This is a genomic window from Methylocystis sp. (genome assembly GCF_051061285.1).
Taxonomy (GTDB): domain Bacteria; phylum Pseudomonadota; class Alphaproteobacteria; order Rhizobiales; family Beijerinckiaceae; genus Methylocystis.
In genome coordinates, this window is sequence record NZ_JBPFEA010000021.1 from 1 (window position 1) to 48,392 (window position 48,392).

The following is a 48,392-nucleotide window of genomic DNA, read 5'->3' on the forward strand; positions in this document are numbered from 1 at the left end:
TGCTGAAGACGCCAGCCGCATCCGCGTCAATCCAGGCGTCATGGCGCGCCTGCGTTCGCAAGCCCTCAACATCGCCAGGGCAAACGGCGTCGCCAACATCGCCCAAGCCCTTTGGAGCGGCGCACTCGATCCCGCCGTCACCCTCTCATACCGTGGCCTGTAAACAGCGTTGAACAGCCCTGGTGCCTATGGGAGACATGGTTTCGGAGGTGCTGACGCGTATTGGCAAAGAAATGTCGATTTCCAATGATAAGATTTTTGTTGGTATGCCCCATGCGAGCGGGGCTAATAACGGACCGATTTCCAAATTCCTCCGGGGCGCTGGGGAGGACGAGTGGAGCCGTCGTTTCATGAGTATTGCAGCCAAGGTCAGAAACCTCTCCGGTTAAGCTGGAGACGTTCGGTTCAGTTAGAGCGCTATGGCGTAGACGTAGTGCTCATCATCGTCCGGCGTGGCCCGCCATCAAAGTGTAGCGTAGCATAGCGTGCCGACGGTGGTCGAAGCGTAGAATCGGTATTCTCTATGCTACCTGCTGACCGGTCCCTCGGCAGCAATGCGCCCCCATCTCTGCCATTACACCGGCCTTGGCGCCCCCCTAAACCGGACGTTTTTGAGTCTCGGTGGCGCTCGCGGCTTCACGGCGGTAGCGGTAATCCAAGAGGCGAGCGGTAGGTTGCACGTTCACTCATTGCCCACTTCGGACTACCCTGCAACGATATGAGCGAGTCGAGTTGGAACTCCACCGAAGCGCTCGATCACTTCTATTCCGGGGCGCTATTTGACAAATTCCAGGAAAAAGCGGGCTACCTCGACCGAGCTAACTGGCGGGGCGGGATTCACCTACGAAGACACGGTCGTCGCCTATTACCTTGTCGCGCTACTTCGGGAAGAAAGCGCGGCACTGCAGAGTGGTGTCGTCCGTAGCGTGGCAGTTCAGCAGGCCGGCCACGGTTACCCGATGGACGATCTGATCGTCGAGACCGACGACTTGGGCGAGCGGGCCACGCTAGGACTACAGGTCAAAACCGGCTTTGCGATTAGTAGCGGCGATGCGCTCTTCAAAGACGTCATTGCCCGCGCGTTGGAGACGCGAGCCTCAGCGAACTTCCAGCCCGAACGAGACGCATACGGTTTCGCGGCCGAGCACCTTGCCGTGGATGGATTACGGACGCTGGAACGGCTGATCAACTGGGCGAAGTCTAGTCCCGATGCGAAGCACTTTGAAGAGCGCTTCGCTGAGGAGGCCTCGGCCGCGAATGCCGAGCGCGGGATGCGAGACGATCTTAAGACCATCATTAATCCGGCCAGCGCGGAAGACGAGTGGCAGTTCTATCGCCACTTCGTCGCAACACGTTTTGATGGGCTTAGCCCCAGTGGCGTCACCAGAACCGACCTAACTAATCGGCTGCAGGAACTGGTTGCCAGCAATGAAGATGGGCAAGGTACGCTGCTTTTTGACCAACTTTGCACGCTTGTCCGGCAGGGCGAAGGCAGCGCGCGGAAATGGACGCGGGAGTCGCTGCTGGCCCAGCTAGGCGGCGTTGCGCGCTTGAAGGTTGCGCCGAACTACGCCGACGACATCAAGCTCCTGCAGGATTTCTCGACATCCGGGCTTGCAGCAATTTCGGACGACATCGACGGCGTTCGCATCGAGCGGCCCGAAATAGAGCGGCTCATTCGTGAGCGCCTTGCAACGGCAAAGGTGCTGAACGTCAGCGGTCTGCCCGGCTGCGGCAAGTCGGCGATGTTGAAGCGTATCGCTGCTGCCGATACGGCAAAGGGGCCGATACTCTTCCTCAAATCGGATCTGCTTGAGGGAAAGACGTGGCTGACCTTTACCGGCACCTTGGGCTTGAAGCACCGGTCCGTCGCCAGCGTGCTCGCCGAAATCGGCGCAACAGGAACCCCGATCCTGTTCATCGATGGCATCGACCGGATACGGCCTGACCATCGCGGCATTGTCAGCGACATCGTGAAAGCGATCGAAGAGAACGAGGCGCTTTCGAATTGGAAGGTGCTGGCAACTTCACGCGACCAAGGGCTCGAGGCCTATCGCACGTGGTTCCCCGCCAGTTTCTACCGCGGGACGCAAATCAGCGACGTCCCGGTATCGGCTTTCACGGACGAGGAAGCGACGATCCTTGCCGAAAAGGTGCCCGCGTTGTCGCAGCTCCTGTTCGGCGCAGCGGCGGTGGTGGAGATTGCCCGGCGGCCTTTCTTCGCCTCCGTGCTGGCTGAGACGTTCGCCGATAACACTGTGACGCCCCAGACCGAGGTGGACCTTATCTCGGCGTGGTGGGCCCGCGCCGGGCACGACGCACTGGAGGAGACGGTGCCGCAACGCCAGCGCGCCCTAATTGATCTGGCCGAGATCGGCGTTGAGAACCTTGGAAAAGGTGTCCCGGCGCGCAAGCTAAAGGACGCCACGACCGCGCAAATCGCGGCCCTAAAAACCGACCGCATTGTTCGAACGGACGACGACGGCGCGTCATACTCATTCAGCCATGACATCTTCTTTGAATGGGTCTTCTTCCGCCTTCTGATCGAACTGGGTACCGATTGGCCCAACGGGCTTGGAGCCGCGGGCGAGCCACCGCTGCTAGGTCGGGTGGTTGGGTTGCTGGCCCAGAGCGCGCTCGGCACCAAAGGAAAATGGCTGGCGGGCTACCGCACGCTGGAAGCCGAGTCCCTTCGATCGCAGTGGCGGCGTGAATGGCTGACGGCCCCGCCATTCTCGACGGCCTTCGATGCGACCAGGGACGAGTTCGGTGAACTCGTTGCAGCTGACGACTACGCGCTCCTCGAAAAGCTGATCGTCTGGTTTCAAGCGGAGCACACAGTGCCAAACCAATTTGTGCTGCAGAACCCGGCCCTCGTCAACGGAAGCGACATGATCGGCATGGCCGAATATCTGAGCTGGCCTTCGGACTTTAGTGGCTGGCGACGGCTCCTAGGCTGGCTGTTGCCTCAAGCGCCGAACTTGCCGGCTCGGCTTTTGCCAAGCCTGCTGGAACTTTTCGGGGCCTGGCAAAATGCGCTTGCTGACCACCGGAACCCGATCTCCGAAGCCATCGTCACCACCTGTAGCGCATGGCTAGTCGAGCTTGAACGGGACCTTTACGCCGAGCGGTTTTCTTCCGAACACGGACGTTGGGGAGCGCTGGGAAGCGAAGCTCGGAAGAGCCTAGCGAGCGCTCTTCGAATGCTGATCATGCGGGCGGCACGCGCATATCCAGCGCCAGCGATCGCTCTGTTCCATCGGGCGGTTGCAAACGGCCGTATGAGGCGCGAAGCATACAGTGAGCTGATGGCCTTCTCGCCAACCATGGTGGACGTCTCGCCGGAATCCATGATGGCGGTCGCCAAGGCGCAAATCATGGAAGAGCTTCCCCAAGACCGCGCAGAACGCAAAAAACGTGAGCACGACGAATACTTCGAGCGGCTGCAGCGCGTCCGTGAAATTCCAGAAAAAGACCGCACCGAAGCGCAACGCAAGTTCCTAGAGAACACGCACTTCCATGCCATCGGCATGTATCGTTATGACCTCGATGACGTCGGGATCAGTCGCCATGACAACTACTACTTTCCGGGCTCGGCCTTGCACGAACCGTTCGTCACCCTGTTTGGAAAGCGCCCGGACATTGGCCGTGCGCTCGTCCGCGATCTGGCGAACCATGCCACCACGGGATGGCGGCAGATACACGCCATCAACGTGAATCAGATGGGCACACCGCTGCCGATTGAAGTCGACTTCCCTTGGGGCAAGCAAACCTTCTGGGGCGATTGGCACGTCTACAACTGGTTCATGGGCCAGCTCGCACCGCAGCCATTGGAATGTGCTTACCTCGCGTTGAGCTATTGGGCTTTCAAAGAGATTGAGGTTGGCCGGCCGACGTCTGATGTTATCCGTGAAGTTCTGGAGGGGCATGAGTGCCTGGCGACCCTCGGGCTCGCGCTGGTTGTTGCCCTCGAGACATTCGAAGTATCGGAAACCACGCTGCCGATCGCATCTTGCCAGCGCATGTGGGAATACGACATGGCCCGCGTCGTGCAGTTTCCCAACCGCGACCTCGACATCCTTGGGTTCGGGTTCATGAACCGGCTGACCGGTGCGAAGGCCGAAGCGAAGAAATTTCTCGACAGCCGTGTGAGCAACAAGCGCGAGGTGAAGGAGCTCGCCATGCGCTTCGCGGTCTCCAAGCCCAGAGAATTGCGAGAGCGGTTCCGCGAGGCGCTTGCCGCCTTCCCGAAGGACCTGCCGTATCAGCTCGCGGAGCATCGATCTGATGCGGCCGTTACAGCCAAGCTGAAGGAAGCCGCCCAGTGCTGGGCCCCGCTGGGTGACATCAAGAACTACCGAAAGTATGAGCAGGACGACGGTGCTGCGTTTGTCGGCTATGAACCGCCAAATCCGCTATCGCCTGACCAAGAAAAGCGGTCGGCTGAAACCACAACATTCCTGCAGGAGCACACGGTTATCGGGTGGGCAACGCAGTCGGTCGTGGCCAACGCTCTTCAGCCGCAGATCGACTTGGAAGTCGCCGTATCGTTCGCGAAGGAACGTGACGGGCGCGGCGTGTTGGCTCGCCGCCGGGACGCCGGGAATCATGGTTCACAGACGGTGCTTTCGGCGGTAGCGGTCGCCGTCATCCGCTTCGCTCCTCCTGAAAGCCTCCATCATACGTGGGCGTGGGATGTCATGAGCCGCGTCGCAAAGATGGCCGAGCCAGCCAATGTATTTGGCGGCGAACGCATCCCATGGCATCCGGCGAAGCATCTGGTCGTCGCGCTGTTCCACGACCGGAAATCGCAGACGCCACGCCCCAACGACGTGAAGCATCTGATTGCGATGGCCATGCACCCGAACGAAGAAGTATCAGAGCTTGCTTTCGATGCGCTGTTCATGGACTCCGATCGACACGTTCGTTGGGTGGCCGCCCAGATGGCCATGGACCTGTGCATCCACCACGCATTCGAGATGGGCGATAACGGTCGGCGCGATCACAGCGCCAACCAGAAGGCGCGGCGTGACAGCAAGGCTCGCGCGCTTCGCCGCCTCAACGCCAAGAAACCTGAACCGCTGACGACCATTCCCCCGGCGTGGGTTCGATCGCCCCGACGCCCACGGTTTGACCGCGACGGTGAGGCGCTTGAATGGGGCGATCCCAACCCCTCCTTCAACCCCCAGCTCGCCGCCAAACTGTTTGTGAAATTCCCGATCGAGAAATGGCTCGCGAGCACAACGTACAAGCTGCTTGTCGAGCAGTGGCTCGTCCAGCTCGTGAACTGGACGGTCGAGCGGATGATGCCTCCTTGGCAGGACCGGAAGGATCGTCGGTTCGATTCGTCCTCCGACGGGGCTCATCTAACGGAATGGAACAGTGCTCTTGGACAATTGATCGCGCGGGCCGCGCCGCTCGTAACGCTTGCCTTCGCAAGGGACCGCCTTCTCGCTCCATTCCTGACCGACGACGACCAAGGGCTATGGGTTCTTGCGCCCTTTGCGACGGAGGCTGTGATACGGCATGTGATCGATGCGCCAACGGTGCCGCCCAATACGTTCGAGCTGTTGGACGATTGCGCTGCTCGCGTGATCCAAGACCCCACCTTCCGACCTGGCAACTACAGAGCGGGCGAAGTCAGCGGTTGGGATATGCCAAAGCTCATAAGGGCGTTAATGTTTGTACCGTTAGACAAACCCGCCTCTGGTTCGGCGCGATTTGCGAACGGCGACTGGTCGCAGGTGGGCATAGTAATGCCGATCGTCACGAAGATGGTCGCAAGCGCGGGATGGTCGACATTTGTCGCACAGACCTTCATGACGCTTTGCGAGCGCGCGGATACGGCCTATCCGGTTCGCGACTTCGCAGCGCAGGCGAACACAATGCTGGATGCTCTGCCCAATGCGAAGGGAGCATGGTCGGGGACGACCCTACCGGCGAGGATCGCCGCTACGGTTCAACGGCTCGCCGATGGGAACTTTCCGTTGCGGCGCGATGATGCCCAAAGCCTCCTTCGAATCCTCGACGCGCTAATCGACCTCGGCGACCGACGCAGCGCCGCCCTTGAGCAGACTGGCGCTTTCAAGAACGTTCAGCGCCCTACTCCGGAACAGGGTGCAAGATGACCGATCTCTCACGGAGGAGGGCATGGGAGAGGCTTGGCGTTCCTTAGGTGGCTATGGCGTAGGAATAGTGCCCATCTTCATCGTTCCCGGCCCGCCAGTCCTATCGAGGGCAACTGTCTTCGTCGACTTTTGAGCGCGCATAGAAGCCCAATAACCACGCGCTTCGCACGAAAACCTCCGGACTGCGGTGCATCGGCTGAGACCCGAAATTGTCTCTCTCCGGCCGTTTGTCTCCAAACCTCCCGACTGCGCGGATTTAGTAAGGAACTCGTAAGCATCTCATTTTGAATCGCTTTTTGCGACGCCGACCTCCGCACTTTTCACAGATATCGCGGGGTAGCGGAAGCGACCGGGGACCAACATGGGCATTGATCGGGCGAAGGTTTTTCGAGTCGCTCGGTGCGGCCACCGCGCGAGACCACCTGCGGATCGCACGAGAAACGGTGGAAACGTACAACTAGGCTAGGGTGACTGGCTTTATCTCGGGCCAAGACACGGCCAGCTTTCACGACGGGTGATAGCCGCCTAAGTTCCACACGTCTTTATCTACCGTCATCATCAATTCGTTGAACGTCTCGGGCTCACCAGTTGCGCGCGCTGGCGCGCCAGAAGATCACGGGCGCGAAACGGCATCGTGCGCGCCTGCTGCGCAGCCCGACGGCCTAGGAGCCGTGATCCCCTTTCTCAAGGGCCGCCTGTGCGTCGAGCAGATGACGATGACGACGCAGGAAAGCGGCCCCAATTCGACCTGCAGAATGCCACGAATAATGCTCCGGGCGCATCAAGGCGCGAAACCGCGCCTGCAATTCGGCGTCGTCTGGATCTTCGACGAATTTTCCTTCGAGCCGATCCATCATTTCCACGCTAAGTTCGGCGATTTCCTGCGGCGTATTGTCAATATGCCGCAAGCCACGTTCGGCGAACTGCGTGGCAAGGTGGTATTCGGACGAGGCGTCCGCCAGCGCCTCGCCAAAAGACAAAGTGCGTCCGCTCGCGTCCTGAAGCAATTTGGGAATGGTTATATCGCCCGGGAAAAGTGGATAAGCCACGCCCATTGGCGCCATATTGGCGAGCACCGATCGCTTGCCGAATATTCCGGAGATTATGAAAACGCCGGACGTATTGCCGAGCACAAAGCGACACCGCGCGAGGAGAAAAATATCCATCCACGCGCTCTTCGCAGGAGAGCGCGCATAGTCCACCACCCCCGGCGCCGGCACCAGAGGCTCCATTGTCGCGTCGCCCACCCTTACGCACCAGCCGCCCCGGGCGACGATTTCCCGCATCGCCTCTTTGTAACTGTCGATCCGCGAGTTTCGAAAGCAATGCGCCCAGTCGTGGACGGGCTTGAAGCCGGCCTCACGCGAATGCACGCATACGAACCAGGCCCCTTCCGGCATCCCCCAGGCTCGCAACTGCTCCTCGCCTTTCGCGATTTCTGCATCGGAAAGCTGCAGAAGCGGCGGCCGATCCCCCCAGAGCCGCAGAATTTCCTGATTATGCGACGCGCCCCCCTGCGCAATGGAATAGGCCGGAATAACGTCGACGACCTCCGGAAACTGCAAGAATGGCCGCAGCAGGACATTCATCGCGCGTGAGCGCACGACATGAATATAGCGCGTCCAATGCGCCAAAAGCGCCTCATTGGCGGGCGTACGACCGTCAACCAGGAGGATTGGTTTGACCTTTCGTCCCGAGAGTATTTGCCGCTTCAGATAAACGTCTAGGTCCATCGCGAGCTGGCCGAAATCCTCGATCAGCCAGATATGCGTGTGCAGAAAGCGATACCCCAACCGACTGAGGATTCGCGCCAACGGGGCGTAAATTGGGTAAAAGAAAAGACCGTGCAGCCCCAACTTTTGTTCGGTGAGGCCTGTTCGATCGTCATTCATCCCAATTGATCCCTTCCTTTAGGTTTGCGAGCGAATAATAGCGCTCGCTGCAAATAATTTGGGAGACGCTGTCGCGCGAGCGTCGAGCCTGCAAAGCCGTTTCCGCCACTAACTGTGCGCGGCGATCGGCCCAGCGCAAAGCGCGATGTTGTAATGCGTCATTTTCGCGTAGCCCGTGTGAAGAACTTCGTCTTTCATGCCCCACATGAAGATGTCTTGCAAGTGGCGACGCAAAGTCACGAACATTGCTCGACGCCACTAAAACGTTAGAATTTGGCCAGTAGATGCGGTAGCGTGCCCCTTGCGACGGCAGGCGCAAATCTCATTCGAGCCCCTCGGCCAGGACTCCATGCTGAAAGTACCCTTTCTCGATCTTCGCGTCACCGACTCGGTGGAGCGAGGCGAAATTTTGACCGCCATCGAAACGGTTCTCGACCATGGGCGGATTCTCTTAGGGCCGGAGGTCGACGAGCTGGAGCGGCGAGTTGCGGCGCGGACTGGCCGCGAGTACGCGGTTGGTTGCAACTCCGGAACCGACGCGCTCATTATCGCTTTGCGCGCCTTGCGGATTGGGCCAGGAGACGAAGTCATTGTCCCGGCCCTCTCTTTCATTGCGACCGCCAATGCCGTATCATTGGTTGGCGCGACGCCGGTTTTCGGTGATCTCAACGACGATCTCAACATCTCGATCGAGTCGGTCGCGAGTCTCGTCACCCCCGCGACGAAAGCCGTGATCCCGGTCCATTGGGCGGGACGAATGTGCGACATGGGCGCGCTGAGCGATCTTGCCCGACATAAGGGACTGCATATCGTCGAAGACGCTTCGCAGGCGTTCGACGCGTCGATCGGGGACCGAAAGGCAGGCGATTACGGGATAATCAGCTGTTTCAGCATGAACTCGATGAAAGTGTTCGCCTCCCTGGGTGAAGCCGGCATCCTCGTGACCGATGATCCTCAGCTTCATGAGCGCTGCGTCTCCTTGCGCTACCATGGTCTGGTCAATCGGGAATTCTGCACGGAGCTCGCGCAAAATAGCCGACTCGACACGCTGCAAGCCGCAACTCTGTTGGTCAGACTGCGACGTCTCGATAATGTCATCGAGACGCGGCGCCAGAATGCGCGTTACCTCAATGGGCGCATCGAAAAATATGTCGACGTCCCGCGCGAGTCGGAGGGTCAGCGGCATGTCTACTATACCTACACGATACAAGCCGACCGCCGAGACGATTTGAGTCGCTATCTCGCGGCGCAGGAAATAGAAACCAAGATCCAACATCCTTTGCTCATGCCTCAGCACCCCGTCTACGCTGGCCGCGCGCGGGGGACATGGCAAAAAGCGGACAGGCTCATCAAACGCGTGCTCTGTCTCCCTTCCAACGAGAAATTGACAGCTGAACAGCTTGCGCGCGTTGCCGACGCGGTGAGCGAATTCTATCGAAGCTGAACGGACTGATCGAGATGGCCTCGGTCTTCGAAAACAAGGACGACATCATCGTCGTCGACAAGTGGTGGATCGAACGCGTTAAGGCCGCCGCACGAACGGCGCCGTTGCGCCGCGCCCGCCTGAATCTGCACAAGTCGGCAGACGACCAAGTTCAGGAAATGTTGATCGCCTTTTGTGGCGATTCGTTGAACGCTCCACATCGCCACGTCGGCAAGAGCGAATCTATGCATTTGATCGAAGGCCGCGTTCTCGTTGTTTTTTTTGATGAAGAAGGAATGGTCACGCGTCGGCAAGAACTTGGCGCGCCAGGGACGAATTTGGCGTCGCTGTACCGACTCTCCTCGCCGGAATGGCATACTGTCGTACCTTTGGACGACGTCGTCGTAATTCATGAAGTCACGACGGGGCCATTTCGGCCGCGAAGCGAAGCCCTTCCCTCATGGGTTCCAGTCGACGACGAAAACATTCGAAGACTCTTCGATCGCCTGAAGCTTGAATCACTAATGGAAGAGTCTCGATCGGGTCAGAAATGATCCGTCTCCCCAGACCGCGTCACCTTTACTTTGTCGGTCTGGTCGGACCTCGCACTTAATCGTCCCTCATGCACGAGTTTGCTTGGGCGAGCAACAAAGCGCCATCAGATAGTGCGCCATCTTGGAATAGCCCGTGTGCACGACCTCGTCATTCATGCTGAAAACGAACACGTTTTCGAAATGTCGTCCAAGAGCGACATGGAGTTCGTCAGCTGTCTTACAATTGACATGCCCTTCCTTGCTTTGCGGCGAGGCAAAATTCTGCGACTCCAGCGAAGGACTTCCGATTATGAGAACGCCGTGCCGGCTCAGAGATTGCGTAATATTCGACAAAAACACATCTTCGAGATCCAACGGAATATGCTCGATGACATCGAGCGAGTAAGCCGCATCAAATATTTCGGCTACCGGTCCTCTCAGGATATTATGCGTCCGAAATTCGATCGGCCATCGCTTTGAGAAACGCATATTGGCGTCGCCGATAAACTCCGAATCGAAGTCGATGCCGACGACCGATTCGACGGCTTGAGCGACCAGTCTCGTAGGGAAGCCGTCGCCGCATCCCACCTCGAGCACGCGCTTCGACCCCGCCAACATCTTTGCGACGAACTTATAGCGAGCCAGAGTAAAAACCAGATGGCGTGGGTCGTCGTGCCACGCCCAACTCGTCGCGAGTCCGAGCTGTTCGCGGCCCTGTGCCTTTATCAGGTTCACACGGCTGCGGTATTGCCGTTCGCCCTCTGCTTCGTCCTTGCTCATAAAACTCCTTCCATTAGAGTCCTTGAAATTTGCTAATTAAGAAGGAACCGTCTTCGTCGTAACCACTAACCGACGAACCTTCCGGTCACGCATCATCCGCGCCAACGACGTTCGTCTCGACGTTCAGGCCGACCGTGGATTTTTATTTGCGCCGAAAGCCGATGTCTATCTTTTTCTCTTGATTGCAAAAGGCATTTACCTATAACGACCACAGATTTTTCGATATCGCGGGAAGGGCCATGGTTTCAAATCGGAAGTTCACTAGACAGGACATCCGCAATCTTTACGCCAGCGAAGCTGAAAAACACGGCGTCGGAGGCGCCAGCACAATTCAGGATATGCGAACGAGGCTCTTTGAGATCGAAGCAATCGCATCATATCTTCGTGACGACATCCGCGTTCTAGAGATTGGCTGCGGCAACGGCTATCTGGCAACCCGGATGATCGAGAAATTCTCGATTTTCCTCGAAGGCTTCGATTTTTCGGAAGAGCTGATAAGTGTCGCGAAGTCGCAGACCCCATCTCACCCCCGCGGAAGCGCGTCGTTCGAGGTGGGGGACGTCTTGACTTACGACAAGAAGGATACGTTCGACCTCGCCTATTCGGTGCGCTGTATTCAAAACCTGCAAACCTTCGATGATCAAAAGATAGCTCTCCGTAATATTGCTGCCTCGCTCAAGGTCGGGGGCGAATATATTATGGACGAATGTTTTTGGACCGGCCTTAACAACCTGAACGAGGCGAGAGCGGAACTCGAACTGGCTCCTATCGCAGAATCATGGCACAATACGTTTTTCCACGAAGCCGAAACCATAGAGTACATGAAATCGCTCGGCTGTGCGTATGTCGAACAGAATGCTTTCCTCAGCGGCTACTATTTCGGATCACGAATACTGCTGCCCGCGCTGTCCGCCAGAAACAAGAAGATTTCGTCGAGCAGTCGTCTGAACGACTATTTTGTAGCCTTGCCGCCGGCCGGCGATTTTTGTCCGATGAAGGTGATTCGCTTCAGACGCGAGCGTTGACTGTAAACCGCGTTACTTTCCGCACGGCGCAACCAGTCATCGACTCAGCCCATTCGATCTGCATGCCTCGCGCGCGTCAGATGCATCCAGAGCGCAAATGCGTCGTATGGCGTCACTCGTTCCCTCGCAAGCAGGTCGGGGCCTTCGAACGCGCGCATCGCGCGCCCCTCTCCGAGGACAAGCTTCTCCATCTGTGCGGCCGCGAGCGGCGTCTCGAAGAAATGGCGCTCGACAGGGCCGCCGCCTAATGCGGTAAAATCGAGCGTGATCGTCGTAAACCAGACCATGGTCTGGGCGTCGTATCCAAGTTCTTCCCGCAGTTCGCGCCGCAACGCCGCCTCGGCCCCTTCGCCGGGTTCGACGCCGCCGCCGAACAGGCCCCAATGGCCCGGGAAAAAAATGCCGGGCTTCTCATCCCTAAGCTGCATGAGATAGCGACCGTCGTCGAGGACAAGCAGCGCAACCGCCGCATCGCCCGGCGTCAGCGGTCCCTCGTTGAGGAAATAGTCTGGGACGCGGTCACTCACTGAGAATTCGCCGCGTCATATCCTCGACCGAAAGCCCGTGCGCGTCGAGGATGTCGTCATGGCTTCCGTAGCAGTGAATGAACTCATCCTTAAGCGTGAACGAAAAGAGCCTTGTTCGCGCGCCGATATCGAAGGCGATTGCTTTGACTTGCATTGCGAGACCGCCGGTTGGCGCGCATTCCTCGATAACGACGACAGAGGGAAATTGCGTCAGCACGTCGGCGACTCCGCTGACGTCGAGCGGCTTCAATGTGTGAACCGAATTGATCGCCACGCTGTGGCCGGCCGCCTCGAGCCGCTCGGCCACGGCCCACGCGCGTTTCATGATCGGACCGTATGTAAGAATGCAAACGTCCGCGCCCGGGCGAATTTGTCGCAGCTTGCCGAAGGTCCAGGGTTGTGGCGCGTTGCTGGTGAAGTCCGGCTCACCCGCCTTGCCGAGGCGCAGATAGACCGGCCCATGCTCCTGCGTGGCGCACCAACGCGTCGCCGCTTCGGTTTCCGCCGGGTCGCAAGGCGCGATAACTGTGAGGTTAGGAATCGCGCAGGCGATCGCTACATCTTCCTGCGCGTGATGCGTCGCGCCGAGCGTCGAATAGGTGAGGCCGCCGCCGATGCCGACCACGGTGACGCATAGATTTTGGTAGCACAGATCGTCTCGCACCATTTCAAATGGGCGGTAGAGCGAGAAGGTCGCAATCGTGTAGGCGAAGGGCCGCAGACCACGCTGCGCCATCCCGGCGGTCATGCCGATCATGATCTGCTCGGCGACTCCGGTATTCACGAAGCGCTGCGGAAATTTCGTGCGAAACTTCTCGATGCTGCCGGCAGGAGATATGTCCGCTACGACAAGGCACAGGCGCTCGTCCTCCCTGCCCAATTCATAGAATGTATCCGCAAATCTATTCCTCATGGGGCGTTCTCGATCTCGTTCAACGCCTGCGCATATTCCTCCGAATTGGGCGAACGGTAATGCCAGATCGGAACGCTCTCCATGAATGAAACGCCTTTGCCCTTCGTCGTGCGACAAACGATCAACTTCGGGCGAGGGGTCGCGTCATTCGAACAGTCGTTGTCGAGCGCCGCGAAAATCTCCGCGCTGTCATGTCCAGCGACTTCAGCCGTGCTAAATCCAAAAGCGCGCGCTTTGTCGAGTAGGGGGTAAAAGGCCTTGTGACCCTCGCTTATGCGTTCGAGGCCAGAAAAATCATTGTTGTCCATCAGCGCGACAAGATTGGAAAGACCGAGATTTGCGGCGGCCATCATCGCCTCCCAGGTCGAGCCCTCCTGAAATTCGCCATCCGATAGGACGCAATAGACCCGCGCGTCGCTCCCCTTCAGCTTCTCAGCGAACGCCTGTCCGACCGCGATTCCCAACCCATGTCCCAACGATCCGGTCGAAGCCGCAATTCCCGGCGTGCCGTAATCGGGATGCGCGCCGAGCCGCCCGCCGGGCTTGCAATAGGCGTCGAGGTCTGCGCGCGACAATATGCCTTGCTCCTCGAGCACGACATATTGGATCATGCAGCCGTGACCTTTGGACATCAGAAAGATGTCGCAATACTCACCGTTCGCGTCCCGACGCATCGCGCCATTATACAGCGAGTCGACGATCTCGACGCAGGAAAAAGCCGGCGCTACATGCAGCGCGGAAACTTGTCGCGAGATTTCCAGAATGCGCCGGCGGTAGCGGCGGCAGCGTTCCTTTGCCGCAGCGGCGTCGAAATTGTTGCGCCGTCGCTCGTCGCGCTGACATAGCATGAGTCCGTTGGTCATTTCACATTCCGCCCAACTCGTTGCGGTCGATCATGCCCGCAAAGTGTAATCGCGAGGCGCGCGTTTCAAAGCGGGAAGATTCGCACGCGCCCAGTCGACCATTTCCGACAAGCCCTCCGCCCAGTCAATGCGGGGCTCCCAACCCACGTCGCGCTTGATTGCTGAAGAGTCGAGCCAGTAGCGGGAGTCCTGCCCGAGTCGATCGCCGCTGACCTCGCACAATTGTTCGAACGGAACGCCGACAGCCTCCGCGCAAAGCTCGACGACGCGCCGAATCGAAGTTGGCTCGCTCGGACCCACGTTATAGACGGCGCCGAGCGGCGCGCCTTCCGCAACGAGATGGATCGCCCGGCCGAGATCTCGCGCATGAATATAGGACTTTTCCGCCTTGCCGCCGCCATGCAAGGGCAGTTTCTCGCCGAGCAGCCCCGAGACGATCGCCTTGGGCACGACGCGATGCAAAAGCTGCCCGGGGCAATAGGCGTTGGACGGCCTCAAAATATTCATCGGGAACTTGAGGAATCGGGATATCGACAGAAGATGCATGTCGAAAGCGACCTTGGAGGCGGCGTAAGGGCTCGACGGCTTGATCGGCTCGTCCTCCGTCACGGGGCGATCGACGGACCCGTACATTTCAGACGTCCCGATCTGAATGAAACGCTCCAACCAATCGCGCTTCATCAACTCTTCCGTAAGGCGCGCCAACGCCATCGAATTGGTCTCGAAGAACCGCCAGGAGTGCTTCCAGGAGACGGCGCCCTCTCCCTGCGCGGCGAAATTGACAATGATCTCCGGCTTTTCGCGATCGAGCAGTTCGAGCAGCAGATCGATTTCGTAGGTCACGTGACGAGCGTGATATTCGTAACCTTCGCGCTGATCGATATCCAGCGAGAACGCGCGCTCGCGCAGCGGATTGCGACCAATGCCGATCACTTTTCGCGGGTTCGCGTGATCGAGCAGCCAGAGCGCGGCGTGAATGCCGAAGCTGCCTCCGCCGCCAAGGATTGCATAGGTCTTATTCGACATGTGTTCGCCTTCGCTTCTTCAGGGAGCGTCACGTCACTCGACGATCGTCCAATAATAGTCGCCCGTATAGCCGGCTTCGGCAAAGACTTCGATCCAGCCCTGCGGGTAATCGTGGAATTTCGCCGTCAGCACCCAACTTTCGAAAAGACTCTTTTGCTCGGGCGTACGATACGAATCGACCTGCACGAATGAGCTTTGGCGAGACACGCGCTCGATCTCTCGCAAGGCCCTCAATGCGCCGGCGCGGTCGAAATTGTGAATCGTGTTGATGCTCACGACGCAATCGAAGCTCTTGTCGGGGAATGGCAGGGCGTCGGCGGAGCCGAGGTGCAGACGGCCCACGACCTCCGGTTCGCAGTGCATGAGGGCATAACGCGATATGTCGAGACCGAAGGCCTCCAGCCCCGGCTCCGCCAGCATCAAGTCTTTGACAAGAAAGCCCTTGGCGCATCCGACATCGAGAATTCGCGCGCCCGCCGCGAGACCGAAATGAGCGATGATATCCTTCGCGACCGGTCGCCAGCGCCCGTCGTAGCGATAGCCGCCATAGCCATATTCTCGCGGCCCGTCGAAATAAAGCTCCCCATATTCTCGCGAAAGCGCAATGGTCTCGGGCGTCTTCGCTTCGCCGCGCTGCGTGACGTTGCGCCGGGATTTCGGCAGCGCGCGCAACAGATCGACTTCCGCCATGGCCTTATCGCTCCGCGAGAATTTGTAGCTTCGCGACGGTCGCTATGGTCGGCGCGTAGGCAAAATCAGGGAATGCGGCGCGCGTCGCTTCGATGTCAAACGGACGATAGCCGTTATGCGGCATAGGTCCAACGCGCGGCGTCTCTTCGACCGCTACTTTACGCCGCGAGGCGCCGGCTACCGCTTCCGCTAGCGCGCGGAACGAATGCGCCTCTCCGGTCGCTACATTAAGCACGCCGATCGAGCGCCGCATCAATATCCGGAAAAGGATCTCGGCGAGATCGTCAATCCAAACATGGTCGCGTCGCTCCTCGCCCGCGCCGAAAACCGCGATATTCTCACCGGCCGCCGCTAAGCGACGAAAGCGATTGGGGCCATAGCCGTTGTGCGGATCCTCAAGACCATAGAGAAGGGTCGGACGCACGATCGTCAACGGCGCCGAGATATCCGAGCGAAATGCGATTTCCCGAACAAGGTGCATGGCGCCGTGCAGCGTTCCAGGCGCCGTGGGCGTCTCTTCGTCAATCGGAACCGGCACGTCGGCGTAGACGGCGTCCGAGCTGATGTTGATCACATGCGATGGAGCCGCATCCTTTAACGCCGCGACCATCGCGCGCGTCATTTTGACATTCTCGATAAGCATGTCGAGAGAGCGGCAAGGCGCGCGCGCCGCGGCCGCCACGACCGCATCGCCCGGCTGCAAAATCGCGCGCAATTGCTTCTCGGCGCCGTCGGCAAGCAGATCGATCTGCTGGCGGGCGATCGCCACTACGGGAATTTGCGCGCGCGCGATGCGGCGACAGAGCGCGCCGCCGACAAATCCACTCCCACCGATGACAACAACGCGAGCGGGAGCCATCGGAGCGGGAGCGAGATGACGTAGCATTAGACGATTCCCGCGCTCGAGTTATGGCGAGACCCGAGCGTGTAGTAATCGAGGCCGGCCGCCGCGGCGGCGCGTGGATCGAGTAGGCGATAGGGATCAATGACAATGCGACCCCGCATCGTCCGAGCTATTTCCTCAACGCCAACTCGACGATAAGCGGGCCAGGGCGTCAAGATCATCAAGGCGTCGGCGCCTTCTAGCGCCGCGAGCGGCGAGTCGACGCCCGTCAATCGCGCATGAGAAATTGCGCTTGCTTGCACCACAGGATCATGCGCGACGAATCGCGTTTCTGGCAGACCCGTGATCGTTGCGACGGACGGCGAATTCTTAATTGAATGCGTATTCTCCTTGTAGGCGAGGCCCCAAACCGCGATCGTCGCCTCGGGCTTTTCACGAAGCAGAGCGGTCGAGATCGTGCGACGCGCCCAATCGCGGCGGCGCCGGCTGTTATCGATCCATGCGCGCACGACGCCCGCGTCCGTTTCGAAACGCTCGGACAATGCAACGACCGTCGCAAGATCACGTTCGAGATTCCCGCCTGCGATCCCCAATCCCGGCGAGAGATAGGCGCTTGGGCCGATGCGGGCGTCGAGCTTCAACGCGGGAACGATCTCGGACCACTCGGCCCCTATATTTTCACAAAGTTCCGCCAGCGTGTTGGCGACGCTGATCGAAGACACCAAGCAGCAGTTGATCGCGATCTTGCAGAGTTCGGCGCTCTCGTAGCTCATCGGGATCAACGGACATCCGAATGCGGAGAGCAACGCCTTGTAGCGCGGCTCCAGCGGCGCATCGGAATCCGCGCATCCGATAATCGTTCGCTCCGGATGCAGCGCGCGCGCCATGGCGCGGCCAAACACGAGCGTTTCGACCTGATAGTAAAGCCGCTCCGGCGGAACTGCGCGCACGCCCCGCGTAAAACCCGGCGGCACCTGACAAAGAATGACGAGAATCCCATCGGGCCGTAGCGCCTTCGCCACCGCCTCGATAATGGCGACGATCGGGCTAAGATCGCTTTGGCCCCTATCGTCGGTCGGCACGTCGTATGAAATATAGACGATGTCGCATTCCGCGAGCCGCGAAAGATCGTTGGTGAAGGCTTGCCGAGCGCCATTGGCGCGCAGGAGCTCATCCAGATCCGGTTCGTCGATCGGAGGCTGGCCCGCCGAAAGCCGCCCGATTAGTTGCGAATCGGAATCATAGCCGATCGTCTTAAAGCCTTTCGCCGCGACGGAGGTCGCGGAGACGATTCCAAGGTGGGTCATGCCGGCGAAGCCGACGATAATATCCGAAGCGTGCTTGATTGCGGAAGTCATGCGTCTTGCCTGCGGCGTCGCCGCGATTGTTCGAGAACCACTTCCTCGAGTCGCGCCAACACGTCTCGCAGCCATAGGTCGTTTGAGAGGTCGGTCTTTGCTCGAGATTGGCACATGCGCTTGAAATGCTCGTATTCGACCTTCCAAGTCGGATCGTCCTGCACGAGCGTGACCGCCTGTTCCGGCGGGCGCCCCGACGGAAGAATTCGCCGTCGCATCGTAAAAGTCGACGGACCCCATTTGCACAGCGATTCAATGTGAGCGCTGCCGTTTTCTGCAAGGATATCGCAAGCGAAGTGATTGCGCCATGAGAGCAGCGTCATTTCGAGTTCGATGCGACATGCGCCGTCTTCATTGCCGATAATGACGTGATCGGGCGACTTGTTCTCAAAGCAGTTGACGGCGACCAGTTTGAATCTCGCATCGATGTCGCCGAACCAGAAACGGCATGTGTCCAGAAGGTGCGAGCCAAGATCCGGTAGCACGCCGGCCCCGCTATCGCGCCATTCCGAATTTCGCACGAGGCGCGCCGTTCCATTGCCGTAGAACATGCGACAGGAATAGATCCGCCCCAGTTCGCCCGACGCAATGAGGTCGCGCATGCGCACGAAATGCGGTTCGAAGCGATGATTATAGGCCGTGTAGCAAACGACGTTCGCGGCGCGCGCGAGGCGCCCGAGTTTGTCAATTTCTGAGGCCGTACGCGTCCATAGCGGCTTTTCGACCAGCGCGTGCTTTCCATTCGCCAGCAGGTATTCAAGAATTGCGAATTTCGGCTCATCGGGTATGCAGCACAGCGCCGCATCGAAGCTATCGAGCGGAACGTCTTTTATGTCTCGATAGTCTGCGGCGGCATTGTAGGGGTCGACGGTCGCGACGAAGTCTTCGCCGGCAAACGCACGCCTTTTATGTCCCTGGACCCCGAGGCCGACAACGATCACTCTCATGGCGCTATACGTAATTCGTTTGTTTTTCCACCGCATCCAGCTTTTCCAAAATTTGCTTGGGCGCGATGGGCGCGTTGCCGTCACATTCGCACTCGCAAGCGGCCGCGAGCAGACCGACGATGGTTGCCTGCGTCGGATCCTTCGTGGCGAGCATGGCGAGCGTCGAATATGCGAGGAGCGCATCGCCGGCGCCGACGGGGTCGACGAGAGTCTCGACAAAGCTGTCGAGCACGAAAAAGCTATCCAGCGATTCGTGATCTGTGCTTTGGCAGACGAGCACCCCGCGCTGCCCGAGCTTAAGGATCAGCAATTTACATTGCGCCTCATCGAATATCGCGGACGCCAGAGGTCGAATGCCTGAGTCCTGATCGCCCAGCGCAAATCGCGCCTCGCGCTCATTCGGCGTAATCAGATCGAAACCGCGAAATTCAGTGATGTTTCCCCAACGGCTCGCGACCTGGCTGTCGGCGACGCGATACGCATTCGCCGGAATCGCCTCGATGAAATCGGGTATCGTGCGGCGATTGAAGATACCGTGACGGAAATCGGCATAGATAACCGCATCAGCGCCGCTGTTGCGCACCGTATCGGTCATCTTGTTGCACATGGCGTCCGTAATTGAGTTGTTGTCGAGCGTGTCGACTTTCAAAAGGCGATAGCCGCCGACGACGATTGCGTTCTTGTTTACCGTGGGACGACCGCGCTCCGTCACGACCGAGACATCGACGCCGGCCCGCTGAAGGTCGTTCAGAACAAATTCGGCGTAGGCGTCATCGCCCAACACGGTGCAAAAAGAGACGTTCGCTCCGGCGGCGCGGCAGTGCTTCGCGACGATCGCCGCTCCTCCTGCATAGTCCGTTTTCGACTCGAACAGAACGGACAAGGTCGGGGTCTTGGTCTGGCCTCCGATCATGACGCAATTGGTGTAGCTGTCGACGATCGTGTCGCCGACCACATGAACGCGATAGTCGGAAAGCGCATTTATCGCGCGGCGCAGGTCTTCGAAGGAAATTCCCTTCCTCTCCATGATGATTTGGAGTTTTTCGAAGCGAAGCTTGGGAGCTTCGAGTTCAATGAGCTTCGAAGAGGAATAAACGATGTCGCCGGGCGTGAAGACGATCTCGCCGCCATAGGCGCGCACGGCTTCCGCTTCCTCCGCGGTCTTCGGACGCAACCCGGTTGTTGTGTATTCGTATCCTTTTGCGAAGAGGTCAGGCTGAATGAGTTTCAGATTGGCGAGCGGCGTCGCATTGACGTCCACGACCACATAGTCAACCATCTCGAGAGCGGCGAGATTGAGCGCGCGCAAGTCCTGCGGCACGTGCGGCCGATGAAGCCCCTTCGTGATGTGCGCGTCGGCCGTTATGCTCGTAATCAGAATATCTGCTTTGCTCTTGGCGTAAGCGAGATGCCGAATGTGGCCGGGATGAACCACATCGAAAACGCCGTGGCACATTATTGCGCGCTTTTCGCGCGGCATAGGACCGAGGATTGTGCGCAACTCTTCCGGCGTCTTGATTTTGCGGCCATAGAGTCGATTGAGTGAGCTATTGGGCATGAGCAACTCTGAGAGAAAGCATCCTCGGTTGGAGTGAAGGCTTCGGTTGGGCCCCTACTCGTCGCGAGTCTTGTATCAAACTACTCCGCGTGCGGACTCATATCCGAGCCGCGTCGCCTCCAAGAAATTCGAACCAGGTCTTCGTCGCCTTTGCGATCGACTCGGGATCCCAAAGCGGAGCGTCCTTCCAATGATGTATCTGCTGCATCATCCTCGGCGCCCCCTCTTCAAACGGAACTTTCGGCCGCCAATTGAGAAGCGTAGAAATCTTCGTTATGTCCGCCCAGGTGCAATCGGGCTCGCCCGGCCGCTTAGGCACATAGACCACGTCGCCGCCGAGCAGGGACACGAGTTGATTGATTGATTTCGGAGCGCCGGCGCCGACATTAAAGCGCTCGCCGACGATATCCGTTTCGGCGGCGGCAAGAAACGCTTCGGCTACGTCCGTTGCGTAAATGAAGTCGCGTGATTGCGACCCGTCGCCGACCACAGTGTACGGCTTGCCCGCGAGTTTCTGGCGAAAGAAGACGCCAAAGACGGCGCCATATGCGCCCGTGGTGCGCACGCGCATGCCGTACGCGTTAAATATGCAAATCGAATTGACAGGGAGCCGGTAGACGTTTCCCCAGTGAAACACCGCTTGCTCGCCCTGATATTTTGAGAGAGCGTAAGGATATTGCGGCGCGATCGGGTGATCCTCGCGCGTTGGCGTCGCGGCGAGGCCATAGCAGGATGAAGATGCCGCATAGACGAATTTTTTCACCTTTGCGGCGCGCGCGCATTCGAGCGTACGGACCGTTCCCTGGACATTGATGTCCATGTAATCGATCGGGCGCTCGATTGACGGAACGATGTCGCCAATGCCTGCAAAATGAAAAACATAGCGGCAATCCGAGAAGATCGGATCACCGGGCGCCAGCGTGCGTATATCTCTCCAATGACAGGCGAGGTCCGAGTTCTGCGCATGATGCGCAAGATTCGCTTCGCGCCCGCCCGACAAGTCGTCGATCACGCGAACGCAAAATCCGCGATCCAGCAGCAGGTCGACCATATGGCTCCCGATGAAGCCCGCGCCGCCTGTCACCACAGCAATAGGTTTGTCGTTCATGCTGCTTTCAATCTTTGCAGCCGCTTGACGTTGAAATAGGAGTCGTCGTCGAAACTGTTCGGCAAGCGATTTTCTCGGAAGGCGACGCAGAGTTCGCGCACCGCGTCCTCGATCGTGCGCCGCGGCTGAAAGCCCAGCGCGCGCGCGATCTTGTCCGAATTGATGTGATACGAGCGCAGATCGTCGCTCGGCGTCGTCACGATTTCGAGATCGCCTCGTTCGGGATATTCTTCGAGCACGACCTTGCGAACCAGTTCGGCGATTTGCATCAAAGAGAGATTTTGATATCCGACGTTGAAGATCTCGCCTTGGATCTTTTCCGCCGGCGCCTCCAGAAACATCTCCAGCGCGTCGACATAGTCCTGAATATGCAGGTTTGGTCGTAATTGTGAGCCGCCGAAAACCGTGATCCTGTTCTTGTTCACGGCGTGATTGGTGAGAATGTTTACGGAGAGATCCAATCGCTGGCGCGGCGCGTAGCCGCACACGGTCGCCGGACGGAAGGTGACGCCCGTGAAACCGTCATCTATGTGTCTGTTGAGCAGCGGCTCGCACATTCCCTTGTATTTATTGTAAAGCGTCAGGGGCACGAGCGGATGGTCTTCCGTCACCTCGGGTTGGTCGGAGACGCCATAAACCGAAGATGAAGACGCATAGATGAAGCGCTTGACGCCCGCGTTTTTGGCCGTGAGCACCATTGGCTCGAAGGCCTCCAAATTCACCGAGGTCGAGAGCCGCTCATCGAGTTCGAAGCTGGCGTCATTGGAGATGCAGGCGAGGCTCAAGAAAGCATCGTGGCCAGCGACCGCAGCGGCGAGCTTCGCTCTGTCGCGTATGTCGCCCTGAACCACTGTGAGGTTTGGGTCGTCTTTCGGCAGGAATTCGCAACCGAAATACATGACGTCATACACGGTCACCTTGTAACCAGAGCGAAGGAGCTGTGGAACGAGGCGGCTCCCGCAATAGCCGGCCCCGCCTGTAACGAAAACTCGTTCGAACAGTCGCGTCATCGAACATCCTCGCGTATGTCGTTTACGCCGCCGACGTCGGCGGTCGATTTTTGCTGCGCGACGTCGATGTCGAATCCCGAAGCCGTCGCGTCGCGATAGAACATTTGCACCGTCTCGAGAGAAAACTGCGTGAGATCCTTTCCAACCAACTCCAGCTTGGAAAGAATGCCGGGCGTGGCGGTGATGATATGGCAGCCCGCCTCCTGCGCGTGAAAAACGTTTAGCAACTCGCGCGGGCTCGCCCAAAGCAGCTCCGCTCGCGGGCGCGACGCAAGCGCCGCGCGGCAGGCCTTCATGTGAGGAACAGGATCAACGCCGGTGTCGGCGATTCTCCCGGCAAAGACCGAAATAATCGCCGGCGTTTCGGGCGCGAGCGCCGCGGCCACGTCGCGAACCTGCTCCACTGTCATGATCGCGGTGACGTTGAGCGTCACGCCTTCGCTAGACAGCGCGCTCAGAATAGGGCCGGTAAACTCGCCCTTCGTATTAACAACTGGAATCTTGACGTTGACGTTTGGGCCCCAACCGGCAATGACGCGCGCCTGGCGCGCCATCTCGGAGAGGTCGTCGGCGAATACTTCGAATGAGACGGGACGATCCGGAATCGCCGCGAGCACCTTGCGCGCGAATTTTTCGTAGTCGGCCACGCCGGCTTGGCGCATCAGCGTCGGATTCGTCGTGAAGCCGACGATCTTCGGATCGCGATACATGGAGATCATTTCTCCAAGATCGGCGCCGTCGGCAAAGAGTTTAATGAAAATTTTCGGCATGAGCGACTTTCAGCTGTGTTCTTGTGGCATTGATAATATCCAGTCGGCGGCCTCGGAAAGCGAGCCGACAATTCTGTTCGGGCGTTCAGGAGGCTGTTCCGCCGTATAGCCGAGATCTATGAACACGGTGCGGCACCCGGCCGCAGCGCCGGCTTCTACGTCGCTCGCTCGATCGCCTACCATGAAGCTCTCCTTGAGATCGAGCCCGATTTCGCGCGCCGCTTCCAACAACATTCCAGGCCGCGGCTTGCGGCAGGCGCACGGGCTCACGTTCGTATGGCAGCAGATCTTTATCGCGTCCAGAGGCATTGCGTGGCGAAGTCGGAGGCTCATTTCATCGACGATCTCACGCGCAACTCGGCCCGCCCCCACATCTGGCTGGTTTGAAACGACGACGGTGAAGAAGCCTGCTTCCTTCAACCTCGTAACGCACCTCGGCGCGTCCGGATAAATGGCGAATTCCGCGAGAGTCGTCGGTGCGAAACTGCGGCCTTCGCGAAACTGCGGCACCACGAGAACGCCGTCACGATCCAAAAAAACGGCGCGTCGCGGCCCGAACATCCTTGGCTCCTACCACTTCGTCCCACGCGACTGAAGAGCTGGATGAGACACGAGGCAATGCCAGACGACTGCCTGAAACGCTTCGGAAAGCGGCGTCACGCGGCCGGCGTCGACCTGCGGAATCACGACCACCACGTCGCCATGGGCGCTGGCGTGGCCGTCGGCGCGACCCACGATCGCAAAAACGCGGGCGCCACGCTGCTTTGCAAGATCGATGGCCTTCACAAGATTGACGCTGACATTGCGAGCCGCGTTCCCGCCCCCAACTGAAAAGACGAGGATTGCGTCGCCGCTGGATAGCCGGCTGACCTCAAGCCATCCTGTGAAGATCGTATCCCATCCCTCATCATTGGCCCGAGCCGTCAGCTCCGAAACATTGTCCGTCGGCGCATAGGCTTCGATCCCGCACAATTTTCGAAAATCATTCGCCGCGTGACCACAATTTCCCGCGCTGCCCCCGACGCCCAATAAAAACAATCGTCCCTCGCGCTCACGCAATTGACTCAACTCTTGAGCGAGCCGCTCGACCACGCGGGCGTCAAGAAGTCCTGCAACCTCTCGTACCTGCTCCATAAAATCGATGACATGCGACAGGGCGGCGCTCCCGTTTAACAAGCGAAAGCTGGTTAGAATATCGCCCTTTGAGAGTCAATCCAGGCGACGCGTCGAATCGGTAGCGTCTCAACTTCATTTTAGCCACGCAATCACTTGCCGCAAGAGCAAGCCAGGGAAAGCCGACGCTCGAATGCGGCCTATGTCGAGCGGGTCAACCAGGTCATTGGCGACTTGGCGTCGCCGAAATGCTAATCTGTCTTTCGCCCCGAAAATACAACATGCGTCCTATAAATGGGTGAGCTGAGATTTAATCCACAAATCGCGCTGGACTAGACGACGAAAGCCAACAAAACGAGGCGCAGGGCGCACAAGAACGCGAGGCGGGCGAGCAAAGATGAGCGGTGCGAATTTTGACGTTGTCATCGCGGGCGCCGGCGTTGTCGGTCTCGCCGTGGCCCGCGCGCTCGGCGAGACGGGATACAAAGTTCTGGTTACAGAAAGCGCTCCGACGATCGGTTCGGGCGTCAGCTCACGCAATTCCGAAGTCATTCACGCTGGTCTGTACTATCCGCCCGACAGTCTGAAGGCGCGACTATGTCAGCGAGGCGCCGAGTTGCTCTATCGATATTGCCTCGATCGCGGCGTTGGATTCCGGCGGGTCGGAAAGCTGATCGTGGCGACGCAGCCCGATCAGGAGGCCAAACTCGATCAGATCGCTTCGAACGCGCTCGCGAGCGGCGTTCGAGACCTCATTCGACTCGAAGCGGCGGAGGCGCGCAAGCTCGAGCCGAGCCTTGCCTGTTGCGGCGCGATCCTGTCTCCGTCGACCGGTATTGTCGACAGTCATGGGTTGATGTTGGCGCTGCAGGGCGACGCTGAAGAGTCCGGCGCGACTTTCGCTTTCAACGCCAAAGTCGTGGGCGGCGCGGTGACGCAAAGCGGGATGACGCTGCATATTCGCGACCGCGCCAGCGACGACGTCTCCTCGCTTGAGACGAGGGCTTTCGTGAACGCCGCCGGGCTCGGCGCGACGACGCTCTCCCGAGCCATTGACGGATTTCCGGCCTCCATGACGCCGCAGCTTTATCTCGCGCGCGGTTGCTATTTCACGCTCTCCGGGCGTGCGCCTTTTTCCAGGCTCATCTATCCCGTTCCTGTGGAGGGCGCTCTCGGCGTTCATCTTACGCTCGACCTCGCCGGACAGGCGCGGTTTGGTCCAGATATCGAATGGATCGATGAAATCGATTACAACGTGGATCCGCGGCGCGCCGAGGCCTTCTATGACGAAATTCGTCGCTACTGGCCCGTCCTTCTAGACGGCGCCCTGCTTCCCGGCTACGCCGGCGTTCGACCGAAAATCTCGGGGCGGGGGACGCCTGCCGCAGATTTTCGCGTCGACGGGCCAGGCCAACACGGCGTCGCCGGCCTCGTCAATCTGTTCGGAATTGAAAGCCCGGGACTGACGGCCTCACTCGCTCTCGCCGAGCTGGTCCGCGATCGCCTCGGTGAGGCGCCTTGATGTGGAACTCACAACGCGACGCCCGCAAGTCCAGTCGTCGATATGGCTTGTGGCGCTTGTGGCTGGAGAACGAAAAGAGGTGGCTGGCTGCGAGCTGCACTCAAGTCGATCTGACAAATCTCGCACAAAGGGAATGACGTGATTCAGCGGTTCCTCTGGCTTGCGATGGGCTATTGGAAAGGCCAAACGCAACGCCCGGCGTGGGTTCTCTCGGTTGGATTTCTCATATGCCTTGTCGTGAACACTTACATGGCTCTGGCCGTGAATCGCTGGAGCAAGAGTTTCTTCGACGCGCTTCAAACGCATAAAGTCGATGAAGTTACCGGGGGAATTCTGCAACTCGCCATTCTGGCCGTCGGCGTCGGTCTTGCCTCAATCGCCACAACGCAGTTTCGTATGAGACTTCAGGTCAACTGGCGATTGTGGCTCACCGCCTCGCTCATTGAGAAATGGCTCGTCAACGAATCTCGCCAAGCATGCGCCATATCTCCCGCAATCGATAATCCGGAAGCCCGCATCGCCGATGACGGTCGGCTGGCGATCGAGCTTTTTGTCGATCTCGCCGGAGGCGTCATCAATATCTTTTTGGTGTCGGCCGCCTTCATCCTCGTTCTCTGGCAAGTCGGGGGATCCTATGAGTTTCTTGGCGTGGTCATACCCGGTTATCTGGTGCTCGCGGTCTTCGTCTATTCAGTGGTGACTTCGTTTTGCATGTGGGTGTTGGGGCGACCGCTGGTGGCAAGCGTCGAAGCAAAGGCCGCGGCGGAGGGGAACTTCCGCTATGCGCTCACCCGCGCCCGTCATGAGTTCGAGTCGAGAGCGGTGGTGGAAGCCGACGAGGACATCGATCGCGACATTGGCGATTACCTGCGTCACCCGGTCGTTAAGGGGGTGCCGATCATTCCGGAACGGCTGGCCGAGATCGACGCCAAGGGCGGAAATCCTTTCGACAGATTTCTCTTTCTGCTCGCAGCGACCTGGGGGCGCGTCATCCAGGGGCAGACAAAGATCGTTTTTTTAACGCATGCCAACAATCTTTTGGCTCCCGCTGTCCCCCTGTTGCTTGGCGCGCCGAAATATCTTGCCGGCGATTTAACGCTCGGAGATCTGATGCAGGCGGCCGCAGCCTTTTTGCAGGTGCAGCTTTCCCTCAATTGGCTCGCCGACAACGCCCTGAGCATCGCGAACTGGTCGGCTTCGGCGCGGCGCGTCGCGGCCCTTGATTTAGCGATCGACACGACACGTGAGGAATAGCGGTGCGCTTGCGACACCGCGCCCACCAAGAGGAAACATGAGCCGACTTCGCATCCACCGGGAGAGTCATCTCGTCCAGCGCATCGGCTGGCTGCGAGCGGCGGTGCTCGGCGCCAATGACGGCATCGTGTCGACCGCGAGCCTCATCGTCGGCGTCGCAGCGGCGCAAGCCACGCGCAATGATGTGCTCGTCGCCGGCGCGGCGGGGCTGGTGGCCGGCGCCATGTCGATGGCCGCGGGCGAATATGTTTCGGTCAGCTCCCAATCCGATACCGAAAAGGCCGACCTTGCGCGCGAACGTGCGGAATTGAGCGATTACGCCGAACTGGAACGAGAGGAGCTTGCGCAGATCTATGTCGAGCGCGGCGTCGACCTTGAGCTGGCGCGGCAGGTCGCTTCGCAGCTGATGGAGAAGGACGCGCTGACGGCGCATGCGCGCGACGAATTGGGCATTTCGGAGATCGCCAGCGCGCGGCCGGTGCAGGCGGCGTTGACGTCGGCCGTCACCTTCGCCGCCGGCGCCGCGCTGCCGCTCCTCGTCGCCGGGATCGCGCCGCAAGCTGCGATCATCCCCATCGTCTCGGCCGCGTCTTTGGGGTGCCTGGCGCTGCTCGGCGCCATCGGCGCGAAAGCCGGCGGCGCCGGCGTCCTGCGCGCCGCGGTGCGCGTGACCTTCTGGGGCGCATTGGCGCTGGCGCTGACGGCGGGCGTCGGCAAGATTTTCGGCATGACCGTTTAAAAAGGCCGCGACCGCCGAAGGGGTTCTATATGGCGAACGCAAGAAGCAGATTGCGAATGGAGCAGCAGATGATTCGCCTGGGGTTTGTCGCGGTCCTTGGTTTGTCGTTCGCCGCAGGCGCCGCCGTTGCGAAGGAGCCTGCGCCAGCAGAGGTCGTGACGGAAATCGCCAGGACGACAAAGACCGCCGTTGGGCAGCCGATCACGCTTCCGCAAGGTCCCTTAGAGGTCGTGGCTTCGATTTACACTCTGGCCCCGGGCGTCAGATTGCCGGAACATAAGCATCCGTATCAGCGCTACGCCTATATTCTTGAAGGGCAGCTGATGGTGCAGCAGGGCGATTCCGCGTCCCGCGTCTATCACGCGGGCGAATTCGTCATCGAGAGCGTCGACCGCTGGCATTTCGGCGCGACGGTCGGAGCCGTTCCGGTCAAATTGCTGGTCATCGATCAGTTGCCGCCGGGCGGCAACGTCACGATCAATCGGCCTGCGGCGCCATAACGGCAAGTCAGAACTCGCCCGTCCGTTAGACATCCGCGAAGCGTTTACGTGTCGCGCTAGAGCCGCGCCTCGAGGATCATGTTGAACGGCGTCGCCGCCGCCTTGCGGAAATGGGAGAAGCCGCCTTCGCGCACGACCTCGCCGATGCGCTTGGCGCCGGCCTGGGCGCCGAGCGCGAGTCCGACGTCCTGATTGAGCGAAGTCGGGACGCAGATGTGGGTCGAACCGGCGTAATAGACCCGCCCAACGGGGTTCAGATTTTCCGCGAGACTGTCGCCGGCCGCGGGCTCGATCAGCATCAGCGTTCCGTCTTCCGCCAAGACGTCGCGGATATGCGCGACGGCGCCGACGGGATCGCCCATGTCATGCAGCGAATCGAACATCGTCACGAGGTCGTAGCCCGCGCCGGCGAAATCCTGCGCCCGCGCCACTTCGAAGCGCACGTTCGTGCGCCCGTCGGCCTTCTCCCTCGCATGAGCGACCGAACCCTCATGGTAGTCGATCCCGACAAATTCCGAGTTGGGAAAGGCGTCGGCCATGAGCAAGGTCGAGACGCCATGTCCGCAGCCGACGTCTGCGACGTTCGCGCCGCGTTCGAGCTTGGCGGTCACCCCGTCAAGCGCCGGCAGCCATTCGGCGACGAGATGGGTTCGGTAGCCCGGTCGGAAGAAGCGCTCTACGCCGCAGAACAGACAATTGCAGTGGTCGCCCCAATGCATGCCCTTGCCGCTCTTGAAGGCCTCGGCGAGTTTGGGCTCGTCGTGAAAGATCGCCGACATCAGGCTGAAGCCTCCCACCATGAAGGCGGGGCTGTCCTCGGCGGCAAACACCGCCGTCTGCTCGGGAGACATCGAAAATTTGCGCGCCTCGGCGTCATAATCGACGAAGCCGGAGGCCGCTTGCGCGGAGAGCCATTCGCGCACATAGCGCTCGTGCGTGCCGGTCTTGTCGGCGAGTTCGGCGGAGGTGGCGGCGCCTTGCGAAAGCGCGCGGAACAGGCCGAGCTTGTCTCCGATGATCACCAGAGCCGCATTGGAAGCGGCGCCCAGTTCATTAACGACCGTTCCGAGCAGCGAGTCGAGCTTGTTCATGTCCAGGTTCATCGCTCACCTCCCAATGTGGATGGACGCGAGACGCGCTTTCGGCGATCGCGCCGGGCGCCGACATCACGCGCGCCGGCATAAGGTCGGGAGAATACAGGCGCGACTTCCAGCCGCCGAGCGCGTCGTCGCCTTGCGCTGCGCTTGATTTCGGTCGCTGCGAACCGCGACTACCGCCTAGCGCAATTTTATCGTCAGATCCGTGCCGTCGTTTCCGGTTTCGCCGCTGACCGGCTGGTCCGAGATGATGAGCGACGCTCCAGTCCATAACCGCTCTGCGATCCGCTCGCGAACGTCTTTTGGAATGTCGACGCGCTCGAGCGCCTCGGACGGGGTCGCGCTCGCCGGGCGCCAATCCCAGGATATGTCGGCTTTAGCATCGGCCGACGCCAGATTCCTCCTGCGCTCCGTCCGCGCCTCCGGCATCGAGACGACCGACCATTTGAGCGAACTCCCGTCCTCCTTGGCCGCCGTCGCAATATAAAGATGCGAGCCGAGCGGCGCGTCCGGCTCGCGGATCTCGATTGGCGCATCGAAAAGCGGCGAGAGGCCCTGGCGAACATAGATCCGCCGATCCTTCTTGCTGATCAGCACCGAGATGGGCGCCACGCGCCGCTCGGCTTCTCTTTGAGCGGTTGCGGCGGCGGCGGCGGTCGTTCTCGCCTCCTCCAAACGCCGGTCGGCGTCCGCCCGATCCGAGTCACTGGCGGCGAAGGCCGTTCTCGCCTGTTCGAGCTTTGCCGTGGCTTCCGCAAGCGCGGAGTCGGCGTTGATCTTCGCCTGCAGCGCCGCGTCCCGAGCGAGGAGAGCTTTTCCATAGGCTCTCGTCAGGCGGTCGGCTTTGGCTTTGGCAGGCGCGTCGCCCGCCGACGCGCTGCGTTCCGCCGTTACGGCCGGCTCGTGCTGGCTATCGGCCGCCGCCGTTGCAGCGCCGGATAATGCAGCGGCCGCGTCCGCTTTGGTGCGGGCCGAGGCCTGCGCGGCCTCTGCGGCGCGGAGCGCCGTCGCTGCGCGCGCGGCCTCTTTTTGCTTGAGTGCCACTTCGGCCGATAACGCCTTGACGGCTCTGTTGGCGGCGGCGGCTTCAGCCACGGCCTTGGCCTTGAGTTGCTGGGCATATTGGCGCGGATTCACCGTCAGCCGTTCGGCGGCGGCTGGACTTGAGGGAGCCGATGACGCTGGTTTGTCTGCCACATTTCCGAGTTTGGACTGCTCCGCATCCTGCTCGATCTTAGCGGCGGGCGCGTCGGCGGCGTCGAGCGCCGGCTGCTGCTGGTCTGCAGCGGGCGCGTCGTCCGAAGCGACCTCAGCGCTGGCTTCCTCCTTGGGCTGCTCGGCGTGTTGCTGCGAACTGGCGGTCGGCGCGTCGGCCTCGACGGCGGAGGGCTGTTGCAGATCGGCGGTCGGCGTGGCGGCTCCAGCCGTTTTGCCGTCAGCGTCGGCTTTGGGCTGCTCCGCCTGCGGCTGCGGAGCGATCGCGGGGCGATCTTCTGCGACGTGGAGAGGCGGTTCAGAGTCGGCCGCTGGCGCGCCTTTTTCTGCTTCTGCGGACGCGCGCATCTTCGGCGCGGGCAGCAAAGGGTGTTCGAATTCGGCGGGAAACACATCATGCGGCGAGATCACGACCCGCTCGCCGATTCTGGTCATGCCCCAGATCTTCGCCGCGAATGCGGCGGGCAGCCGGATGCAGCCGTGCGAGGCCGGATGTCCCGGCACGACCCCAAGATGCATGGCGATGCCGGACCAAGTGATCCGCTGCATGAACGGCATTGGCGCGCTGGAATAGATGTTGGATCGGTGGAATCGTTCGCGGCCGATGATGGTGAAAATGCCTTTCGGCGTCGGATGTCCGGCGACGCCTGTCGAGATCGCCGAACGGGCGACGAGGCCGCTATGGTTGTAGATCGACACCTGCTGGTCGGCGATGGAGGCGATGAGGAAGAGCGGCCGATCGATCGGTGCGACCTCGGGCTTGGCGTCGCGCAAAGACGCCGCGCCGCTTTTGTCGGCCGCCGGCCGGGAGATTTTTTTTCGCGCGGCCGGGCGCTGCGGGCGAGCGACGCGCTCTGGCGCTGGAACCGCATTGATGAGAGGCTCGCGGTCGCCCCAGAAATAATAGCCCTGCGCCATGGCGGGCGTCCGCGCAAAGCCGAGCGCCGCGGCGGCGGTCACCGCCACCTTCGAAAAAAGCCGGGCGCGAGAGCGCGTTCGTAAGCGCATGTGCCGCTCCAAACTGCGGTTGAGCACCTTCGGTACTAAGGCGAATTTGTTATTTAAACGATAATGAATGGCTAATACGTGGCCAAACAGCGACCAAGATCAAGATCCGATGCTTGAGCTTTGCTTCGTGCGCCGCGAAGAGAGGATTGTTTTGACTTAACTTTGCAGCGCAACGGCGACGAATCTCAGGATCGCCGCGAAGGCTGCGTCGGTCTCCTTCAAGACGCCGGGGAAGAAATAGAAGCCGTGCGGCATGGCCTCGCCGATGGAATGCGTGACCTCCACGCCCGCCGCCGTCAATTTCTCGGCAAAGGCGCGATTGTCGTCGACAAGCGGATCGGCGGTTCCGCTGATGAGCAGAGTTCGCGGATAGCCGTTCAAATCGCCGAGCGCCGGGCTCGCCCAGGGGTCCCGCCACTGCTGCGATTTCGTAAGATAGGCGCCACGCGCAAATCCCATGAAGGACGCATCGATCACGACGCCCGTCGGGGCAAGCCGCTCGTAGGACGCAAATTTTTCGAAGTGAAAATCCGTGACCGGACATAAAAGTACTGTCGCGAGAATGGATATGCGTTCCTCGCGCCCTCTTATCGGCGCCGCCGCCGCGAGGTTGCCTCCGGCGGAATCGCCGCAGACCAAGAGGCGCGATGCGTCGCCGCCGATGTCGGCGCCTCTATCGCGCATCCAGCGTAGAACCGCCATGCAATCGTCGAGGCCGGCGGGAAAGGGCCATTCGGGCGCCCAGCGATAATTGACGCTGACCACGATGACGTTGTTTTCGGCGGCGATGCGGCTGGTGACATAGGCCGTGTCCTCGGACCGTCCGACGACAAAGCCGCCGCCATGCACATACAGCATCATCGGTTTTGGCCCGTCGCCGGGCGGCGTGAAACATTCGCAGCGGATCGGACCTGCGTCCGAAGGAACGGCGAGAGTCGTGACTAAGACCTGCGGATAGAGCTGTGCGGCGCCCGGCGGCAGTTCCGCCGGGTCGATCGCGAGCCCCTCGCCTCTGTAGCAGGCGCGCACCGGCGCCATCATCATGTCTCGCATCGCGACGGGCGCGCGCAGTTTCGACAGCAATCGATAGAAGGGCGCGGCCGGATCATCTTCCAAGATGCGGACGACGCCTGGTCCGTCCGCGCGCTCGTCGACAAAGTCGGACGGCGCGGCGCGGCGATTTTCAATGTCCCCCATCTCCAAACCTCTGCGCTTTCAGGAATATCCTGCGTTCACGACACAATGTGAAAGGCGCGGCCAACGCCCGTCCGTCGGCCCGAGCGCGATCTTTCGAGAAGCGACGCGATCTTCGACGGAACCGCGTGGCAAATTGACAGGACGCAGCCGCGAGAACAATATCGTCGCCTACCGTCTGCGGGGGCGAGTTCCATGACTGACAATGACGACGGCGCCGACCGTCGGCTTTCGCGCCGAGCTCTCTTGCTCGGCGCGTTCACGCTGCCTTTTGTCGTGTTGGAGCCTGAGCCGGCATCCGCGCAGCTGGGTCTCATTGGCGCGATGCTCGGAGGGTTTCGCTTCCGATCTCATCGGCGCCATTACGGCGGCTATCATCGTGCGCGGCCCCACTACGCGCGCCATCGCGGACGCGTACATGTCGCGAACCGGCGCCGTCATGGCGGCGGCGGTGGCGGAGGGGACAGCGGCGGTGGCGGCGGCGGTTCTGGCGGCGGCGGACAATTCAGCAAAGGCGGGCTTTAGCGCCGGCCGCGTCGCCGCTTGAGTCTCTGCAATGCTTCGGCGGCGTCGGGAACGTCCTGGAGACTCGCCTTGTAATAGAGTTCTTCGGCCTTGCTGCGACTAACGTCCAGTCCGGCTAAGCCCTTCTCATAGGCTTCGCCGAGCCAATATTGGGCCCTGCCGTTGTTTTGCGTTTCCGCCTGCTGAAACCAGCGCAAGGCTTCGGTCGGGTCTTGCCTGCCGTCGGGCGTCATGCCGTCCTTGTACATGACGCCGAGCGAGGCCTGCGCGTCGGCATAGCCCTGCATCGCGGATTTCTTGAACCAGTTGAAAGCCTCCGAGAAATTCTGCCGGCCCGGCGCCTTCGCGTAGAGCGTGGCGAGATGATACTGCGCTTCCTTATCGCCTGACTCCGCCAGTTTTTGCGCAAGAGGGAAGGCGACGTCCCATCGGCTGCGATCCTTCATCGCCGCGCGCAGGTCGTAAATCGAAGCGCTCGAGCTTGACGAGGACGGCTGGCGCCAATTGCAGCCCAAAGGATCGTTCCGCGTCGCGAACTGAGAATTGCAGTCGCCGCGCGATTGGAGGGGCTCATCGTTGACTCTACTGATGGGGTGGTGGTCGCCGTCGCCTGAATCGGTTCGGGTCTGGCGTTCGTCCCGTGCTGGCGACGATGGCTCGATCAGCGCGAGAAAAGCTAACGTGGCGAGCGCCGCGGCCGCGACGCCAAGTGAAGCGCCCTGAGCGGCGGGATGCAGCCGCTTGAAGCGGCGCACGAGCGTCGCGCTGCGACTTTTCGCGAGGGCGATAAGCTTCGTCGACATGTGCTCGGGCGTCGGCACGTCGCGTTCGGCCGTCGAATCCTGGACGAGATGTCCCGCGCTTCGAACGATGCTCGAGGCGTCGATGCGCAGCGCCGTGGCGCCGAGCGCGTCGCTGAAGGCGCGCATATTCGGGAAGCGTTGCTCCGGACGCTTCGACAGCGCCGTCATGATCGCGGATTCAAGTTCCGGCGTCACGCCAGATATGCGCGGCACGAGCGGCGGCGCCTCGGCGTGGATCTGCGCCTGGGTGAGGTCATATTCGGTCGCGCCGGAAAAGGGCGGCGCGCCGGCAAGCATCTCGTAAAGCACGACGGCCAACGAATAGAGATCGCTCCTCTCGTCGCCTTCGCCGCCGCGGCACTGCTCTGGCGACATGTAAAGCGGCGTGCCGACCGCCGTGCCGGCGCGCGTGAGACGCACGCTGCCGCGCACCCGCGCAATGCCGAAATCCATGATCTTGATTCGGCCGTCGTCGGCGACCATGAGGTTCGACGGCTTAATGTCGCGATGGATAACGCCCATCTGATGCGCATAGGCGAGACCGTCCGCCGCCTGCGCGATGACGGCGAGACTTTCCTTGACGCCGAGCGGCTTGCCGCGCTCCCTCAATATCTCGTCGAGCGGGCGGCCGTTTACGAGCTCCATGACCATGTAAAGGTCGCTGCCTTGCAGCACCGGCGAATAGAGCGTCGTGATGTTGGGATGGTTGAGTTTGGCGAGACTCGTCGCTTCGGCGCGGAATCGCCCGACGAAATCAGGATCCTGCGTGAGTTCCGCGCGTAGGGATTTGATCGCCACTTCGCGTTCGAGGAAGGTGTCGAGCGCGGCGTGCACCTTGCCCATCGCGCCGACGCCGAGCAGCTTGACGATGCGATAGTGTCCAATCATCTGCGGGTCGGTCATGGCTCAACCCTCTGCGATGGCGTCGATCTTCGCCGTCAGGGCGCCCGTCGGCGGGTCGGCGACGTTAATCCGCTTCGTCGCCGCTTGATCAGCTGTCCGATCGGCGGCGTCGGTCTCCGCCACAAAGACGCCCACTGAAATATTGTCGTGTCCGCCGCCGCGGCGCGCGGCGTCGATCAATAGCCGGCAGGCCTCCGGCGGCGGGTTTTTTGAGACCACTTCGGCGATCCTTGCGTCCGAGACGAGATTGGTCAAACCGTCGGAGCACAAGACCACGATGTCGCCCTGTCGCAGCGGCAGGCCTTCCGTCCAGATTGTCGGCTCGACGTCGAGACGCGTGCCGAGCGCCTGCAGAATGACATTGCTTCCGGCGCCTTTGCCTGCGTCCTCCGGCGACATCACGCCGTCGCGCACCAATTGCGCGTGCAGCGTCTGATCGTCGGAAAGTTGGGTCAGCCGTCCGTCGCGCATCAGATAGGCGCGGCTGTCGCCGACATGCGCCAGCCATAGAAGATTGTCCCTGACGCCGAGCGCCGTGCAGGTCGTCCCCATGCCGGCGCAGTCCGGATGTTTGGCGGCATAGTCGAAGATCGCCCGATTGGCGGCGTCAAAAGCCGCGCGCAGCGCCTCGGACGGGATCTTGTCGAGAGAATAATAGACGCGCCGCACGACTTCGAGCGCGAGCGCGCTCGCCACCTCCCCGGCGGCGTGGCCGCCCATGCCGTCGGCGACAAGCGCGAGCGCGCCATAGTCGCGAGCCTGCGCGGGGCCGGCGCTCGCGATGAAGGCGACGGAGTCTTCGTTGAGCTGTCTGACGCATCCGACGTCCGTGCGGATGGCGCCTGCGATGCGCAACGGGGCTGCTGGCCGGTTCGCCGTCATGGGAAGACGGACCCTTTGCTATTCGCGCTGCGCCTGGGTGAGCTCGGCGCCATATTTGATCGGCACCGCCATGGTCGCTTTGGTGTCGCCGACATTGCGGCTGTAGGTGAACAGACCAATGACCTTGCCGGAGGAGTTGAACACCGGACCGCCGCTGTTGCCCGATCCGGTGGCGACGACGCTGAGCTGGTAAACGTCGCCCATGTCGCTGGCGAAGGTGCCGCCTTCCGTCGACTTCACGCCGCTGGCGGTCTTCGACACGATGCCTTCGGTGACGGTCGCCTCGGTGATCTTTTCGAGCTGGCTGCGAATGCGGCCGCGCTCTTCGGTTTGCCGCAGCACGAAATTTTCGACCGAAACGGCGGGATAGCCGAGCACGGTGATGTTCTCGCCGATCTCGACGGCGGCGTTGGGCGCCATATCCACTTTGGTCAAGGTCTGGGGCGAATCGATCTTGACGAGCGCCGCGTCGGCGTCCGCCGACGTCCTCACCAGGCTGGCGTTCACGCCCAAACGGCTGCCGTGAAATTTGACCTCCAGAACTTCGTTGCGGCCGACGAAAGACGCCTTGTTGTTGGAATTTGGATCAGGGGTGTTGCCGGCGAGCGCCGTCGTCGGATCGTCGGTCTTGAAAATGTAGCCGCCGGATTCGGGAATCCAATGGAACACGTCAGCATAGGCCGAATCATAGAGATCGATGAGCTTCGGCTCCTTGATTTTGGCTTTGCGCTTCTTGCCCGATGCGACGACGATGTAGTCATAAAGGATGCCGTCCCTGCCGCCTTCGGCGCCATAGGCGACCTGCCAGCCGGCGGCGACATGCTTGTTGGTGAGAATGTAGCCCTGCTCGCTGATGACGAAGCCGCTGCCCGTGCCGCCGCCGCCGACCATGAGATTGGTGATGTGATCGTCCTCAAGGGTCAGCCAGCGCACGACGCCAAGATTGTTCGGCAGCTGCACATAGGCGGGATAGCGCCGGCCTTTGTAGTCGACGGTCTTGTGCTGAATGGGCCTTCCGGTCTGCTTATCGTACAGCCGCCACATCATGCCGACCTGGACAGTCGCCTTCGCGAACTTGTCATAGATCTCGCGCGGCTTCATGCCGATCTTGAGATTGACGTCGCCGGGGATGCGCGACAGCCTTTCATCCGTCTCGGTTTGGGCGAGCTTGTCTTCCGCGTCTCGTCGCTCGAGTTCGCGATGCTGAGCCCAGTAGAGCGCCGCGCCGCCCAGAACGAAGAAGGCGACCACTGCGGCGATCGCGCCGGTCACGGTTCGATTGGCCTTGCCGCGCTCTTCGCCGATGAGTCGCTGCACAGTTTCGTGGCCGATTCCGACCTTCTTCGGCGCTCCGCCGTCGGCGTTCGGTCCTGCCGCCGTGCTGGCGCCGGTAGCGGCGGCGTTCACCGCCGTCGAGGCGGCGGCTTCGGCGGTCTTGATGACGCGGGTCGCCGCCGTGTCGCTGACGCCGATCACTTTAGTTCTGGCGGCGAAATTGGCGGGCCGCGGCTGCACGTCGAAGGTGAATTTCGGACCTTTGGCGCCAAGTTCGATCGTGTCTTCGGGAAGAAGTTCGACTTCGCCGTTCACCCGCTCGCCATTGAGAAAGGTGCCATTGCTGCTGCCGGCGTCCGAGAGCTTGAAGGAGATATTGTCGCCTTCGCCCATGATGCGGATGAGCGCGTGTTTGCGGCTGACGACGCTGTCGCCGACAGGATCGAAAGCGATCTTCGACGCAGGATCGCGGCCGATGGTGAATTCGCGCGAGTCGCCGACGGGCAGCTGTTCGATCTGATTGGCTTTGGAGCCCGACAGATGTCGTATGATGATACGCTCGATTGGAGTCGTCATTTCAGCCCCCTGCGCCCAAAAAGGCGCGCTCGTCTTACGCTCATTCGAAAATGAACGCATACCCCCAAGATCGAGGATAGACCCGACTTTCCTTGGGAGGCAAGGCCGCTGGGCCGCAGCTGCTGAAGGCGCGCGCAAGCGCTTCTTGGCCGGCGGCGCCGATTGGCTCGGACCTTGGCGGACCGCTGCGTTATTTCGTCAACGATTTCTGGAGGCTAGTCGCGCGTCTTGTCGACCCGCACGTATCCCGCCGTTTTTTCAACCGCGTTCTTTTGCCGATGGAGGTTTTGAAATTTTTTTTGCGGTTGCGCGGGCGCGCAGGCGTCCCGCCAACAGGTTCGCCGCGGCGCCGCGCTATGTGTCGCCAAACGGCCGATCGGCGCCGCGAGCGGGATCGTCAGATCCGCTCGCGGCCATCCTCTGCGTCACGCGTCCCGGGCGCTTAAATCGCCTGCATGGCTTCGGGCTTGCCGCGCGCGCGCTTCGCCATCAGCCGGTTGAGCGCCGAGACATAGGCGCGGGCCGAAGCGACGAGCGTGTCGGGATCGGCGCCGCGGCCGGTCACCGACTTGCCGTTCTCGCTCAGGCGCACGGAGACCTCCGCCTGCGCGTCGGTGCCTTCGGTGACGGCGTGGACCTGGAACAGCTCCAGAGTGGCCTCATGCGGCGCGAGCGCCTTGATGGCGTTGAAGATCGCGTCGACAGGGCCGTTGCCGGTCGCCTGATGCGTCAGCTTCTGTCCGTCGACGTCGAGCGTGAGGGCCGCCGACTGCGGACCATGCGTGCCGGCCATCACCATCAACGCCTCGACCTTGATATGGTCATGGGCGTTGACGATCTCATCGTCGACCAGCGCGACCAGATCTTCGTCATAGACGAATTTCTTGCGGTCGGCCAAATCCTTGAAGCGGTTGAAGGCGTCCTGCAGCGCGTTCTCGCCGAGATCATAGCCGAGTTCCTTCAGCTTTTCGCGGAAGGCGTGGCGGCCCGAATGCTTGCCCATGACGAGCGAGGTCTTGGAGACCCCGACGCTCTCCGGCGTCATGATCTCATAGGTGTGCGCATTCTTGAGCATGCCGTCCTGGTGGATGCCGCTCTCATGCGCAAAAGCGTTCCGCCCGACGATCGCCTTGTTGTATTGCACCGGAAAGGACGTCACCGCCGAGACGAGCTTCGACGCGCGCGTCAAGAGCTTGGCGTCGATATTGGTGAAGAACGGCAGCGCGTCGCCGCGCGTCTTCATCGACATCACGATTTCTTCGAGCGCGGCGTTGCCGGCGCGCTCGCCGATGCCGTTGATCGTGCATTCCACCTGCCGCGCGCCGCCGCGCACGCCGGCGAGCGAATTGGCGACGGCGAGTCCCAGATCGTCGTGACAGTGCACCGAGAAGATCGCCTTGTCGGAATTGGGCACCCGCTCGCGCACGGCGCGGAACAGCTGCTCATATTCCGCCGGCGTGATGTAGCCGACGGTGTCGGGAATGTTGATCGTGGTCGCGCCGGCTTTGATCGCGGCCTCCACGCAGCGGCAGAGAAAATCGAACTCCGTGCGCGTGCCGTCCTCCGCCGACCATTCGACGTCGGCGACGTGATTGCGCGCGCGCGTCACCGAGGCGGAGACCATCTCCAAGACGCGCTCCGGCTCCAGCTGGAGCTTGTATTTCATATGCACCGGCGAGGTGGAGATGAAGGTGTGGATGCGCGGGCGCTTCGCCTCCCGCAGCGCTTCGGCGCAGCGGTCGATGTCCTTCTCGGAAGCGCGCGCCAATCCGGCGACGGAGGCGTTCTTCACCCGCCGCGCCACTTCGCTGACGCTCTCGAAATCGCCGGGGCTGGCGATCGGGAAGCCGGCCTCGATAATATCGACGCCCAATTGGTCGAGGAGATCGGCGACCTCGAGCTTCTCTTCGAGGGTCATCGAGGCGCCGGGCGATTGCTCGCCGTCGCGCAGGGTGGTGTCGAAAATCAGGACGCGCGCGTCGTTATCTGCGACGGCGCCGGGCTGTGACGTGTTGCTCATCGGTTTTGAAATCCTGCTGTGCCGCGCCCGCTGAGGGGCTCTTGTCGTCTGACTGCATGACATGTCCCCTGAAGGCCTGGGCGTGAGCCCGTCGGGCGCTCAGGGGCGACTAAGAAGCAGCAGGCCGAAAAGCGGCAGGGAACGCGGCCGAGCGAATCCGCGCGCGCGCGCTGGCGTCGCGTGGTCAATCACAAAGGCGGTTGCGTGAGGCAACGATCTCGTCCCGTTCCGGCGGCGTTTGGCCGCAATCGCGATCAGAATAGCGCAAGACCCTGCTGCGCCGCAAGCGCCGCATCGTCGCCCGCGATCGCGCGCGGCTCGCGGGCCGTCTTAAAGTGAAACAGACAATGACGCCAAACGCCCAAGCGTCTCGACGAGGAGAATTTTTGCGGCCGAAACGCTTATGGCTCTTGCCGAAACGAACCGATGAGACCTAACATTCAACTATGGTCAAAACCGCCTTCTCCATCCGCCATGCGCGTCCCGGAGACGCAGAGCAGATCACGCGCGTTCACGACGCCTCGTGGCGCTACGCCTATCGCGGCGTCATACCCGGCGCCGAGCTTGAGCGGATGATCGCCCGCCGCGGCCCCAACTGGTGGCATTCGGCGATCGTGCGCGGCACCGGTCTTCTCGTGCTCGACTTCGACGACGATATCGTCGGCTACTCGACCTATGGGCGCAACCGCGTGCCGTCGATGCCCTATTCCGGCGAGATCTTCGAGATCTATCTGGCGCCGGAGCAGCAGGGGCTTGGCTTGGGACGCCGGCTGTTCAACGCCACCCGGCGCGAACTCGCCGAGCACGGCTATCTCTCCACCATCGTCTGGGCGCTCGCCGACAATGAGAAGGCGCTCGCCTTCTATCGCAGCCTCGGCGGGCAGACCGTCCGCCGCGCCGAGGAGCGGTTCGGCGCGGACATGCTGACGCGCGTCGCCTTCGGTTTCGTTTCCGCCCCGGTGCGATAAGCATATTTGGCGACATAAACGCGAAGCAATGTGAGGATACAGACCGCGCAGCGCCGCGATCCTCGCCGGGTTTGTTGCGCGACCTTCCTCAACACAACCCAATACTGCGCCGGCCGTTCAGGCTGCGCCATCTATCGCAATCGGAGCACTTGAATGCGTCTCGACGCCATTCCTATCGGCGCGAACCCGCCGCACGAAGTCAATGTCATCGTCGAGGTGCCGCTTGGCGGCGAGCCGATCAAATATGAGCTCGACAAGGCTTCCGGCACGCTCTTCGTCGATCGCTTCCTCTATACGGCGATGCGCTATCCCGGCAATTACGGCTTCATTCCGCATACGCTTTCGGACGACGGCGATCCCTGCGACGTGCTCGTCGCCAATACCCGTCCCGTGGCGCCGGGCGCGGTTATCGCGGTCAGGCCGATCGGCGTGCTGCGCATGACGGACGAGGCTGGCGGCGACGAGAAGATCGTCGCCGTGCCGTCGGCGCGGCTCACGCAACGCTATATCGACGTCAAGAATTACACCGACCTGCAGGAGATGACCTGGCGTCGGATCGAGCACTTCTTCGTGCATTACAAGGATCTCGAGCCCGGCAAATGGGCCAAGATCGCGGGCTGGGGCGACGCCGCCGACGCGCGCGCGCTGATCAGCGAGGCGATCGAACGGGCGCGAGCGGCGAAATAGCGTTTAGCGAAGCGGCGGCGTGCGCGACACCACGCCCTTCTTGAAGCACGCTGGCCTGTCCTTCCAGGCGACAAGGCCATTGTCGGTCGCGGCGAAGCTTTGCGCTGAATCAATCAGTTCGTCGATATGGACGCCGCCATCGAGATCGCCAATCACATAAGTCCATTTGCCGCCGCCGGCGAAGGCGACCGTCGCCGGGCGCTTGCACACCGCGAGGCATTCCACCGGTTCGACGGCGATATCGAGATTGCGCTCGTCAAGCCGCGTGCGCAGCGCCTCCAGCAAAAGCGCGCCGGGACGCATGTCGGCGTTGTCGCCGTCGCGGCAGGAGACGCAAACAAAGACCGTGACGCCCGGCGCAGCCATTTTCGAACTCCCGTCTATGGACGCGCCTTCTCGACCAAAGCCGCGCCAAAGACAAGGGCGTCCGCCTCTCAGATCACGCTGCATTTGGGCCGAATCGCCCAAATGCAGATAAATTGATCGATTCAAAAAGTTTAGAGCGCGCTCTATGCGAAAAACCGGTTCCCACTTTTTCGCAGCGCGCTCTAAGGCGTAAAGGCGCAGCGTGCGCCGCCGCCGGCCTTCTCCGCGACTTCATCGGCGTCGACGATGCAGTCGAGCGCCGTGATCGACGCATGCGAAGAGCCTGCCGCGCCTTCCGCTACGACGCCATTCTCGATCAAGGTCGCGTAGAGTTCATTCGCCTTGCGGCCGCTCAATTCGATCTTCTTCGCGCCGAAGGTCAGTTCGCAGGCGCGCGACGTGATGTCGACATTGCCGGCGCGGCAGTCGATGGCGTCGGCCTTCACCGCGACGCGCTGGCCCTTGGCATGCGGCGCTTCGGCGCGTCCGGCGAAATAGGCCGCGAGAAGCTTCTTGTCGGCGGCGCTCGTTTGAGGCGACAATTCGCCGACGATCGCCGAAAGCGCCAGCGCGCTCGAGCCGCTGCTCGCGCCCGATTGAGCTGCCGCCGGCGCGAGGGCGGACAAGAAGACCAATCCAACCGTCTTGTATGCGATCATGGCGAATCCTCCGATAAATAGAACTGCGCAATTGACGACGAGTCCCCGACGAAAGTGCGGCGCAGGCGTTCAGTCGACGGCGGCAAGTCTATCCGCCATTTGCGCGAGCATGAATGCGCGCTCTTTAAAAATAGAGGCGAGGGCGGCCCGTCGAGGCCATTCGAGGCAACTGGGATTGAACGACCGCACGGCGGCTCAGCACCCCTTACGGCGCTCCCACATTTGAAGTTGATTGACGCGGCTTTTCTCCCAACCGCTCAGCCGCCCGTAAGGTGGAAAACAACCAGCTCCGAACACGGCCCGCGCGCGGTCGGTATTGAAGCAATAGCCGTTACGCGCGTAAATCCGGTTGCGCGCGTACCAGAGATCTTCACAAGACATGTAGGCCGGATCCCGCGCCGCCGCCGGGGTCGGCGCAGCAATGATCAATCCCACGCCTATCGCGCCCATCAGGCTAAGCGCCGTGAAAATCTTCTGTGTTCTCATCGGAAGTCCCCTCCTGTAATTGGGGTTACGTACGGTCTACGCCATTCTTTTCAATCGCTGTGTTGTTATTTCTCTTCGCCGCCTGGCGGCGTGTCAAAAAATTCCGGCCGGTATTCGAAATGCATCGTGTCAAAATGCCCCCATTTGCCGCCCCAGATGAACCCATGGCGTTCGAAAATCTCCACGATCTCGTAAGGAATCCGATTGCGGTAACCGCCTTTGCGCCAGAGCCAATAATCAGAGAAGGCGGTGTTGAGATCAATCGCCGCGCCATAGGCGTGCATGCTGCGTTTGCCAGTGTCCTTCACAACGCGGCAATTGAAGGCGCCGGCGCTCGGATAAGCTTGACGCTTAATGTCCTGCGGCAGACGATCGATTTCCGTGGCGACCGCGCGCAGCTTTTCGGCGACGCCGTTGATCGTGGTGACTCGCACCTTGCCAGTGAACCAGGGAATATCGGTCAAATGCTTCTGCGTTTCGCGCTTGTCGCAATCCCCATACATTTTGTCGAAGAAGGCGGCGTTGCGGAAACGCCCCGGATCGTCCTGCGGTCCCGGAGGCTTCGTCAGCGCGCCCTTGGGATAGGGAAGGCTCAACTGATCTAGGAGAGAGGCGTTTTTCAGCTTCTCGTCGAAGCTCTTGTCGGTCCTGCCGTCAGAGAGATTTTGTCTTGTTCCGTCGCGGAATATGATCCCGGCGTCGTCGCGACCGGCGATCTGATCTGGATAGGCGTGCGTCAACGCGTCGGGCGAAATCGCCTGCCCGCGAGCGGCGATGGAAAAGAAAAGCATCTCGACGCCCGCGAGGAGCAAGACGATCTCTAAGCGGCGTCGCACTGCGTCACGATCTTGCGTCGTCCCAAAGACAGGCGCGGCGGACGACCGAGCCGGTCGCACTGGTCCGCGAGATGCAAGACGCTTTCGACATGCACGTTGCGCGTCTCCGTGCGGACGCCATGGGCGCGGAGTTTGGCGAAAGCGCGCGACAGCGTCTCCTGCTTGACGCCGAGCCGCGCGGCGATCAGGCGCTTGTCATAAGGCAAGCGGAAGCGGCACCGGTCTTCGCCCGGCGGGCAGAGGCCAAGTAGGAAATGGGCGAGGCGCTGATCGGCGTTCTGGCTTTTTAGCGACTCGACCTCGCCAATGAGACGCGCGATGCTCTCCTTGGAGTCCTGCATCAGCGCGGCGCAGAGCGACGGCGACTCCAGGAGAAGCCGAGCGAAGGGCGCCGCCGGCAGCTTGAGCGCGCGCGTCGCGCCCACCGCCTTGGCGGAGAGCATGTGAATCTCATCGGCGTCGGTCGGCGCCTCGCCGACCATTTCGCCGTCCGAGCGAATGCCGATGAGCGTTTGGCGTCCCGAAGACGAAAGGCGCAGCAGCTTCACATAGCCGTTCAAAACGAATGCGAGGTCTGTGACCACAGCGCCTTGATGGAAAAGCGAGTCGCCGTCCTGGAAGGACTCGATCCTGGCGTCTGCCGACAGACGCGACAATGTCGCTTCGTCGACCCCGGCGAAGAGTGGGGCTCTGCGCAGCTCCCCCGGGGCTGCCGGCTGTGGCGCGCACGGACCGGCGCGTCTCTTTTGCGAGGCGCTGGCATAGCTTCGCATGGCGGGGCCGGTGTCGACTGTCAAGCTCGCGCCTCCTCCCGACGCGCGCGGAATCACGCGCGTCATCCAAGGGATGACGCGACGCATGAAGCGGAGGCGCCGCCGCTCCCTCCCGCGCATGTTTCTCTTAATGCCGCCAATGGGAAAGCTAACGCGAACCGTCAACCCGCGAAAGGCGATGCACGCGGGACAAACCGTCGCACGGGTTACGGTCGTCGGCCGCCACGCTCCAGCAGAAACACAGCCTGTTCGCCGAAGAAATTCCAAACCCACCAAGGCGCGCTGAAGCGGATCGGCGCGCCGGCGCGGTCAAAGGCGACTCCGCGCTCGATGTGCGCGCCGAGTTCGTCGACGATCTCGACGAAGTCACGGATGGTGCAAAGATGAATGTTCGGCGTGTCATGCCAGTGATAGTCAAGGCGCCCGGTGACCGGCATGCGGCCGCTAAAGGCGAGCTGCGCGCGCACGCGCCAATAGCCGAAATTGGGAAATGAGATGATGGCGCGCCGACCGATGCGCAGCATATTGGCGAGCGCCGCGCGCGGGCGCCTTGTCGCCTGCAGCGTCTGGGAAAGAATCACGTAGTCGAACCCGTCGTCCGGATAATCGGAGAGGTCGGTATCGGCGTCGCCTTGAATGACCGAAAGTCCTTTCGCCACGCATTCGTTGACGCCGCGCTGCGAGAGTTCGACGCCGCGCCCGTCAACGCCCTTCTTCTGCGCCAGGAGCTGCAGCAACGCGCCGTCGCCGCAGCCGACGTCGAGAACGCGCGCGCCGGGCGCGACCATCTCGGCGATGACCGCGAGATCGAGACGTGGGTGCTCGAGCGGCTGCGCGGGTCGCTCAGGCGCGTCGGCCGCAGGCGTGAAGGTCATTTCGAGCTTCCGTCAGGGGCGAGGCCGCGCGCGTTTGCGGCTGAATCGAGAAAGCCGCGCGTCGTCGCAATGAACATCGGCTCGTGCAGCAGGAAAGCGTCGTGCCCCTTGTCGGATTCGATTTCGACGAAGGACACTGACGCGCCGCCGGCGTTGAGCGCGTGAACGATGGCGCGCGAGTCCGAGGTGGGATAAAGCCAGTCCGACGTGAAGGAGACGACGCAAAAGCGCGTCTTGGTGTCCTTGAAGGCCATGGCCAGCGAGCCGCCATAGTCGGCGGCAAGATCAAAATAGTCGCAGGCGCGGGTGACAAAGAGATAGGAATTGGCGTCGAACCGCTCGACGAAGGCGAGGCCCTGGTAACGCAGATAGTTCTCGACCTGAAAATCCGCGTCGAAGGAGAAGGTCGGCGCGCTGCGGTCCTGCAGCTTGCGGCCGAACTTACGCTGCAGCGCCGGTTCCGAGAGATAGGTGATATGCGCCGACATGCGCGCCACCGCGAGTCCCTTCTCGGGGCGCACGCCTTGCTCCTGATAACGCCCCGAGCGCCAGTCCGGATCGGCCATCACCGCCTGTCGGCCGACTTCGTGAAAGGCGATATTCTGCGCCGAATGTTTGGCGGCGGTGGCGATCGGCATGGCCGAAAAGACCCGCTCTGGATAGCTGGCCGCCCATTGCAGCACCTGCATGCCGCCCATCGAGCCGCCGGCGACGCAAAACAGCGTCTCGACGCCAAGATGATCGATGAGCATCGCCTGCGCCCGCACCATGTCGCGGATGGTGACGACGGGGAAGTCGAGCCCATAGGGCTTGCCGGTCGTCGGATTGATCGACGCCGGGCCGGTCGAGCCCATGCAGCCGCCGACGACATTCGAGCTGATCAGAAAATAGCGATCAGTGTCGAAAGGCTTGCCGGGGCCGACCATGGCCTCCCACCAGCCGGGCTTGCCGGTGACGGGATGAACGCCTGCGGCATATTGGTCGCCGGTGAGCGCATGGCAGAGCAGAATGGCGTTGCTGCGGGCGGCGTTGAGCGTTCCACGGGTCTCGTAAGCGATGGCGAGCGGCGCGATGCGGCCGCCGCCGTCGGTCAACAGCGGTCGGTCCGGGGAAAAAACGACGGTTTTTGGCGTGAAGCCCTCGCTGCAGGCCGGCCGCGCTTCTGACAATACGGACAAGCGATCATCCTAGCGTTCGATATGCCGAACAATTCGTTCGGCAACATCGATGGGGCCGGCGGAGGTGTCAAGCGCCGCGCGGCGGCGCACAAAGTTTGTCGCCGTCTTGAATTGTCCGGCATATCCCCGTACACGATCAACAAAGAAAAATCCCTAAGGGCAATCGCGTGAAGGATTGTTTTCCTCACCCTCATCCTGAGGAGCCGCCGCAGGCGGCGTCTCGAAGGACGAGGGTGAGGAAAACTACGCGAAGGCGGGCTTCCTCGTCCTTCGAGACGCGTGCTGCGCACGCTCCTCAGGATGAGGAAGCCCTTCGCCCGATCTTCCTGGGGGGGAAAGCCCTCTTCCAAGAGAGGATAATGCGATGCCTCAAGAAAAAGCCCGAACGGCCCGCATCGAGGCGCGCCTCGCGCCGGATGTGCTCGCCCTCGTCAAACGCGCCGCTGAAATTCAGGGGCGCAGCGTCAGCGACTTTGTCGTGAGCGCCGCGCAGGAAGCCGCCCACCGCGCCATCGAGGAAACGGAAATCATCCGCCTCTCGGTCGCCGGTCAGCGGGCTTTCGCCGACGCGATCCTCAAACCGCCCGCGCCGTCGGAAGGATTGAAGCGCGCCTTCGCCAGTCACCGCCGCCTTATTCGCGAGGTTCGTTGACGGCTTTCGTCACCGCCAGCCTCAGCCGCGATCACGACCGCAACGGCTTTCGCTCCGGCGTCGAGGCGCTTGATCGCTATCTTCGGGAATTCGCTTTTCAGGACATCAAGCGGCGCGTCGCCGGCTGCTTCGTCGCCCTCGACGACGCCGGTGAAGTCGCCGGATTCTACACGCTCGCGGCGACGAGCGTGCCGCTCAATCTGCTGCCGCCGGCGGCGGCGAAAAAACTGCCCCGCTATCCCGTGCTGCCGGCCATGCTGATCGGGCGGCTGGCCGTCGCGACGAAGCGCCAAGGGCAAGGGCTTGGGCGCGCGCTCATCGCCGACGCCATCATCCGCACGGAAAGCTTTCGCATTGGCGCTTATGCGCTGATCGTGGACGCCAAGGACGAACGCGCACGCGCCTTTTATACAGCGAACGGTTTCGCCTCGCTTCCCGACGAAGCCCGGCGGATGTTTCTGCCCATGGCGACCGCGCTGCAGTTTATTGACAACGAGCGGGGAGGGTGATTTGCGGAATTGCGGAAGCTCTAACTTTAGCACTTATGCAAGCCCTCAATTTGGACCTTTCCGGAACACTCCGAAAAATCCGGAGTTCTTCTCAAGAACGCCAAGGTCAAGATAATTGAGGTGCCACTTCCACTTTTGCTTGGCTGGTAGGTTGAAACCGCTTTCCGCGGCAAGGCTCAATCTATACTCCGTTTCATCTAGTTTTCGGTCTACCTCCGTAATGAGCCGCGCGTAATCCATCGTAAGCGCCTTTCCGATCACCTATGCGGCGAGGCTTGACGCGGCGACGAAGCTCCACGGCATCAGTTCGTCGATGCGGCTTTGAGGATGTCCGTCGAGAATGGCTTGCAGCGTTTTGGCGATGTAGGCGACGGGATCAAGG

General features: G+C 61.1%; 45 protein-coding genes. 13 read left to right on the top strand and 32 right to left on the bottom strand.

All coding sequences use genetic code 11. The annotated features are described in order from the left end of the window. Positions 1-779: 779 nt before the first annotated feature. Positions 780-6,128, top strand: coding sequence for an AAA family ATPase (locus ACR65T_RS07125; protein WP_434495820.1), 5,349 nt, complete (start codon positions 780-782; stop codon positions 6,126-6,128). Between the two features lie 662 nt (positions 6,129-6,790). Here the strand turns inward: ACR65T_RS07125 and ACR65T_RS07130 are convergent. Next, a complete protein-coding gene (locus tag ACR65T_RS07130; protein ID WP_434495821.1) occupies positions 6,791-8,020 on the bottom strand; it encodes a TIGR04372 family glycosyltransferase in 1,230 nt (409 codons plus the stop codon). 108 nt (positions 8,021-8,128) lie between these two features. Next, on the bottom strand, positions 8,129-8,266 hold the full coding sequence (locus ACR65T_RS07135) for a hypothetical protein (RefSeq protein WP_434495822.1): 138 nt from the start codon (positions 8,264-8,266) through the stop codon (positions 8,129-8,131). Positions 8,267-8,369: 103 nt separating this feature from the next. On the opposite strand from ACR65T_RS07135, the gene ACR65T_RS07140 reads away from it, so the two are divergent. Next, positions 8,370-9,464: a DegT/DnrJ/EryC1/StrS family aminotransferase gene (locus ACR65T_RS07140; RefSeq protein WP_434495823.1), complete on the top strand. Its 1,095-nt coding sequence runs from the start codon at positions 8,370-8,372 to the stop codon at positions 9,462-9,464. A 14-nt stretch (positions 9,465-9,478) separates the two neighbouring features. Beyond that, positions 9,479-9,997, top strand: coding sequence for a WbuC family cupin fold metalloprotein (locus ACR65T_RS07145; RefSeq protein ID WP_434495824.1), 519 nt, complete (start codon positions 9,479-9,481; stop codon positions 9,995-9,997). A 66-nt stretch (positions 9,998-10,063) separates the two neighbouring features. On the opposite strand, the gene ACR65T_RS07150 is transcribed toward ACR65T_RS07145, so the two are convergent. Next, positions 10,064-10,756, bottom strand: coding sequence for a class I SAM-dependent methyltransferase (locus tag ACR65T_RS07150; RefSeq protein WP_434495825.1), 693 nt, complete (start codon positions 10,754-10,756; stop codon positions 10,064-10,066). A gap of 239 nt (positions 10,757-10,995) precedes the next feature. Here ACR65T_RS07150 and ACR65T_RS07155 point away from each other — a divergent pair, with 239 nt between their 5' ends. Then, positions 10,996-11,781, top strand: coding sequence for a class I SAM-dependent methyltransferase (locus ACR65T_RS07155; protein WP_434495826.1), 786 nt, complete (start codon positions 10,996-10,998; stop codon positions 11,779-11,781). A 44-nt stretch (positions 11,782-11,825) separates the two neighbouring features. Here ACR65T_RS07155 and ACR65T_RS07160 read toward each other — a convergent pair whose 3' ends face one another. The 14 genes from ACR65T_RS07160 to ACR65T_RS07225 form a co-directional block, all read right to left on the bottom strand. After that, positions 11,826-12,308: an NUDIX hydrolase gene (locus ACR65T_RS07160; RefSeq protein ID WP_434495827.1), complete on the bottom strand. Its 483-nt coding sequence runs from the start codon at positions 12,306-12,308 to the stop codon at positions 11,826-11,828. Continuing rightward, the gene (locus ACR65T_RS07165) at positions 12,301-13,221 is read right to left on the bottom strand and encodes a transketolase family protein (RefSeq protein ID WP_434495828.1); all 921 of its coding nucleotides are present in this window, start codon (positions 13,219-13,221) and stop codon (positions 12,301-12,303) included. Before ACR65T_RS07165 ends, ACR65T_RS07160 begins: the two co-directional genes overlap by 8 nt. Continuing rightward, positions 13,218-14,084 (bottom strand): transketolase, encoded by an 867-nt coding sequence (locus tag ACR65T_RS07170; protein WP_434495829.1) that lies wholly within the window; start codon positions 14,082-14,084, stop codon positions 13,218-13,220. Before ACR65T_RS07170 ends, ACR65T_RS07165 begins: the two co-directional genes overlap by 4 nt. A 30-nt stretch (positions 14,085-14,114) precedes the next feature. Beyond that, the gene (locus ACR65T_RS07175) at positions 14,115-15,110 is read right to left on the bottom strand and encodes a GDP-mannose 4,6-dehydratase (RefSeq protein ID WP_434495830.1); all 996 of its coding nucleotides are present in this window, start codon (positions 15,108-15,110) and stop codon (positions 14,115-14,117) included. A 33-nt stretch (positions 15,111-15,143) separates the two neighbouring features. Continuing rightward, on the bottom strand, positions 15,144-15,800 hold the full coding sequence (locus ACR65T_RS07180) for a class I SAM-dependent methyltransferase (RefSeq protein ID WP_434495831.1): 657 nt from the start codon (positions 15,798-15,800) through the stop codon (positions 15,144-15,146). Between the two features lie 4 nt (positions 15,801-15,804). After that, positions 15,805-16,659 carry an NAD-dependent epimerase/dehydratase family protein gene (locus ACR65T_RS07185; RefSeq protein ID WP_434495832.1) on the bottom strand — a complete coding sequence of 285 codons (855 nt, stop codon included), beginning with the start codon at positions 16,657-16,659 and terminating at the stop codon, positions 15,805-15,807. A 26-nt stretch (positions 16,660-16,685) separates the two neighbouring features. Continuing rightward, entirely contained in the window at positions 16,686-18,002 is a 1,317-nt protein-coding gene (locus tag ACR65T_RS07190) for a nucleotide sugar dehydrogenase (RefSeq protein WP_434495833.1), read from the bottom strand. Continuing rightward, positions 17,999-18,949, bottom strand: coding sequence for a Gfo/Idh/MocA family protein (locus tag ACR65T_RS07195; RefSeq protein WP_434495834.1), 951 nt, complete (start codon positions 18,947-18,949; stop codon positions 17,999-18,001). The genes ACR65T_RS07190 and ACR65T_RS07195 overlap by 4 nt, the downstream gene beginning before the upstream one ends. A 4-nt stretch (positions 18,950-18,953) precedes the next feature. Beyond that, a complete protein-coding gene (locus tag ACR65T_RS07200; protein WP_434495835.1) occupies positions 18,954-20,507 on the bottom strand; it encodes a PfkB family carbohydrate kinase in 1,554 nt (517 codons plus the stop codon). A gap of 97 nt (positions 20,508-20,604) precedes the next feature. Next, on the bottom strand, positions 20,605-21,615 hold the full coding sequence (locus tag ACR65T_RS07205) for an NAD-dependent epimerase/dehydratase family protein (RefSeq protein WP_434495836.1): 1,011 nt from the start codon (positions 21,613-21,615) through the stop codon (positions 20,605-20,607). Then, positions 21,612-22,625, bottom strand: a complete 1,014-nt coding sequence (locus tag ACR65T_RS07210; RefSeq protein WP_434495837.1) for an NAD-dependent epimerase/dehydratase family protein — start codon at positions 22,623-22,625, stop codon at positions 21,612-21,614. The genes ACR65T_RS07205 and ACR65T_RS07210 overlap by 4 nt, the downstream gene beginning before the upstream one ends. Continuing rightward, positions 22,622-23,395, bottom strand: coding sequence for a transaldolase (locus ACR65T_RS07215; protein WP_434495838.1), 774 nt, complete (start codon positions 23,393-23,395; stop codon positions 22,622-22,624). Before ACR65T_RS07215 ends, ACR65T_RS07210 begins: the two co-directional genes overlap by 4 nt. A 9-nt stretch (positions 23,396-23,404) precedes the next feature. After that, a complete protein-coding gene (locus ACR65T_RS07220) occupies positions 23,405-23,929 on the bottom strand; it encodes a D-glycero-alpha-D-manno-heptose-1,7-bisphosphate 7-phosphatase (protein ID WP_434495839.1) in 525 nt (174 codons plus the stop codon). 36 nt (positions 23,930-23,965) lie between these two features. Next, on the bottom strand, positions 23,966-24,529 hold the full coding sequence (locus ACR65T_RS07225) for an SIS domain-containing protein (RefSeq protein ID WP_434495840.1): 564 nt from the start codon (positions 24,527-24,529) through the stop codon (positions 23,966-23,968). A gap of 376 nt (positions 24,530-24,905) precedes the next feature. Here ACR65T_RS07225 and ACR65T_RS07230 point away from each other — a divergent pair, with 376 nt between their 5' ends. From ACR65T_RS07230 to ACR65T_RS07245, 4 genes are all read left to right on the top strand, one after another. Beyond that, complete coding sequence (locus tag ACR65T_RS07230; RefSeq protein WP_434495841.1) at positions 24,906-26,030, top strand: NAD(P)/FAD-dependent oxidoreductase; 1,125 nt, start codon at positions 24,906-24,908, stop codon at positions 26,028-26,030. A gap of 138 nt (positions 26,031-26,168) precedes the next feature. Beyond that, positions 26,169-27,284, top strand: a complete 1,116-nt coding sequence (locus ACR65T_RS07235) for an SbmA/BacA-like family transporter (RefSeq protein ID WP_434495842.1) — start codon at positions 26,169-26,171, stop codon at positions 27,282-27,284. Positions 27,285-27,321: 37 nt separating this feature from the next. Beyond that, a complete protein-coding gene (locus ACR65T_RS07240) occupies positions 27,322-28,023 on the top strand; it encodes a VIT1/CCC1 transporter family protein (RefSeq protein WP_434495843.1) in 702 nt (233 codons plus the stop codon). A 68-nt stretch (positions 28,024-28,091) separates the two neighbouring features. After that, positions 28,092-28,523: a cupin domain-containing protein gene (locus tag ACR65T_RS07245; protein ID WP_434495844.1), complete on the top strand. Its 432-nt coding sequence runs from the start codon at positions 28,092-28,094 to the stop codon at positions 28,521-28,523. A 56-nt stretch (positions 28,524-28,579) separates the two neighbouring features. Here ACR65T_RS07245 and ACR65T_RS07250 read toward each other — a convergent pair whose 3' ends face one another. The 3 genes from ACR65T_RS07250 to ACR65T_RS07260 form a co-directional block, all read right to left on the bottom strand. Continuing rightward, entirely contained in the window at positions 28,580-29,626 is a 1,047-nt protein-coding gene (locus ACR65T_RS07250; RefSeq protein ID WP_434495845.1) for a class I SAM-dependent methyltransferase, read from the bottom strand. A gap of 174 nt (positions 29,627-29,800) precedes the next feature. Further along, positions 29,801-31,843, bottom strand: a complete 2,043-nt coding sequence (locus tag ACR65T_RS07255; protein WP_434495846.1) for a L,D-transpeptidase family protein — start codon at positions 31,841-31,843, stop codon at positions 29,801-29,803. Between the two features lie 156 nt (positions 31,844-31,999). Then, positions 32,000-33,040, bottom strand: a complete 1,041-nt coding sequence (locus ACR65T_RS07260; protein WP_434495847.1) for an alpha/beta hydrolase — start codon at positions 33,038-33,040, stop codon at positions 32,000-32,002. A gap of 202 nt (positions 33,041-33,242) precedes the next feature. Between ACR65T_RS07260 and ACR65T_RS07265 the strand changes: the two genes are divergently transcribed. Further along, on the top strand, positions 33,243-33,584 hold the full coding sequence (locus tag ACR65T_RS07265; RefSeq protein ID WP_434495848.1) for a hypothetical protein: 342 nt from the start codon (positions 33,243-33,245) through the stop codon (positions 33,582-33,584). Here the strand turns inward: ACR65T_RS07265 and ACR65T_RS07270 are convergent. The 4 genes from ACR65T_RS07270 to ACR65T_RS07285 all read right to left on the bottom strand — a co-directional run bounded on the left by ACR65T_RS07270 (position 33,559) and on the right by ACR65T_RS07285 (position 40,021). Next, positions 33,559-35,268, bottom strand: a complete 1,710-nt coding sequence (locus ACR65T_RS07270) for a serine/threonine-protein kinase (protein WP_434495849.1) — start codon at positions 35,266-35,268, stop codon at positions 33,559-33,561. The two genes, ACR65T_RS07265 and ACR65T_RS07270, sit on opposite strands and share 26 nt — an antisense overlap. 3 nt (positions 35,269-35,271) lie before the next feature. Next, complete coding sequence (locus ACR65T_RS07275) at positions 35,272-36,150, bottom strand: PP2C family protein-serine/threonine phosphatase (protein ID WP_434495850.1); 879 nt, start codon at positions 36,148-36,150, stop codon at positions 35,272-35,274. 18 nt (positions 36,151-36,168) lie between these two features. Beyond that, positions 36,169-38,001, bottom strand: a complete 1,833-nt coding sequence (locus ACR65T_RS07280) for a trypsin-like peptidase domain-containing protein (protein ID WP_434495851.1) — start codon at positions 37,999-38,001, stop codon at positions 36,169-36,171. 442 nt (positions 38,002-38,443) lie between these two features. Further along, complete coding sequence (locus tag ACR65T_RS07285; protein WP_434495852.1) at positions 38,444-40,021, bottom strand: 2-isopropylmalate synthase; 1,578 nt, start codon at positions 40,019-40,021, stop codon at positions 38,444-38,446. Between the two features lie 446 nt (positions 40,022-40,467). Between ACR65T_RS07285 and ACR65T_RS07290 the strand changes: the two genes are divergently transcribed. Then, a complete protein-coding gene (locus tag ACR65T_RS07290; protein ID WP_175093883.1) occupies positions 40,468-40,989 on the top strand; it encodes a GNAT family N-acetyltransferase in 522 nt (173 codons plus the stop codon). Between the two features lie 153 nt (positions 40,990-41,142). Beyond that, on the top strand, positions 41,143-41,676 hold the full coding sequence (ppa, locus tag ACR65T_RS07295) for an inorganic diphosphatase (RefSeq protein WP_123174392.1): 534 nt from the start codon (positions 41,143-41,145) through the stop codon (positions 41,674-41,676). Between the two features lie 3 nt (positions 41,677-41,679). Here ppa and ACR65T_RS07300 read toward each other — a convergent pair whose 3' ends face one another. The 7 genes from ACR65T_RS07300 to metX form a co-directional block, all read right to left on the bottom strand. Further along, positions 41,680-42,042 carry a DUF1636 family protein gene (locus ACR65T_RS07300; protein ID WP_434495853.1) on the bottom strand — a complete coding sequence of 121 codons (363 nt, stop codon included), beginning with the start codon at positions 42,040-42,042 and terminating at the stop codon, positions 41,680-41,682. A 182-nt stretch (positions 42,043-42,224) separates the two neighbouring features. Continuing rightward, a complete protein-coding gene (locus tag ACR65T_RS07305) occupies positions 42,225-42,701 on the bottom strand; it encodes a hypothetical protein (protein ID WP_434495854.1) in 477 nt (158 codons plus the stop codon). 195 nt (positions 42,702-42,896) lie between these two features. Further along, on the bottom strand, positions 42,897-43,187 hold the full coding sequence (locus tag ACR65T_RS07310; protein ID WP_434495855.1) for a YARHG domain-containing protein: 291 nt from the start codon (positions 43,185-43,187) through the stop codon (positions 42,897-42,899). A gap of 65 nt (positions 43,188-43,252) precedes the next feature. After that, positions 43,253-43,978 carry a M15 family metallopeptidase gene (locus ACR65T_RS07315; RefSeq protein ID WP_434495856.1) on the bottom strand — a complete coding sequence of 242 codons (726 nt, stop codon included), beginning with the start codon at positions 43,976-43,978 and terminating at the stop codon, positions 43,253-43,255. A gap of 29 nt (positions 43,979-44,007) precedes the next feature. After that, complete coding sequence (locus ACR65T_RS07320; protein ID WP_434495857.1) at positions 44,008-44,679, bottom strand: Crp/Fnr family transcriptional regulator; 672 nt, start codon at positions 44,677-44,679, stop codon at positions 44,008-44,010. A 323-nt stretch (positions 44,680-45,002) separates the two neighbouring features. Continuing rightward, positions 45,003-45,671: a methionine biosynthesis protein MetW gene (gene metW / locus ACR65T_RS07325; RefSeq protein ID WP_434495858.1), complete on the bottom strand. Its 669-nt coding sequence runs from the start codon at positions 45,669-45,671 to the stop codon at positions 45,003-45,005. Further along, positions 45,668-46,840, bottom strand: coding sequence for a homoserine O-acetyltransferase MetX (gene metX / locus ACR65T_RS07330; protein ID WP_434495861.1), 1,173 nt, complete (start codon positions 46,838-46,840; stop codon positions 45,668-45,670). Before metX ends, metW begins: the two co-directional genes overlap by 4 nt. Before the next feature lie 373 nt (positions 46,841-47,213). Here metX and ACR65T_RS07335 point away from each other — a divergent pair, with 373 nt between their 5' ends. Further along, positions 47,214-47,501, top strand: a complete 288-nt coding sequence (locus ACR65T_RS07335) for a DUF1778 domain-containing protein (protein WP_434495859.1) — start codon at positions 47,214-47,216, stop codon at positions 47,499-47,501. Continuing rightward, positions 47,498-48,010, top strand: coding sequence for a GNAT family N-acetyltransferase (locus ACR65T_RS07340; protein ID WP_434495860.1), 513 nt, complete (start codon positions 47,498-47,500; stop codon positions 48,008-48,010). The genes ACR65T_RS07335 and ACR65T_RS07340 overlap by 4 nt, the downstream gene beginning before the upstream one ends. A 261-nt stretch (positions 48,011-48,271) precedes the next feature. Here the strand turns inward: ACR65T_RS07340 and ACR65T_RS07345 are convergent. Continuing rightward, on the bottom strand, positions 48,272-48,392 hold a 121-nt coding region (locus tag ACR65T_RS07345), incomplete at its 5' end, for a transposase domain-containing protein (RefSeq protein ID WP_434495862.1).

Excerpts from the sequence above, each read along its gene's own strand:
- ACR65T_RS07130 (WP_434495821.1), bottom strand. The coding sequence starts at position 8,020 with ATGAATGACGATCGAACAGGCCTCACCGAACAAAAGTTGGGGCTGCAC.
- ACR65T_RS07135 (WP_434495822.1), bottom strand. The coding sequence starts at position 8,266 with ATGTTCGTGACTTTGCGTCGCCACTTGCAAGACATCTTCATGTGGGGC.
- ACR65T_RS07140 (WP_434495823.1), top strand. The coding sequence starts at position 8,370 with ATGCTGAAAGTACCCTTTCTCGATCTTCGCGTCACCGACTCGGTGGAG.
- ACR65T_RS07145 (WP_434495824.1), top strand. The coding sequence starts at position 9,479 with ATGGCCTCGGTCTTCGAAAACAAGGACGACATCATCGTCGTCGACAAG.
- ACR65T_RS07150 (WP_434495825.1), bottom strand. The coding sequence starts at position 10,756 with ATGAGCAAGGACGAAGCAGAGGGCGAACGGCAATACCGCAGCCGTGTG.
- ACR65T_RS07155 (WP_434495826.1), top strand. The coding sequence starts at position 10,996 with ATGGTTTCAAATCGGAAGTTCACTAGACAGGACATCCGCAATCTTTAC.
- ACR65T_RS07165 (WP_434495828.1), bottom strand. The coding sequence starts at position 13,221 with ATGAGGAATAGATTTGCGGATACATTCTATGAATTGGGCAGGGAGGAC.
- ACR65T_RS07170 (WP_434495829.1), bottom strand. The coding sequence starts at position 14,084 with ATGACCAACGGACTCATGCTATGTCAGCGCGACGAGCGACGGCGCAAC.
- ACR65T_RS07175 (WP_434495830.1), bottom strand. The coding sequence starts at position 15,110 with ATGTCGAATAAGACCTATGCAATCCTTGGCGGCGGAGGCAGCTTCGGC.
- ACR65T_RS07180 (WP_434495831.1), bottom strand. The coding sequence starts at position 15,800 with ATGGCGGAAGTCGATCTGTTGCGCGCGCTGCCGAAATCCCGGCGCAAC.
- ACR65T_RS07185 (WP_434495832.1), bottom strand. The coding sequence starts at position 16,659 with ATGGCTCCCGCTCGCGTTGTTGTCATCGGTGGGAGTGGATTTGTCGGC.
- ACR65T_RS07190 (WP_434495833.1), bottom strand. The coding sequence starts at position 18,002 with ATGACTTCCGCAATCAAGCACGCTTCGGATATTATCGTCGGCTTCGCC.
- ACR65T_RS07195 (WP_434495834.1), bottom strand. The coding sequence starts at position 18,949 with ATGAGAGTGATCGTTGTCGGCCTCGGGGTCCAGGGACATAAAAGGCGT.
- ACR65T_RS07200 (WP_434495835.1), bottom strand. The coding sequence starts at position 20,507 with ATGCCCAATAGCTCACTCAATCGACTCTATGGCCGCAAAATCAAGACG.
- ACR65T_RS07205 (WP_434495836.1), bottom strand. The coding sequence starts at position 21,615 with ATGAACGACAAACCTATTGCTGTGGTGACAGGCGGCGCGGGCTTCATC.
- ACR65T_RS07210 (WP_434495837.1), bottom strand. The coding sequence starts at position 22,625 with ATGACGCGACTGTTCGAACGAGTTTTCGTTACAGGCGGGGCCGGCTAT.
- ACR65T_RS07215 (WP_434495838.1), bottom strand. The coding sequence starts at position 23,395 with ATGCCGAAAATTTTCATTAAACTCTTTGCCGACGGCGCCGATCTTGGA.
- ACR65T_RS07225 (WP_434495840.1), bottom strand. The coding sequence starts at position 24,529 with ATGGAGCAGGTACGAGAGGTTGCAGGACTTCTTGACGCCCGCGTGGTC.
- ACR65T_RS07230 (WP_434495841.1), top strand. The coding sequence starts at position 24,906 with ATGAGCGGTGCGAATTTTGACGTTGTCATCGCGGGCGCCGGCGTTGTC.
- ACR65T_RS07240 (WP_434495843.1), top strand. The coding sequence starts at position 27,322 with ATGAGCCGACTTCGCATCCACCGGGAGAGTCATCTCGTCCAGCGCATC.
- ACR65T_RS07245 (WP_434495844.1), top strand. The coding sequence starts at position 28,092 with ATGATTCGCCTGGGGTTTGTCGCGGTCCTTGGTTTGTCGTTCGCCGCA.
- ACR65T_RS07250 (WP_434495845.1), bottom strand. The coding sequence starts at position 29,626 with ATGAACCTGGACATGAACAAGCTCGACTCGCTGCTCGGAACGGTCGTT.
- ACR65T_RS07255 (WP_434495846.1), bottom strand. The coding sequence starts at position 31,843 with ATGCGCTTACGAACGCGCTCTCGCGCCCGGCTTTTTTCGAAGGTGGCG.
- ACR65T_RS07260 (WP_434495847.1), bottom strand. The coding sequence starts at position 33,040 with ATGGGGGACATTGAAAATCGCCGCGCCGCGCCGTCCGACTTTGTCGAC.
- ACR65T_RS07265 (WP_434495848.1), top strand. The coding sequence starts at position 33,243 with ATGACGACGGCGCCGACCGTCGGCTTTCGCGCCGAGCTCTCTTGCTCG.
- ACR65T_RS07270 (WP_434495849.1), bottom strand. The coding sequence starts at position 35,268 with ATGACCGACCCGCAGATGATTGGACACTATCGCATCGTCAAGCTGCTC.
- ACR65T_RS07275 (WP_434495850.1), bottom strand. The coding sequence starts at position 36,150 with ATGACGGCGAACCGGCCAGCAGCCCCGTTGCGCATCGCAGGCGCCATC.
- ACR65T_RS07280 (WP_434495851.1), bottom strand. The coding sequence starts at position 38,001 with ATGACGACTCCAATCGAGCGTATCATCATACGACATCTGTCGGGCTCC.
- ACR65T_RS07285 (WP_434495852.1), bottom strand. The coding sequence starts at position 40,021 with ATGAGCAACACGTCACAGCCCGGCGCCGTCGCAGATAACGACGCGCGC.
- ACR65T_RS07290 (WP_175093883.1), top strand. The coding sequence starts at position 40,468 with ATGGTCAAAACCGCCTTCTCCATCCGCCATGCGCGTCCCGGAGACGCA.
- ppa (WP_123174392.1), top strand. The coding sequence starts at position 41,143 with ATGCGTCTCGACGCCATTCCTATCGGCGCGAACCCGCCGCACGAAGTC.
- ACR65T_RS07300 (WP_434495853.1), bottom strand. The coding sequence starts at position 42,042 with ATGGCTGCGCCGGGCGTCACGGTCTTTGTTTGCGTCTCCTGCCGCGAC.
- ACR65T_RS07305 (WP_434495854.1), bottom strand. The coding sequence starts at position 42,701 with ATGATCGCATACAAGACGGTTGGATTGGTCTTCTTGTCCGCCCTCGCG.
- ACR65T_RS07310 (WP_434495855.1), bottom strand. The coding sequence starts at position 43,187 with ATGAGAACACAGAAGATTTTCACGGCGCTTAGCCTGATGGGCGCGATA.
- ACR65T_RS07315 (WP_434495856.1), bottom strand. The coding sequence starts at position 43,978 with ATGCTTTTCTTTTCCATCGCCGCTCGCGGGCAGGCGATTTCGCCCGAC.
- metW (WP_434495858.1), bottom strand. The coding sequence starts at position 45,671 with ATGACCTTCACGCCTGCGGCCGACGCGCCTGAGCGACCCGCGCAGCCG.
- ACR65T_RS07335 (WP_434495859.1), top strand. The coding sequence starts at position 47,214 with ATGCCTCAAGAAAAAGCCCGAACGGCCCGCATCGAGGCGCGCCTCGCG.